At 62.0% G+C, this 40,764-nt stretch carries 25 protein-coding genes and 1 tRNA gene (1 of these 26 cut by a window edge); 9 read left to right on the plus strand and 17 right to left on the minus strand.

The annotated features are described in order from the left end of the window. The 3 genes in view from ACIPRI_RS25480 to ACIPRI_RS25490 are tightly spaced (at most 35 nt apart) and all read right to left on the minus strand, a layout consistent with a single transcriptional unit that may run on beyond the window. Positions 1-1,188, minus strand: the 5' portion of a protein-coding gene (locus ACIPRI_RS25480; RefSeq protein WP_446624301.1) for an efflux transporter outer membrane subunit. Its footprint begins 228 nt before the window's first position; 1,188 of the gene's 1,416 nt are visible here — the first part of the coding sequence; the start codon lies at positions 1,186-1,188; the stop codon falls past the left edge of the window. Beyond that, positions 1,181-4,339, minus strand: a complete 3,159-nt coding sequence (locus ACIPRI_RS25485) for an efflux RND transporter permease subunit (protein WP_446624302.1) — start codon at positions 4,337-4,339, stop codon at positions 1,181-1,183. Before ACIPRI_RS25485 ends, ACIPRI_RS25480 begins: the two co-directional genes overlap by 8 nt. Before the next feature lie 35 nt (positions 4,340-4,374). Continuing rightward, positions 4,375-5,634: an efflux RND transporter periplasmic adaptor subunit gene (locus ACIPRI_RS25490; protein WP_446624303.1), complete on the minus strand. Its 1,260-nt coding sequence runs from the start codon at positions 5,632-5,634 to the stop codon at positions 4,375-4,377. 179 nt (positions 5,635-5,813) lie between these two features. On the opposite strand from ACIPRI_RS25490, the gene ACIPRI_RS25495 reads away from it, so the two are divergent. From ACIPRI_RS25495 to ACIPRI_RS25505, 3 genes are all read left to right on the plus strand, one after another. Beyond that, positions 5,814-6,485 (plus strand): TetR family transcriptional regulator, encoded by a 672-nt coding sequence (locus tag ACIPRI_RS25495; RefSeq protein WP_446624304.1) that lies wholly within the window; start codon positions 5,814-5,816, stop codon positions 6,483-6,485. 48 nt (positions 6,486-6,533) lie between these two features. Continuing rightward, positions 6,534-6,608 (plus strand) — tRNA-Arg (locus ACIPRI_RS25500). Between the two features lie 177 nt (positions 6,609-6,785). Further along, the gene (locus ACIPRI_RS25505; protein ID WP_446624305.1) at positions 6,786-8,006 is read left to right on the plus strand and encodes a tyrosine-type recombinase/integrase; all 1,221 of its coding nucleotides are present in this window, start codon (positions 6,786-6,788) and stop codon (positions 8,004-8,006) included. 320 nt (positions 8,007-8,326) lie between these two features. On the opposite strand, the gene ACIPRI_RS25510 is transcribed toward ACIPRI_RS25505, so the two are convergent. The 4 genes from ACIPRI_RS25510 to ACIPRI_RS25525 form a co-directional block, all read right to left on the minus strand. Continuing rightward, positions 8,327-8,551 carry a helix-turn-helix transcriptional regulator gene (locus tag ACIPRI_RS25510; protein WP_446624306.1) on the minus strand — a complete coding sequence of 75 codons (225 nt, stop codon included), beginning with the start codon at positions 8,549-8,551 and terminating at the stop codon, positions 8,327-8,329. A 943-nt stretch (positions 8,552-9,494) separates the two neighbouring features. Beyond that, positions 9,495-10,598, minus strand: coding sequence for a ComEC/Rec2 family competence protein (locus tag ACIPRI_RS25515; RefSeq protein WP_446624307.1), 1,104 nt, complete (start codon positions 10,596-10,598; stop codon positions 9,495-9,497). Next, on the minus strand, positions 10,595-12,046 hold the full coding sequence (locus ACIPRI_RS25520; RefSeq protein WP_446624308.1) for a hypothetical protein: 1,452 nt from the start codon (positions 12,044-12,046) through the stop codon (positions 10,595-10,597). Before ACIPRI_RS25520 ends, ACIPRI_RS25515 begins: the two co-directional genes overlap by 4 nt. Then, on the minus strand, positions 12,043-13,434 hold the full coding sequence (locus tag ACIPRI_RS25525; RefSeq protein WP_446624309.1) for a caspase family protein: 1,392 nt from the start codon (positions 13,432-13,434) through the stop codon (positions 12,043-12,045). Before ACIPRI_RS25525 ends, ACIPRI_RS25520 begins: the two co-directional genes overlap by 4 nt. On the opposite strand from ACIPRI_RS25525, the gene ACIPRI_RS25530 reads away from it, so the two are divergent. Beyond that, positions 13,351-13,611, plus strand: coding sequence for a LysR substrate-binding domain-containing protein (locus tag ACIPRI_RS25530; RefSeq protein WP_446624310.1), 261 nt, complete (start codon positions 13,351-13,353; stop codon positions 13,609-13,611). The two genes, ACIPRI_RS25525 and ACIPRI_RS25530, sit on opposite strands and share 84 nt — an antisense overlap. A gap of 49 nt (positions 13,612-13,660) precedes the next feature. Next, positions 13,661-14,827, plus strand: coding sequence for a hypothetical protein (locus tag ACIPRI_RS25535; protein ID WP_446624311.1), 1,167 nt, complete (start codon positions 13,661-13,663; stop codon positions 14,825-14,827). On the opposite strand, the gene ACIPRI_RS25540 is transcribed toward ACIPRI_RS25535, so the two are convergent. From ACIPRI_RS25540 to ACIPRI_RS25575, 8 genes are all read right to left on the minus strand, one after another. Continuing rightward, on the minus strand, positions 14,805-17,468 hold the full coding sequence (locus ACIPRI_RS25540; RefSeq protein WP_446624312.1) for an AAA family ATPase: 2,664 nt from the start codon (positions 17,466-17,468) through the stop codon (positions 14,805-14,807). The two genes, ACIPRI_RS25535 and ACIPRI_RS25540, sit on opposite strands and share 23 nt — an antisense overlap. 215 nt (positions 17,469-17,683) lie before the next feature. Further along, positions 17,684-19,960, minus strand: a complete 2,277-nt coding sequence (locus ACIPRI_RS25545) for an nSTAND3 domain-containing NTPase (protein ID WP_446624313.1) — start codon at positions 19,958-19,960, stop codon at positions 17,684-17,686. A gap of 17 nt (positions 19,961-19,977) precedes the next feature. Then, a complete protein-coding gene (locus tag ACIPRI_RS25550) occupies positions 19,978-24,912 on the minus strand; it encodes a DEAD/DEAH box helicase (RefSeq protein WP_446624314.1) in 4,935 nt (1,644 codons plus the stop codon). Positions 24,913-25,746: 834 nt separating this feature from the next. Beyond that, the gene (locus ACIPRI_RS25555) at positions 25,747-27,363 is read right to left on the minus strand and encodes an RNA-directed DNA polymerase (protein WP_446624315.1); all 1,617 of its coding nucleotides are present in this window, start codon (positions 27,361-27,363) and stop codon (positions 25,747-25,749) included. A 314-nt stretch (positions 27,364-27,677) separates the two neighbouring features. Then, positions 27,678-28,997 (minus strand): DUF3322 domain-containing protein, encoded by a 1,320-nt coding sequence (locus ACIPRI_RS25560; RefSeq protein ID WP_446624316.1) that lies wholly within the window; start codon positions 28,995-28,997, stop codon positions 27,678-27,680. 11 nt (positions 28,998-29,008) lie between these two features. Beyond that, a complete protein-coding gene (locus ACIPRI_RS25565) occupies positions 29,009-32,635 on the minus strand; it encodes an ATP-binding protein (RefSeq protein ID WP_446624317.1) in 3,627 nt (1,208 codons plus the stop codon). Then, entirely contained in the window at positions 32,632-33,378 is a 747-nt protein-coding gene (locus ACIPRI_RS25570) for a DUF4194 domain-containing protein (protein ID WP_446624318.1), read from the minus strand. The genes ACIPRI_RS25565 and ACIPRI_RS25570 overlap by 4 nt, the downstream gene beginning before the upstream one ends. After that, entirely contained in the window at positions 33,362-34,828 is a 1,467-nt protein-coding gene (locus ACIPRI_RS25575) for a DUF3375 domain-containing protein (protein ID WP_446624319.1), read from the minus strand. Before ACIPRI_RS25575 ends, ACIPRI_RS25570 begins: the two co-directional genes overlap by 17 nt. 329 nt (positions 34,829-35,157) lie before the next feature. On the opposite strand from ACIPRI_RS25575, the gene ACIPRI_RS25580 reads away from it, so the two are divergent. Then, positions 35,158-35,415, plus strand: coding sequence for a hypothetical protein (locus ACIPRI_RS25580; protein ID WP_446624320.1), 258 nt, complete (start codon positions 35,158-35,160; stop codon positions 35,413-35,415). 138 nt (positions 35,416-35,553) lie between these two features. Beyond that, the gene (locus ACIPRI_RS25585; RefSeq protein ID WP_446624321.1) at positions 35,554-36,561 is read left to right on the plus strand and encodes a hypothetical protein; all 1,008 of its coding nucleotides are present in this window, start codon (positions 35,554-35,556) and stop codon (positions 36,559-36,561) included. A gap of 43 nt (positions 36,562-36,604) precedes the next feature. Here ACIPRI_RS25585 and ACIPRI_RS25590 read toward each other — a convergent pair whose 3' ends face one another. Continuing rightward, complete coding sequence (locus tag ACIPRI_RS25590; protein WP_446624322.1) at positions 36,605-37,801, minus strand: hypothetical protein; 1,197 nt, start codon at positions 37,799-37,801, stop codon at positions 36,605-36,607. A 38-nt stretch (positions 37,802-37,839) separates the two neighbouring features. Between ACIPRI_RS25590 and ACIPRI_RS25595 the strand changes: the two genes are divergently transcribed. Continuing rightward, positions 37,840-38,073 carry a hypothetical protein gene (locus tag ACIPRI_RS25595; protein ID WP_446624328.1) on the plus strand — a complete coding sequence of 78 codons (234 nt, stop codon included), beginning with the start codon at positions 37,840-37,842 and terminating at the stop codon, positions 38,071-38,073. A gap of 891 nt (positions 38,074-38,964) precedes the next feature. On the opposite strand, the gene ACIPRI_RS25600 is transcribed toward ACIPRI_RS25595, so the two are convergent. Further along, on the minus strand, positions 38,965-39,648 hold the full coding sequence (locus ACIPRI_RS25600; RefSeq protein ID WP_446624323.1) for a helix-turn-helix domain-containing protein: 684 nt from the start codon (positions 39,646-39,648) through the stop codon (positions 38,965-38,967). A 48-nt stretch (positions 39,649-39,696) separates the two neighbouring features. Here ACIPRI_RS25600 and ACIPRI_RS25605 point away from each other — a divergent pair, with 48 nt between their 5' ends. After that, positions 39,697-40,005, plus strand: a complete 309-nt coding sequence (locus tag ACIPRI_RS25605) for a helix-turn-helix domain-containing protein (RefSeq protein ID WP_446624324.1) — start codon at positions 39,697-39,699, stop codon at positions 40,003-40,005. Positions 40,006-40,764: the final 759 nt, after the last annotated feature.

Below are 40,764 nucleotides of genomic sequence, written 5' to 3' on the forward strand. Positions count from 1 at the left end.
GGTGGCGCGGCCGGCCAGGGCGTCGGCCACTTCACGGAACGCCGTCTGAATCGACTTCTCGTACTGCGCCACCGCGATGTCGCGGTTCGCCCAGGCCGAATCGAGCCGCGAACGGTTGGCGCCGGCGTCGAAGATCGGCAGCACCAGGGCCGGCGCGAAGGACCAGGCCTTGGAGCCGCTCTCGAACAGCCCAGACAGCTCGTTGCTGGCCGTGCCGTAGCCGGCGGTGAGCGTGATGCGCGGGAAGAAATTGGCACGCGCCGCGCCGATGTTGGCGTTGGCCGCCATCAGCTGCTGCTCGGCCGACCGGATGTCCGGCCGCTGGGTCAACAGTTCGGAGGGCAGGCCGGCCGGCACATCCGACATGGGCGCCACCGCGTCGAGCGCGCCGATGGCGGTCGCCTTGACCGATTCCGGCGGCACCGGCGCGCCGAGCAGCAGGGCCAGTGCGTTCTCGTTCTCCATCCGCACGCGCTGCTGCTGCGCATAGGTGGCGCGCGCGCTTTCGGCCAGCGACTCGGCCAGGCGCAGGTCGATCTCGGAGACCACGCCGTTGTCGAAGCGCAGCTGGGTCAGCTTCAGGCCCTCTTCGCGGGTGGCCAAGGTCTGGCGCGTGATCTCCAGCGACTCCTCGTCGGCGATCACGGCCAGCCAGCCGCTCGCCACCGACGCGACCAGGCTGATCTGCACCGCCTTGCGCGATTCCTCGGTGGCGAGGAACTGCGCCAGCGAGGCTTCCTTCAGGCTCTGGATGCGGCCGAAAAAGTCGAGCTCCCAGGCCGAGATGCCCAGGTTGACGTAGTCGCTCTCGCTGACGCCGGTGCCCAGCAGCGAGGGCCGCTGCCGCGTGCCGCCGGCATTCAGGTTGAGGTTGGGAAACTGCGCCGAGCGGGTGATGCGGAACTGCGCCCGCGCCGCCTCGATGTTGGCCACCGCCACCCGCAGGTCGCGGTTGTTTTCCAGCGCCGTATTGATCAGGCCGACCAGGCGCGGATCGGTGAAGTAGTCCTGCCAGGCGATCTGCGCCGTGGCCGGCTGCCCCGCGATCTGCGCCGGGTTGTTCGGGAAGTACTGCGGCACCGGCGCTTCGGGGCGCTCGTACTTGGGCGCCATCGAGCAGCCGGCCAGCAGCACAGCGGCGGCAAGGGTCGTGACGCGCGCCAACTGATTCTTCTTTTTGTCAACCATGGGGGGTTTCCTCAATGCCAGCCGCATCGGCATGGCGCTTGTCCGCATCGTGCTGGCGCTCGCTGCCCTTGAACAGGCTGCGCACCACCACGAAGAACACCGGAACGAAGATCACGGCCAGCGCGGTGCCGGTCACCATGCCGCCCAGCACGCCGGTGCCGATGGCGCGGCGGCTGGCCGAGCCGGCGCCGGTGCTGATGAACAGCGGCACCACGCCCAGGCCGAAGGCCAGCGAGGTCATGATGATCGGGCGGAACCGCAGGTGGGCGGCTGCCAGCGCGGCCTCGACCACGCCGCGGCCCTGCGCCTGCAGGTCCTTGGCAAACTCGATGATCAGAATCGCGTTCTTCGCCGACAGGCCGATGATGGTGATCAGGCCCACCTGGAAGTACACGTCCGCGTCGTAGCCGCGCAGCAGGGTGCCCAGGATCACGCCCAGCACGCCCAGCGGCACCACCAGGATCACCGACAGCGGAATGCTCCAGCTCTCGTACAGCGCGGCCAGGCACAGGAACACCGCCAGGATGGCAAAGCCGTACAGCACGGTGGCCTGCGAGCCGGCGATCTTTTCTTCGCGCGACTGGCCGGTCCACTCGTAGCCGAAGCCCTTGGGCAGCTGCTGAGCCAGCTTTTCCATCTCGGCGATGGCGTCGCCCGTGCTGTAGCCGGGCTTGGCCTCGGCGCTGATGCGCATCGCCGGGTAGCCGTTGTAGCGCACCGTCTGCTGCGCACCGGTCACCCAGTGCGTGGTGGCAAAGGCCGACAGCGGCACCGGCTCGCCCTTGGCGTTGCTGGCGTTGATGCGCAGCAGGTCGGTGGGCTGCATGCGCGCCGGCGCATCAGCCTGGATCACCACCCGCTGCAGGCGGCCGCTGCTCGGGAAGTCGTTGGCATAGGCCGAGCCGAGCGCGGTCGACAGCGCGCTGTTGATGGCATCGAAGCCCACGCCCAGCGCATTGGCCTTGTCGCGGTCGATGTCGATCTGCAGCTGCGGTGCGTCTTCCAGGCCGTCGGGGCGCACCGAGGTGAGCACCGGGCTCTTGCTGGCCATGCCCAAGAGCTGATTGCGTGCCGCCACCAGCGCCTCGTGGCCGTTGCCGGCGCGATCCTGCAGGCGAAAGCTCACGCCGCTGGAGGTGCCCAGTTCAGGAATCGGCGGCGGGCTCAAGGGGTAAATGAAGGCGTCGCGCACGCTCATCAGCGCGCCGAAGGCGCGGCCGGCCACGGCGCCGGCCGAGTGCTGCTCGCCTTCGCGCTCGGACCAGTCCTTCAGCGTGACGAAGGCGAGGCCCGCGTTCTGGCCCTGGCCGGAGAAGCTGAAGCCCAGCACGCCCACGATGCTCTGCACCTCGGGCTGCTTGAGCATGAAGCCTTCCACGTCCTTCATCACCGACAGGGTGCGTTCCTGCGTCGCCCCCGGGGGCAGCTGCACGTTCACGATGATGTAACCCTGGTCTTCCTGCGGCAGGAAGGAATGCGCCAGCCGGCCGTAGAAGAAGTAGAGCGCGCCGATGATGGCCAGGTAGATGAACAGGTAGCGCCCGGCACGCTTCAGGATGCGCGCCACCACGCCCTCGTAGCCCTTGGCGGTGCGCGCGAAGCTGCGGTTGAACCAGCCGAAGAAGCCCTTCTTCTCATGGTGACCGGGGTCGACCGGCTTGAGCAGGGTCGCGCACAGCGCCGGCGTGAGCGACAGCGCCATGAAGGCCGAGAAGAAGATCGAGGCCACCATCACCACCGAGAACTGGCGGTAGATGTTGCCGGTGGCGCCGCTGAAGAAGGCCAGCGGCACGAACACCGAGATCAGCACCACCGTCACGCCGATCACGGCGCCGGAGATCTGCTGCATGGCCTTGCGCGTGGCCGCCAATGGCGGCAGCCCTTCCTCGGCCATGATGCGCTCGACGTTTTCCACCACCACGATGGCGTCGTCCACCACGATGCCGATCACCAGCACCATGCCGAACATGGTCAGCACGTTGATCGAGTAGCCCAGGCCCAGCAGCACGCCGAAAGTGCCCAAAAGGGCGATCGGCACCACGATGGTCGGAATGAGGGTGTAGCGCCAGTTCTGCAGGAACAGGAACATCACCAGGAACACCAGGATCACCGCCTCGAACAGCGTGGTCGCCACTTCCTCGATGGAGATCTTGACGAAGCGCGAGGTGTCGTAGGGAATGCTGTAGCTCATCCCCTCGGGGAAGAAGCCGGTGAGCTCTTCCATCTTGGCGCGCACCTGCTTGGCTGCGTCCAGCGCATTGCCATTGGGCGACAGCTGAACGCCGATGCCCACCGCCTGCTGGCCGTTCAGGCGCGCCGAGGTGGCATAGCTCTGGCCGCCCATTTCGACCCGCGCCACGTCCTTCAGGCGCACGGTGGAGCCGTCGGGGTTGGCGCGCAGCACGATCTCGCGGAACTGCTCCACGGTGTTGAGCTGCCCCTTCACCACCACGGTGGCGGCGATGCCCTGGCCCGCCACGTTGGGCAGGTCGCCGATGGTGCCCGAGGCCACCTGCGCGTTCTGCGCGCGGATGGCGGCGGTCACGTCGGCGGTCGACAGGTCGTAGCCCTGCAGCTTGGCCGGATCGATCCAGATGCGCATCGCGTGTTCGCTGCCGAACAGCTGCACCTGGCCGATGCCGGGCAGGCGTTGCAGTTCGGGCACCACGTTGCGCGCCGCGTAGTCGCCCAGCTCTTCCGCCGTCACCTTGGGGTCGGAGGAAGAAAGCATGGTGAACAGCAGGAAGGAGGTGCTGGCTTTTTCAACCCGCACGCCCTGCTGCGTGACGACCGATGGCAGGCGCGGCGTGGCGCGCGACAGGCGGTTTTGCACATCCACCTGCGCCAGGTCGGCGTCGGTGCCGGCTTCGAAGCTCAGCGTGATGCTGCCGGTGCCGTCGGCTTGCGCCACCGACTCCATGTAGATCATGCCGCTCGCCCCGTTCATTTCGCGCTCGATCACCGACAGCACGCTTTCCTCCAGCGTCTGGGCCGATGCGCCTGGATAGGCGGCGGAAATCTGGATGGTGGGCGGTGCCACCGGCGGGTACTGGGCGATCGGCAACTGCGTCATGGCGACGCCGCCGATCACGATGACGAACAGCGCGATCACCCAGGCGAAGATCGGTCTGTCGATGAAAAACTTGGCCATTCAATGCGCCTTTCTGTTTCTTTTCTTGCGCGGGCTCAGGACTTCTTGGCCGCGTCGGCGTCGCCGGCCGGCGCATTGCCGGCGGGTTGAGCGGGCTGGGCGGCGGGTGCGCCTTCGGCCTTCCACGGCACCGGCTTGACCGGGGTGCCCGGCGGCAGCATCTGCAGCTTCTGGAAGCCGTCGACCATCACCTGGTCGCCGGTCTTCAGGCCTTCGCTGATGATCCATTTGTTGTTGCTGGCGCCGTCGACCTTGACCTTGCGCGTGCTGACCTTGCCGTCTTCGCCCACCACCATCAGCGAGTCGCCTTGCTGGGTGCGGGTCACGGCTTGCTGCGGCACGGTGATCGCGGTGGTCTGTGCCTGCTCCAGGCGCACCCGCACATACAGGCCGGGCAGCAGCGTGCCGTTCGGGTTGGGCACTTCGGCGCGCAGGGTGATCTGGCCAGTGGTCGGGTCGACCGAGAGATCGGAGAACAGCAGCTTGCCGGGTTGCGCGTACTCGCTGCCATCTTCCAGCGCCAGGCGCACGCTGGCCGCTTCGGGGCCGCTGCTGCGCTTGAGCAGGCCTGCCTCCAGCGCGCGGCGCAGCTTGAGCACGTCGCCGGCCGACTGGGTGAAATTGACGTAGATCGGGTTGATCTGCTGGATCACCGCGAGCTCGGTCGCTTCGTTCTGGCCGACCAGGGCGCCTTCGGTCACCAGCGCGCGGCCGATGCGCCCGGAGATCGGCGCCGTCACCGAGGCGTAGCCCAGGTTGATGCGCGCCGTCGTCAACGCGGCGCGGGCCACGCCCACGTCGGCCTCGGCCGCCTTCCACGAGGCCACCGCGTTGGCGTACTCCTGCTTGCTCACCGCGTTGGCCTCGACCAGCGGCTTGTAGCGCTCGGCCAGCGCCTTGGTCTGGACCACGTTGGCTTCGGCGCGCGCCAGGCTGGCTTCGGCACTCAGCTGGGCGGCTCTGTAAGGGGCCGGGTCGATGCGAAACAGCGGCTGGCCCGCCTTCACGTCACTGCCTTCGCGGAACAGCCGCTCCTGCAGGATGCCGGCCGCGCGGGCACGCACCTGCGACACGCGCGAGGCCTCGAGCCGGCCCGGCAGTTCGACCTGAAGGCCGACTTCGCCGGGCGTGGCCACCACCACGCCAACTTCGGGCAGGGGCATCTTGCCGCCGCCGGCCTCCGCGGCGGGCGCCTCGCCCTTGCCGCAGGCGACCAGGGTCATCAGGGCCAGGGCGCCAGCAGCCAGGCGCGCTGGAAACGGAAATCGGCGATTGACTTCATGCAGATCAGGCATGCGAATCCTTTGAAAGGGACGACTGAAAAATGGGTGTGGGCCTGGGTGCCCACCGCGACCGGGCGGTATAGGGTTTCTACGGGGTCGCCGAGAAGCCGGCTAGTTTACATACATTCGTGGATGTATAGTTGCGACTTCCCCAAGAAAACATAGGACATTCTCTTCAAGAGGCAAACAGCATGGCCCGTCGCACCAAGGAAGAGGCCCAGGCCACGCGCGAGCGACTGCTGGATGCCGCCGAAATGCTGTTCCAGGCACAGGGCGTTTCGAGAACCACCCTGCAACAGATCGCCCAGGCAGCCGATGCCACCCGCGGCGCGGTGTACTGGCATTTCAAGGACAAGGCCGATCTGTTCAACGCCATGATGGACCGGGTCACCCTGCCGTTGGAGGCCGCCAACCGAGCCGACCTCGCAGCCGCCGGCGACCGGCCGCTGGCGGCCATGGAGCGCTCGCTGCTGGACGCCCTGCGCGTGATCGCCACCGACCCGCAGGTGCGCCGCGTGTTCGACATCGCCACCCGCAAGATCGAATACACCGACGAGATGGATTCGGTGCGCCGGCGACACCTGGCCTCGCGCCAGGCCTTCCTGGCCGGTTTCGAACAGGCGCTGCGCGACGCCACCCGCATCGACGGCCGCAAGCTGCCCATCCCGGTCGGCACGGCGGCGCTGGGCCTGCATGGGCTGGTGGTCGGCCTGATCGAGGACTGGCTGCTCGACCCGGCGGCCTTTGACCTGGTGACGACGGGAAAGCGGGTCTTTCATGTCTATCTTTCGGGACTCGGATTCGAGTGGAAAAGCCTGGCCGCGCCCATTGCCGGCGGCGCGCTGGAGGACGAAGCTGTCTGATCGGCGATAATCATGGTTTGGCGTGGCAGCGCTGCGTCCAAGATCTCTCTCGCTGTATTTCAACGGATAGAATTCGGCCCTCCGAAGGCTGAGATCCAGGTTCGATTCCTGGCGGCGGGACCAGAACATCACTTCATACGGTCTCAAACTAGCTCAAAACCCGCATGCTTCCTAGCATTGCGGGTTTTTTGTTGCCTCACGCAGTCGCGCTACGTAGCATGAGATACCGTCAAATTGGCGGTACCTCTGACGGTATGCTAACTCCCGTCAGGGCCTGCATACCGTCACATGGGGACAGCGATGGCACTCGGAGACACGTTCGTTCGACAAGTTAAACACAGTGGCAAGCCCAGCGGGGACAAGTACACCGACGGAGGTGGCATGTACTTGCTGGTCAGCGCTGCCGGCAAGTACTGGAGGATGGACTATCGCCTCGACGGCAAGCGCCGGACCTTGGCCCTGGGCGTCTACCCTGATGTTTCGCTAGCCAAGGCTCGTCAGCGGCGCGAAAAAGCGCGAGAACAGCTGGCAGACGGGATTGATCCCGGCGTTGCCAAGCGTGAGGAAAAGCAGGCTAAAACCGACGCTGCGGCGAACACCTTCGAGGCGGTGTCGCGCGACTGGCTTGCCAAGACGGCGAACAAGCGCGCAGCGGTCACGCAGGCCAAGGTAACGACTTGGCTTGAGAAGGACGTGTTCCCGTTCATCGGCAACCTGCCCATATCGACCATCCGAGCTAAGGACGTACTCGACAAAGTAGCTCGCCGCATGGAAGCGCGTGGCATCCACGAAAGCGCCCACCGCATCGTGCAGATCTGTTCGCAGGTGTTCCGCTATGCGGTGGCGGTCGGTCTTGTTGAGCGCGACGTTACGGTTGACCTCCGCGGCGCACTGGTATCGGTCGACAAGACCAACTATCCAGCCATCACAGACCCGAAGCGGGTTGGTCAGCTCATGCGCGCTATCCGCGCCTACGAAGGGCATCCGACTGTACGGGCTGCACTGCAGTTGTCGCCGTTGGTATTCGTGCGCCCCGGCGAACTGCGGGCCGCAGAGTGGAGCGAGATGGACCTGGACGCGGGCGAGTGGCGTATTCCTGGTCCCCGAATGAAGATGAAGGTTGAGCACCTTGTGCCACTCTCACAGCAGGCCGTGACAATCCTGCGGGAGCTGCAACCAATAAGCGGGCACGGTCGGTACGTGTTCCCCAGCATCCGCACTGGAGAGCGCTGCATGAGCGAGAACACCGTCAATGCGGCGCTGCGAGGGATGGGTTACGCCAAGGAAGTGATGACCGCCCACGGCTTTAGGGCAATGGCTCGGACGATCATGGATGAGGTATTGGGCGAGCGCCCCGACTTGATCGAACACCAACTCGCTCACACTGTGAAAGATCCAAACGGGCGGGCCTACAACCGCACCGCGCACCTGCAAGCGCGCAGAGCAATGATGCAGCGCTGGGCGGACTACCTAGACGAACTGGCCCAAGGCGCCAAAGTCATTCCGTTCAAGGCGCCATGATCTCTCCCGGCGGCGCAGTTCGTATGCGCTCACGCACCAGGTCCAACTCGGCATCTCGCTTTTTTTTTGTGAGAGAGCAGCCTCGGCGTCACTCTGGCCTTCGGCGAACCGGGCGTAGAACGCAGATTTTTTGAACTGTTGCCGAGAGAGAAGGCTGTGCGGGTCATGGATGCGCACGTCAGGCGCGTATGCGTATAGAGCCGACGGTGGTGCAAGCGCTGGTACGCGCTCTGTGTCTACGGCCGGGATTGGTCTATCGACAAACCTTGCAAGGGCAAGCGTAAGGCTGCCCCTAGGTGGTGATCATCAGGAACTAGAGGTCACTTTGGCGGCGTTGCTGAGCGGTAGCGGTCCGGATCGTCGATCCAGACTTGGAGCGCTTCGCTGCGCCAAGCCGAGGTCCTGCCCCCGAGGTGGACTGGGGCAGGGAAGCGTCCCTCCGAGATGCGGCGGTACAGCGTGGATCGGCTTAGTGCTGTGATGCGCACCACGTCGCGCAGGCGATAGAAGGCAGGTGGTGCCTTTGAGGGGTCGGGCTTGGGCATTGTCTGATGGAAGAGCACGACACATCCTAGTGAGCAAACGTCGAAAGGATGGGGCCAGATTGAGCTCGCACAAACCCAGGAGGACGCGCCTCAGCGCACTCAGTACAAGCCTGCGCACGTGCTGAATTCCCAACTGTCTGGGGCGACGAAACTGAGGAAACGGCACAGAGCGCGATGCCCATCGGTTCCAGCCGACTTCGTTTTCGGTAGGCAAGCGCTGATGCCGTGAATGGCACGGCTGGGATGGCCCTAAGACCACTCTGGGCTGCGGTCCTTCGCTTCCGCGCTCTACGACGACACTCATGCTGCACGGCCGTTTGGCAACGGGAACGTTGGCGGAAATCAAGGCGAGAGACGGCGGGCTTGGGCACAGGAACTACCGCTCAGAACACGGCCTCCCCAGCCGCCCACAAGTTGACCGAAGTTCGCTTGTTGTTCGGAAACTCGGACCCTTGATTCTGTATCGCCCGGTGATCCGGGTAATCGTGATCGGAGGGAATTGGGTCGGTCGGATAGGAAGATGATCTGTCGGAGATCGCCTCACTTTCTGGCCCTGTTACAAACTAGTCGCCGGGCCGTCAATCCTTGGGGCGAGGGGCGCCGCTCGGGGGCGGATTGGGACAATCGCCGGGGAGGCCTGCTGGGCGACGAAGTCGAGCCGCGGCGCGAAATCATCGAGGACAACGTGCTGCGCTGAAGCAAAGACGGTCGAGAGCGCCGTTGTGTAGGGCGACCCATAACGTGAGAATTTGAGACCCATAAGACGAGAAGCCGATGGGCCTCGCTTGTTCAGCCTGCAGCAGGTCAAGTCGCTGTTCGCCCGTCGCAGGTCTGGAAGCAGTCCTCGAGCTCCAGCCGGTCTTCGTCCGATTGGTCCAGCTGCTTGGTGTCGTGCTCAGACGACGGTTCTGGCGGCCTAAAGCCAGCGGAGTGCGGCTCCAGCCTAACGGGTCAACTTCACGTCAATCTCGAGGATGCCAGTTCTCGTCGTGCCGACGTCGAGACGCTCGAGGTTGTCCGTTGAGAAGTCGAGCCACCTTTTGTACGCGGCCCCGGGATAGTTGAACAGCACCTTGCTGCCAGGAGAACCGACGACGATTCGAGCAAGCGCGAGGTCGTTGGGGTGCCCATGCTTGTTCCCGTTCGTGGAGATGACGTAGGCTTCCGTCGGAAATGCCTTCAAGAAATCCGCGGTCACGTTGGCCGCGCTTCCATGGTGGGGCAGCTTCAGTACCTCAACGCTGCGCGGCAGCCCGCCATCGAGGAGTGCCGCCGTTTCCAAGAGCACGTTTGCGTGCGCGTCCGCGGCCAAGAGTAAAGACGCTCCGCCGAAGCTGAACAGGAATGCGATGGAGCTCCCATTCGCGATGGAGTGGTCCTCGTCACACGTTGTCTGCAAGATCGCGTCGACATCAATGGCCGGCAAGACGCCTCCGCCCATGCGTTCGAGGCCGGGCGGAGTCTCACTATGGGGTTCTGCAACCGGAGGCTCTTCTTCCTCTTCGTGTTGCATGGCGTTCGCTGCCCAGGCCTCCCGAAGGGCACGCAACGAGTCCACCGTGGGAGACAGCAGCGTGATGCTTGCACCGAGAGGTAGCGGTATGGGCTGGTTCACCTTTGATGCATTCACCACGACGTCGGCACCACCGAAGGCGCGATTCCAGGGAAGTTGCAGTGCCTTGTCAGCAAGCATCTCCTCTAGCTTGTCGCCCTGCTTGAATCCCAGTCCTTCGAGTCCGGCACCTTCCTTTTCCACCGCGCCGTTGAACCAAATGTCTTTGATGCGGCGCCGCAGGCGCGTGTCTTTCAGCAGCCGGATCGCGCCCACGATGTGGTCATCGTCGATATGGCTTACGACGAGCAGATCAATCTGCGCGTCGGGCCAGCTCTTCAACAGACTCTTGAGCGCCGGCGTGGTCTCGCCAGCAACGCCACCATCAATGACAACGACGTGCTGCTGTTTCGGGTCGTCGCCATACTCGATGACCAGGCAATCGCCATGTCCTGCCTGAAGCGTGTGCAGGCGCAGAAACCTGTCTTGAGTCATGGGGCGTTTCGACCGACATCAAAAACGCAGAATGGCTGATGCCGATCAACCCGCACACTCAGGTTGCGAACGTAGTCGGCAGCACCATTGAGCCGTGGTCGATCTACATGGTCGGCGCCGACAAGGTGGTTCAGGATGGCGATGCTGCTCGACAGCATGCGCAGGCCAAAACGGTACATCGGAGGGCCTCGCCGTACCGATTCAAGTACCGAGTGGAGTGCGAGTTCCCAGGCTTGATCGCGCGTATAGCCTGGGACTTGCTCCCTGCATGACTCGGCCCCCTGCAGGATGAGGTTTGCCAGGAGGATGTGGCCATCCGGCAAGGCGGGAAAGTGCGTCGCCAGGTTGTAGAGCCAGCGCCCCCAGTCGTGGTGCCACATGCGATAGCCAGCGTGGGTGAGCACATAGCCACCAGCAGCCGCTGCATATGGGTTCATGAACTTCTCGTAGAGGGCTCGCTCTGCCTGCCGAAGAAGCGACATGGAAGAGGCAAGGTCTCCCGTTTGCATGAACTGCAGGAACGCACTGAACCTTGGATCGTCGACGTTGACTACGATGCCCAGCCCTCGATGCTCTGTCGATGTGTGGCTGGGAGCGTACTGGACGGTCAACCGAGCGGAGTCATCGGTCAGCGTTCGCCACTTGGCTGGCAAGCAGGCCACCTGGAGCGGCAAAGGCTCATTGGCCGCTTCGAACGACAGGGCGAAGTACCTGTCGTCCTGCTCTGCGAGGTAATGCCGTCTAGCAGATGCCGGCGCCTTCCATTGCGCGCGAAGCTCGTCTCTAGTTCCATACAGCTTGGTGGGCTTCACAGCTTGGACTTGGCCGACCAGTGCGCTGTCGAAATACACGCGATCACCCAGCTTTGGTGCAAGCCTGAACTTGCCCGCGGAACTCTGAAGCTTGGCGATGCCGCGGTTCCCTTGTCGTTCGCTCACCACCCGACTGGCGAATGGCTCAAGAAAGCTGCTGAGATTTTGCGGTGGCGCCCGCCCGACCCCACTCTTAGTCGGCTCGAACTTGACCGTTGACCAGCGACTACGGTCGGAGCTTTCAGAGGGCCCGCGCACAAGGTCGACTACCGGAGATGGCCTCGCTGCAGAGTACGCATGGACGACGACGTCCCGATATTCGAATCGTTCCTCTGGCCTCGCGACCTTCAGTTTCAGCCTGCCGGTCGTTTGGCCCTGGGTCGGTTCAACCTCTACGCGTTCTGCGAGCGTCTCGCCGGTGGGCAAGCGAACATACAGCATGCCTGGCCCAGCGGGGACCTCGATGCCGCGCCTCAGCGCTTGTCGGTTGTTCAACTCAAGGACGATGCCTTTGACAGGCAAGACGTAGTCACGGCCGTCCCCCTTAAAGGGGATGAAGTCGGCCACCCCGATGTCGGGGAGCGGCTCTTCGGGCTCGCGAATCTTGTCGAAGTCGAGAACGAGTTCGGTGCTCATTGGTCGCCTCCGCAGGGGATCGAGATGACCCGGTACTGAGGCACGATGTCCTCATTGTGTGAGAACTGCTTGGGATTCGCGGCGTCGCCAGCGAAGAACGAACGCTTGCCGGCCTGCACGCTGATATGCCAAGGCTTCGCAGAGGGCACTGCTCGGTACTGTGGGCAGTCCGTCTGAAGTTGCAAGCCGGCCAACTTGGCTAAAGGCTTGGTGCGCACGGTTACGGGCACCGAGGGAATGCCGAGGATTGTGTGCAAGTCGAAGTCCGCGGACAAATTGCCGAAGGCCACTCGTTGCAGCTTCTTGTCATATTCACGGCTCACGAGCCAGTCCAACCCCGTGCGTAGAGACGCGGTTCCTACGACCCACTCCTCGTCATCGTTCTGCTGTGCTCCAGCGCCCTTCATGGACGTAAGGAGCGAAGACATGAAGACAGAGGGCTTGTCATCGACGCCATAGGCGCTGGCGCCGAGTTCGGTTGCGAACAGCTCTGCCCGCTGGTGGTTTCCTTCGTTGGAGTTCGGCCTTGGCGTCAACAGTTCTGGTGGTGTGGGGGTCTTGTACCGGCGTCGCAGCTCTGGAGGTGTGCTACGACATGCATCCATCAGGAAGAGCTGCTTTGAGGCTTTGGCAGAGGTGCATGCATCGGCGAACGCTGCTGGGTCGAAGCTGCCCAAGAAGGGGCTTTGCTCTTCCTTGCCAAAGTCTTGTGCAAGCAGTGTTGTGGTGTTGCCAAGCACCACGCCGTGCCCACAGAAATAGAACATCGCCACATTGCCGCTGTGCCGGTCGCAGTCTTGATACCAGTCCGCGACCGCCTTCCGGATGCTCTTGATGTCGGGCTCGTCCCAACCGTGAGTGGCTAAGCCTTTGACGGGACTGCTTGCAAGAACACGAAGACTGCGGAGGGGTGAGCCCGGACGGTTAAGACCGACACGTAGCCAGTCAGCAAAGGCTTCGACTGAGTGGTACGGCGAGGTGAGCTGCTCAATGTCTCCAGCGTGTGGGAACTGGGTTTTCGACTTGCCGCCCTTGAGGTGCGGATAGCGTCCGACACCGATCAGCAATGCGTGCACACCGACCTTGGTGCGGTCCGCGTCTGATGTTAGTAGAGTCAAACCTAACCTTTTGTTGATATTCGCCGATGGGCCATTTATGAGTCTACCTACAGATGCGCCAGGCAGCTTGGGCGCGCCGAAGGCGAGTTCCGACGCATTGATGTATGCATTCGGCCGAGAATGGAACTGCCGATGTCGCCTCTCGTCACGGGCAGGCCCCAGCGACGAGGGTGCATCGCGGGCCGAGTGACTGCTACCAGCGTTGACGCCGTCAGAACTGCTGGCGTTCAAGGCCTGCGTCTCAGCATGTTGACGTACTGGAATTTTCATCAACGGCTGCTTGACGGCACCCTGGTTCGGCTCGACCTGCAGGATGCGCAGATGGAAGATTTGTACGTGTGGGCCGTCATACCGAACCGTCGGTTTGTCCCGCCGCGTGTGCAGCTCTTTGTGGACGCCTTGGAGCCTGCACTCACGGGAGGGGGCCATCGAGCTCCTGCGACCTAGTCGGCCGACGACGACTCGCCCCTAACTGACTGCCGCGATCACCTTTCGCATGGATGCGCTGCTCGACACCGAGGCCTGCCGATTCTTCTCGCCAAAGGAGATGCATCCGCTTTTGGGACGCTTCGAGAGGTTGCTTGCACAGCTCGTGCGTGCTCATCAGGACGTGCGGGCCTACGTCGCGGAGCCGACAGCCGTGTTCGCTGCTGCACATCAGTTCCCCATCGTCCACTTGGTGGCGTTGTGGAAGGATGAGGGGTGGCACCTGTTCAGAGGCGACCGTCGGATTTACCAGCGCAGGGACGGACATCGGACCGTTGACGAAGCTGGTGGCAGCTCTCCCGGCATGCAGCCAATCCTTCGCTTAGAGGTAGTCGAAGACCCCATGCTCACGGCGGTGTTCGACCAAGACCTCATGGTCAAATCTCAAATGCGCGGCGTTTCGTTTGAGGAGCTCGACGAGTTCAAGGCCTATAGCGTGGCTCACACGCTGGCCAAGAAGCCTGCCGTGCTGTTCAGCGCTCCGCTGGCCATGCTCCTCGTGCCAAGTGCCCGACACTTCTCATCCCAGCGTTTCACGCTGTATCAGCACATATTCGGCGATGGGCACGAGTATCCCGACGATGGGCTGTTCTACATCGGAATGACGGCGCGTGACTGGAAGACGCGATGGGCGGAACACCTTCGCGCCATTAACAAGGGGTCCCAGCTCATCTTCCACCGCGAGTACAGAAGCCGAATTGCCCGCCAGAGGCTCACGTATGTGCACCACAAGGTGATGGGCGTCGCACCTACACTTGAGCGGCTCCAGGAGCTGGAAGAGGCCATCGTTCGTGGCCATTGGGAAGACGCTCGACGCCTGAACATGATCCCTGGTGGAAAGGCTGGCTTGGACTACATGCGTGCCCACGGCATGTTGTCGACGGGCCCGCTCGCGACGCCTGAGGGTGCGGAGCAGATGCTGCGAAGCTGGCTGCGGGAGAATCCTCGCAAAGGCTTGCCTGCCCCTTGGATTTCAGAGCTATGGAAGACCGATGAGTACGCGCTGAGCGTCATCTGCGGCCCCGAAGGTCGGCTCTCGGTTGACCAAGTAAGGATCATTCGGGAGCTGGCGCGCCGCGGCGACAGATTCGAGGCGATCTGCGCCGAGGTCGGCGCCCTAAACGTTCAACAGGTTCGTCGTGTTGTTCAGGGGCTCACATACGGGCGGGTTGTGTGAGGTGGCCTGCAGGTGAAAACTGCGGCGGTGCTGACGCACTCCGGGCAGGGCTCCGGCGTGCTCTGATGGTCTCCAGCGCCTGCTTTAGCTTCTCGATGTCGGCGGCGACCTCCGCTGCCTTGGGCGGTACGAACCCTCCAGCGGACGACTTGTCGTGACCGGCGATGATGTCTTTCGCCTTGTCATAAACCTCCACGATGGGAGCGCACTCCTGCGGGGTTAGACCAGTGGTGTTGGAGATATTTGGCACACGGACGTAATCGTTGTAGCGCTGCAGCACGCCGGCAAAGACAACCTCTTCGACACCACGCTCGACCACCTCGCGCAGCTGGTTGTAAATGTGGCGTGAGCGCTCGCCACACTGCTCGTTGTCGAGATTCACCTCGTCCTTGGCAAAGGCTCGAGCTAGGCCCTCAAGCTTGTCAAGCCTGTCCCTCGTTCCCAGATGCCGCCACGGCAGCCCTTCGTTGACCTTACCCGCCGCCCTTTGGCTGTAGGTCAGATGCTGGAACAGGCTCGGTACCTCCTGTGCTTTCGCTATGGCGATGAGTTCGGCAAGGAAGACGGTGTCGTGGGTGAACACGACGGTCTGGCGGACCTTCGCCTCCTCGACTAGCCGCCGCGCGACGCGCTGCCGGCGTTGATGGTCCAAAGACGACACTGGATCGTCGAAGACTGCCGCACCACGGTGCTGAGCAACGCTCAGCTCTGCAAAGAACGAGCCGATGGCGATGACGCGCTGCTCTCCCTCGCTCAGGATTTCTTCGGGTCGCTGCCCCCCCGGCAGATCGAGAAGCAACTTTAGCTTGGGCCGTCCCTTCTCGTTTCGAGCCTTCAGCGAGGTCTGCAGGTGCGACACCCCGAGCATCTCGAACTCTTTCGCCAGAGCCTCGCACAGTTGGCGAGTAACAGCCGACTCGGCCAGTTGTCCGGCCTTGTCCGATACTGGCTTAGTCTTGAGGTCCTCGAGGCACGCTGACAGCCGGTAGTGAACCCGTTTCGCCTTCGTGAGGTCGTAGAGGGCGTCGCGGCGTTGCGAGAGGGCCTGTCTAGCCGTCAGCTCATCCCTCTCTTTCTGCAACGCTTCTCGGGAGAGCCCCGGTTCCGCCTCTCGATGAGTTCGAGCTTGATTCGTCACGTCAGCTGCTATGCGCCGAGCGGCCGCTGCGGGTCGGGCGTTCACAGTCGGCGCTGAGCCAGTCCAGTCATGAGTCTGCGTGCCGGCTTCCAGCACCCATGCGCGGCGGCCTTCCAACTCGGCCTCGTACCGTTGCTTTTCGGCGGTCCAACCTCCGGCCTGTCCTTCGATGTAGGCAACCGTGGTCTCGTCCAAGTGAGCCGCGACCGTCGCGCGCCGGACTTTGCTGAAGGTTTCCTCATGCAGATGCCGCTGGTCGTCCGCGCGCGCGCTGGCGTCCTGAGCAACGTGGGTGGCGAAGCGCCGCATCCGCGATGCAGCATCTTCCCCGAGCGTCGTTTGGCACAGAGCGCATGGAGCGCCTGCTTCAGTGGAGTGACCGTGGGAGGCAATGAACGCCTGCGCCGCCGTGAAGAGCTGGCGCCAAGCGCCCTCGCCAGTCCCAGCCAGGAGGCCTTCGCTCCCGCGAAGCTGTTCCGCAGCCAAGGCCTCAGTCTGCAGCGCTCCCTGAAGACTCTGATCTACTTCGCGAAGGGCGGCCAATGCTTCGTCGGTGAGGCCCTCCCCCAGACCTTCCAATGACGTTGCTATGGTGGTAATTCGCGTCGCAAGTTCCTCCAGTTCTCGAGCCTTGTCTGCCGGCGACTTCTCAGCAAGTGCCGCCGCAACCGCTGTCAGTCGAGCCGTGTTCTCCTCGCTGAATTGCAGTTCCTGCTCAAGGGTCTCATCCCTTGTCCAGTTTGAGAGGCCGCGAAGGAATGCGCCGACCGCCGTGGAGCCATTCTTCAGATCATCGAACGCCGTGTCCGCCGTGTTGATGCCGTGCAGCTCGTCTCGGACGGCACGCTCAAGTCGTGGAAACACCACTCGAGCTAGGTCCGCCACGATGTCTAACCCGTAGGGCGCGAAGATGAGCTCGCCCTCCTGGTTGGTGTAGGCCCTGGCGCAACGTGTGTCTAGGATGGCGACAGAGGCCAGTTCGTCCGGGGCTGCCTCTCTCGCTTTCCACGGTATGTCCACACTTATCCCATCGCCACGGCTGACCGTGAAGATGGCTTCTGGTATCTCCTTCAGGTGGTCTTTGTTCTCGGCGTTGGGGAGCACGGGTTCGTCCTTCAGCCGCGCCCGACAAGCGTTCTTGATAACCCGTGAGTAGCCAGATTTGCCGGCCCCGTTCTCTCCGAAGACAACTGTCATCCCCTTCGGCAGAAATACGAGGCGCTGGTCATCGGCAAGCCTGTTGACGTGTTTCAGCGAATGGAGCGCCTCGAGAACAATGGGGGTGCCAGCTCCGCCGGATGCCGGTAGGTGCTCTGCTGCGAGAGGCACAGCCTTGGGAACTGCCTCGAGCGGCACGCCCTTCGTTGACTTCAGCATGAGCAGGAGGTCGGAGTAGTCACCGTCATCAAGGGTGACCTTCTGGAATAGGCGTCGCACAGCATCGCTTTGCCAGTCCTTCAGCTCCTTCGCCGACCATACCAACATGTCGTCCAGTAACGCCATAGCCTTCCTCTTCCTGCGCTTCGCGAGTAGTTCCAATCAGTATTCTGGCCGAGCTGCGGGAGACCAGTCCCTCGGGAGTAAGACTCAGTCCACAAGAATGCCGATGACGCCACCCCGAACGAGCAGAACCGAGGGAGGCCCGAGTTGAAGCGGCCTAGCCACCAGCAGAAGGAGAAGCTCCTGCGAGGCAGTGTTGAGTGGCTTGTTTCGACGAGCTACTCGTCTACATCGCTGAAGATTGAGCGGTCGCTCATCTGCTCACGTTGTACGGCGCGAGGGACGCTGCTGAAGAAGCTGGTCTTATCTTCTTCGTCAGTTTTTTCGGCGTTGATTTCTTCTTTAGCTTTCTCCAGCACTCGAGTCAACTTCTGATGCTTATCCTCAAATGGGCCGTCGTATCCCACTAGGTCCTGGATGTCGTAGAGAAATTCGGTGAACTCTTCGAACTGGCTGTCGATGTCGCCATCAGGGTCGACCTGCTTCCGACGATCTGCAATCTTCTCGGCGATCTCAGAGTCGAGCTTGGCCAACAGCCCAGCAGTGAGCCGCATGAGTTCCGATGGCCGGAAGAGGGCGAGGATGCTGTCATCGCGGACGAAGGAGGCGTCGAGGGAGTAGAGGGCGCCGTCCTCAAGTGTCGAGACGGTCTCGGCTCGCACTTTCTCGTTGAGCAATCCCATCGCATGAGCGGTTGCCCGTAGGCGGACTTCTTCGCTGCGGCGGAGTCGGAACCACGACGGAGGGTCTCCTTCTCTCCCCAGAAGCTCAGGGGCCCGTTCAATGACCTTTCGAGTCATGTCCGGTGGAAGTCGGCGGTTTAGGAACTCGAAGAGCTTCTCGTTCAGGCCCTTTTCGTCGGGAGCCTCTACCAATCTAGCGATGAGTTGGTCGCTGTTGCTGAGGGGAACTACTACAGCGTCTCGAACAACGGGCCCACCTTCACAAGCCACCTCAGTGAGCAGCGTGTCGAGGCCCGCTCCACGGACGTAGACGTCAACCAGGTCTGGTCGCTTGCTCAAGATTGCACTTATGGCATCGGCAAACGTGGGATGCCAGAAAGCCCAGTATTCCTTGTCGCCGTCTTTCCGGCGGACGACGAACGAGCCCGCAAGTTGCAGCAGGGCCAAAGTCATCTGCGCCTTCGTTACGCCATGGCTCGACGCCACCAGGGTTGTTTCATCTTCCGGCAGCAAACTAACCGGCAGCCGAGACCTGGCCAAGAACACCAGCGTCATTGCCGCTCGCTGCTCGGCCGACAACTCTTCAAAGGTCTGAACCAAGAACTCCTGCGGTTGGGAGATGAACCGCAACAAGTCCTCGGGAAGCTTCTTTATGTGGGCGGTGAACCTCTGGTCTCCGAGTCGCCGCGCAAGTTCCGGCAGCAGGCGGTGCTCCTTCGACAACGCCGGGAGGTGCGCCTTGATGCTCGCCTTCCAGCTGGGTGGTTGCCTGCCGGCTTTGAGGTGGTTGTACAGAATTTGTTCCCGCTCAGACTGCGTTAGGTCTCCGACGCTTACGACGGCGGTGCCAGTTTCCAGTAGGTGGTGGTTTCGGGAACCAATTCGAGGTTTCGCATCGTTCCAGATGTGCGTACGGGAAGTGAGGATGAAGTGGCACCCGTGGTCAATCGCTGTCTTGAGCTTCGGCATGAACTCGAGCCAAGCGTTGACATAGTCGGGCATGAGAAGGTTTGAGCCGAACGCATCATCGACCCAGTACAAGCGCTTGTTGTCTTTAGGGTTCCACCGATCCCTCAGCTCCAATGGCCCATCACACTTGAAGACCTGCACTTCGTTCTTGTCGACGGCCATCATCGCAAGGATCGCGGCCAAAGTGGACTTGCCGGTTGCAGGTGCACCGAGAAGAAGAACCAGTTTGTGCTCCGCCAAGATGTCTACCGCAGCGCGATGGGGCGCGGTCGGCACGTAGACGTTGAGGGCCTTCTTGTGGTCTCCCAGCAAGGCGACAGTCTGCGCTGCACACCGTTCGTCAAGAATAGTTGAGAGGTCTCCGAGGCCGTAGACACGGGGAACCAGTGCTCGGAGACGTGGGCTCCGCTTGATTCGTCCTAGCAACCACTCTTTGCCGACAATGTGGGGCTCCGTGACCCCCAATGTGAACAGCTTCTCTCGAACTTCCCCAGCGACGTCTGCATCCACCCCCATGCTCGTAATAAAGTAGTAGACGCTAGCCATCTTCTTCGCGACAAGTTGCTCGACGTGCTCCAGTTCATCGTTGATGTCCGATGGCCGCAGACGTTGGTCGCGCTTGCCGGAGAACTTGCATTGCACTGTTCCCACCACGGTGAAGCCATCGGGGCTCTTCGCGAGAAACACAGCATCTTGACCACCGTCTTGGGCCTCGCGGTACACCGAAACAGTGGTCCTTAGCTCCTCTTCCATTATCTGCGCGCACAGGTCTTGGAAGGCCTTCCAACCTAGTGTGTGGAGTGCAAAGTCGACTTGGTACGCCTGCGTTTCCGAGGTGGTCATCAGCGTGGCCTGCCTGGTCACGTGGCTGCCGACTCGATCTCAAGCTTGGGCAACGCCTGCACGATCCTCATCGTCTCCAGGCTGACCGTGACAACACGCTGAAATAGCTCCAGGGGATAGCGTGAGTTGCCCATGGTCTCGACTGCCCAATCGTTAGCATCGTTGACAATCCCGCTGTCCTTTTCGATCTTGACGCTCTGGCGCTCCACCACCCAGTCCAAGGCCGGTTTGCCGTTGACGACGTAGTCGTAGGCTTCCACAGGGATGCCGGTGAGCGTGATCTTGTCGTTGTAGTGCAGGGTCGTCAGGTCCTTGTCCTTGCCCTTCTTGCCGTAGCGCATCTTCTGGACGCGGTAGTCGGCGTCGGTGAGCTTCTTGCCGTCGCTGTCGATCTTCATCGGGTAGGGCTCGACGCTCTCGTAGTTCAGGTGCAGCCCGGCCAGCTTGCGTCCGGCCTGGGAGAACGCCCAGAAGTCCGCAGCGGTCTTGACGCGCGGGATGCGCGGCAACTCCTTGCCCAGGTTGTCAGCGAAGCGTTCGCGGTAGTCGGGCGAATGCAGCAGGCCGTAGACGTAGTAGAAGATGTCTTCGCGGTTGATGGTCTCCCCGGAGTAGGCGGATCGGAAATGGGCCAGACCCGCGGCCGTGATGGCGTCGCGGCGTTTGGCCGCTGAGGTTGGTGCCGACGAACCCTGTGCGCTGAATAAGGCTGATTGCGCAGCGCTGGCATCGGCCGCTCCGGACTCCGGGTCGTCATACAGGTACAGGGGGAAGCACTGCTCCCCACCATCTGGAGAGAACGCTGGCGGCTGGTTCGTGATGAGGGCGACTTCCCCGAACCGCCACCGAGCCTTGACCATGATGACCAAGTTCTCCGACTCAGCATCTGGAAAGATGCGCGGCATCTGGTAGACCATTTCGTTGAGCCGCCGATCAAAGTAGAGCCATTGCTTCGTGAAGGGACGATATTGGCTAGTCCGCATGCCATCCGAAGCAAATGAATGCCTTCGGCCTTTCGACAGGTCCTGCTTCAAAGCACGGGACCAAGAAATTGCCGCCGCATCGGAATCAATAAAGTTGTCGACAAGGGCTTCTCGTTGCCTCTTGTCGAGCCCGGGATGCTGACCAGAAAGACGATCAACTTCGCGGTTGTAGAAGTCGATCATGCGGATCATATTGTTGGTCACCGTAGCCTTGGACGCATTGAAACACCATGCATCCCGCGCCGTTAGCACTCCTTGGGTGAACGTTTCAAACAGCTTTTTTTCATCGTTCCTTTTATCGCCAAGCACCATATGCTCGGCAAAGCTTTCGTCACGTAGTTTCAGCCAGTCCCCGTGGGCGTCCGGCGCGATGGTTTGCCACCCGCCAGCCGACGTGATGCCCGCAACGCTGCCCAAGGATTCGATCTTGGCGAGCTTCTCCTCCCGGCTCAGATAGTCGCCAATGTCGTGGAAGCTGATTTTCCCGTGCTGTTTGGCGGACGGGTTCTTCACCAGAAGTGAGATGGCAATCGGTGCGCGACTACCACTGCCAAAAATCTTGCCACCCTCCCTGCGGGACAGTTCGCCTGCAGTGCGCTGATTGCCGCGCAGGTGAAAGACGTAGATGCTGCTGAACTCGTCTGCGAGGCAGCGGCGCAACCCGTCGGCCGTACTGGCGTCGAGGAAACCCGCATTCGTGACGAAGCCGATGACGCCGCTAATGCCAACCCGGTCGCTGGCCCACCGGATAGCGCGGATGTAGCTGTCGTAGAGCCCCTTTGCCAGTACCGCATCCGAACGCTCGGCGTAGGTTGAGCGGATGCGGCCGTCCAGGTGCGGGTAAGCTAGGTTGTCGTTGTTGTCGTTCTCGCTGCGCTGGCCCACCGAGTACGGCGGGTTGCCCAAGATGACCCGGATGTCCAGCGTCTTCTGCCGCTTGCGCCGCGCGCTGTTGTCCACCAGCAGCGCGTCAACCAGGTCTTCCTTCTCGTACATCTGGAAGGTGTCGGTCAGGCAGATGCCCTCGAACGGCTGGTAGTTGCCGCCCACGATGCTGTGATACACCGCCTCGATGTTGATGGCAGCGATGTAGTAGGCCAGCAGCACCAGCTCGTTGGCGTGGATTTCGTGCTTGTACTTGTGAGGCAGGTGTTCGGGCGCGATCAGGCCGCTTTGCAGCAGCCGGGTGATGAAGGTGCCGGTGCCAGTGAAGGGATCGATGATGTGGACGCCCTTGCTGCCCAAGGTCTGCCCGAACTCGGTCTCCAGGATGTGGGCTACGCTCTGGATGATGAAGTCCACCACCTCGACCGGCGTGTAGACGATGCCCAGCCGCTCGGTCATCTTGGGGAAGGCATTGCGGAAGAACTTGTCGTAGAGCTCGACGACGATCTTCTGCTTGCCCGCCGCGTTTTCGATGCCCTGAGCACGCATCTTCACGCTGTCGTAGAAGCGCTGGAGGGTGTCTGCCTCCTTATCCAGCCGGTGTTCCTGCAGTACATCGAGAACGCCCTGCATGGCCAGCGACATCGGGTTGTGCTGGGCGAAGCTGTAGTCCTCAAACAGGGCGTCGAAGACCGGTTTGGTGATAAGGTGCTGGGCCAGCATCTCGATGACCTCGCCATCGCTGATGCTTCCGTTCAGGTCGTCGCGCAACTCGCCAGCGAAGGTGTTGAAGGCAGCGCGCTCCTTCTCGTTGGCCGGGTCCGCGACGATTCCAGTGATGCGGTCGATGTGCGTGCGAGCGATCTTGGCGATGTCGTTGGCCCAGTCTTCCCAGTGATGTCGATTGCCCACCTTCTGCACTAGCTTGGCATAGATGGCCTTCTCAATTTCTCCGATTTCGAAGGGCAGGGATGGCTGGTCTTCCTTGCCATAGCGCTTAGGTGCCGGTTCCCCGATGGTGAAGCCGCCTTTACCTCCGTCCTTGTTCTTGGGACCCTTTGCCTTCTCCGACCTCTTCTGAATCTTGTCGGTGATGGCAATGACCTCCATCTTGCTGGTGTCCCTGCCGATCAGGTCTAGCTTGTTGACCATCGCGTCGAAGCGGTCGTCGTGTGAGCGCAGCGCCTGCAGAACTTGCCAAACCACGGCATAGGTCTTGTTGTCGCTCAGCGCATCGTGCGGCTCCACGCCGGCCGGGATGACCACAGGCAAGACGACGTAGCCACGCTTCTTGCCCGGCGCGTTGCGCATGACACGGCCGACGGACTGAACGACGTCCACCTGGGAGTTTCGGGGAGTTAGGAACAGCACCGCATCCAGGGCCGGTACGTCGACACCTTCAGACAGGCAGCGCACGTTGCTCAGAATGCGGCAGGTGTCGTCGGCGGCATCGGCCTTGAGCCAAGCGAGCTTGGCCTCTTTCTCACTGGCATTCATGCTGCCGTCCACATGGTCGGCTTCGCAGGCCAGCGTCGAGGCCGCGTCGTCGTCCTCGGACGCCTGGTAGGCCTCCACCACCGCCTGGAACATACCGGCGATGTTCTTGGAGCTGACCTTGTGGGTTTTCGCGCCCTTGTTCACCTCGATCACCTGACAGAAGGCCACGGCACGCTTCATGGCCTCATGGTCGCCGCTCAGCTCTTCGCTCAGCCCTTGTTTGGCCAGCGCCTTCCAGCAGCCGATGATCTTGGCAGCGTCGTCGACCTTCAGCTGGTTGTTCTCGTCTTTGAGCAGCGACTGGATGCGGCGACTGACGTGCGCCTCCTCCACCGAGAGCACGATGACTTTGTAGTCCACCAGCAAGCCGCGCCTAACCGCTTCGGAGAAGGTGATGACATGAAGCTCTTCGCCGTAAAGTGCCGCGTCGTCCATCGAGCAAAGCGCCACGCTGCTCTGCTCGGCCTTTGCTTTCGCGCTGTCACCGTAAATACGCGGGGTGGCCGTCATGTAGAGACGCTTGGCCGAGCGGATGAAGGCCGCGTCATGCACCTTCACAAAGGTGCTCTCGTCGTCATCGCCGAAGGTGGCGCCCGTGGTGCGGTGCGCCTCGTCGCAGACGATGAGGTCGAAGTCGGCCAAACCGTGGACCCGCTGCGCGCGGCTGATGACGTCGATGGAGTGATACGTGCTGAAGACCACGCTCATGTGCGCGGCGTCGTGCCGCTTGGCCATCTCGGTGGCCAAGCGGGCTGGTTCGGTCGTGGCCGGGTAACGCAGCTCGTGGGTGAAGGTCTGAACGCTGTCGTCGTCCTTCAGGCGCTTCTTGCCGACGTCGCTGTCCGAGCAAACGGCAAAGCTGTGCAGAGGTGTGGCGCTCTCCTGCGTCCACTCGGTAAGGCTCTGCGAAAGCAGAGAAAGGCTGGGCACCAAGAACAGGACGCGCTTGCCCTGGCCGGCCAGGGCCTCGGCGATCTTCAGACTGGTGAAGGTCTTGCCGGTGCCGCAGGCCATGATGAGCTTGCCCCGATCAGCGGTCTGCAATCCGGCCAGCGCGGCATCCAGCGCCTGTTGCTGGTGTTGGCGGAGTTCCTTCCTGGCCTTCAGTACCGGCGCAGCCTTGGGCTGGTACTTGGTCCAGTCAATCTGGCTGTTCTCAAGATCGGACAGGTCGATCTTGCTGACAGGGGGCTGCTGGTCGCGAAGAGCATCCTCCGCATGGGTGCTCCAATGGTTTGTGGTGCTGACGATGACGCGGTGGGTGAAGGGCTTCTTTCCCGAGGCGGTGAAGAAGCTGTCGATGTCGCTCTTTTGCAAGTGGTAGTCCTCGGCGTACAGCTTGCACTGGATCGCGTGGATTTCACCTGTGCCCTGGGTTTTGGCGACCAGGTCAATACCTGCATCATGCTTGTGCAGCCCTTGCAAGTGCGCCCACTCGCCGTAGGTCCAGACCTCGCTGTAGAGGTCTCGGTAAGTGGCCTCGTTGCGGAGGTAGCAGAGCATGAGCTCTTCAAAGTAGGTGCCCTTCTCGCGCTCGGACCGGGAGGATTGACGGTAGTGATCGAGCAGCGAGGAAAGGGCGGTCATGTCGGTCAGCGCGAGCCAATTTTGTTTGTGCTGGGCATTTTGCCAGCGGGCGTTCTTCGCCGACTCAGTGCCCGCCGGCCGATGCTCCGACGGCCGAGAACAACGCTGTTCAAAAACCCTGGCGTTTTGCAAAGGGTATCGGGTCGATGCTCCGTTGCAGAAGCAGTGCTGCCTACACAGCTATGCAGCAGGCGATTGCCGCTGCCGCACAGCTGGGAAGAGACATGACGACGAGGGTCTTGAGCCCGCGCTTACACCGTAGAAGCTTTGCGTGCACCTGGGAAGTGCGACGCCTGACTGGAGAAACGGACATGGGTCGCTCTTAGGGCTCAAGATGACCGCTCACCAGCCTGAGGGCGTTTGACGGTTGACGAAGGGCACGGAGGGGATGCCGGTCTTCTGGTCTTCTGCCGGGCCGCCGGTAATCACGACCTTTCCCATACGGCGGCGATGCGCTGAATCTCGGTCATGATCAGCTGATCAGCTTGCGCATGTCGCCTCACCAAGATGGTGGTGAGAGCCAGCGAGCTCAAGCTCGGCCTGTGGTTGCCATCCCTCCCCGCCGCCCGCGGATGTGCACAGGTGACGCGCCCAGTGCGCGGCTGGTCAGGGCGGCGACAGGACCACCTTCAAGCAATGCGGCAATGACGCCAGCCACCCGCATCGCCGAACTGGTCCCCGATCACTAGCAGCGCAAGTCACAAGCAGCAGGGGGCCCATCTCGGGCTGTCACCACCGGCAGCTCCGCAGCAGCAGACCTTCATCCGCTCAAAGTGGAAGGTCCGTTCAGCAGCAATACGCAGTCGTTTCAGACCTAGCGACGTCGAGGGCCAACTAAACACCCTCCGCAGCTTCAAGCTGCTTGATCACGACGCGATTGATCGCATCGTCTCTTACGCCTGCCAAGAAGCCGTCGCACCACTCGTTACTTCCGCGTCCGTAGTGAACGGCGGCCACAATGTCTGGATGAAAACAAGTAGAGCCGATACTCCACAATCTGCGAACTAGCGCTCTGGAGATTTCGCCTCGCTTTGCAAGGGTCTTTAGCGCCTCCGCTCGAACGAAGAGGCCCCTACCTTCGTCGTGTGCAATGGCACGCACAATGCTTACTTCATTCGCCAAGAGCTTGTCTGCGAACTTTCGCATGGCCACTAATAGCCATGCCTGCTCCCAGTCTGACTGAAACCGATCTTCCTTTAACATCCTCGTGACTGCGCGCAAGACAGCACGGCTATGCTTCTTAGACTGGGCAGCCAAGTATGACGAAAGTAGCTCAGCCTTCTCGGGAAACCTAGCCAACAGCGCTCCCGCCACATCGATCGCGAGCGGCGAGCGCCCAGCCGTCAACCGTATTAGGGAGGTGCTGACCCGAAAGTGCACCTCCCCTCGGGAGAGGCCGTCTGGCTGGTCGGACCTTTGCAGAGCATCGCCAAGCACCTGCATTGCGATGGTCATATCGTCGGGTCGCAAGTCCCCCTCAATCTCGCCGACCACATCCTCCAGCGAAACATTGCCATGGTAGAACAGGTTCCACGCCAGATCCTCTCTTCCGAGTTGTTGTAGTAACTCTTCCAGCAAGTCCGAGTCATCCTGAATCTCAACAATTCGAGCCGCAGTGAGTTCTTGTGCGGTTTGCTCGTGCGAACGGTCAGAGCGTGTTATGGATGCTGTATATGCAGCCACCCTCATGATGATTGCCTTGGAACTATTGACCAGCAACCCAATCCGACGCAGTTCCTGCTCGAATACGTGAAGAGCCTCGCGGGCTTCACTAAGTGACTTGGCCGCGATTCGAACATCGTCTCCGTGGCGAGCGTAGTGGAAGCCGCCGCGCGCCATAGCAGCGTCGACGGGAGATAGGAATGCGGATGCGATAGGGTCTGACGCCTCCAGACCCTGAGGAATTCCCTTGGAACTGCTCATTACGCGTTGTAGGAACTGGATGAGGGCTTCTACATTGCCGGCGCGCCCCGTGATCGAGACTAAGACATCTTCAAGGCGCTCATGGCTTATGGACTCATAGAATCCGGTGACGTCGGCTATGGCGATGTGCGTAGCATTGGATTCGAGAGGCGATTGTTCAAATTCCGACCATCGCTTTGATTCTGTTATTCCACGCGGCCAGTAGACCATCTCCTTGCCTAAGAGAGCGGTTTCGATTCTTTGCCGAAGTGTTTCAACGAGAGCGTCAAAGACGATGCGGTCTGCCAATGTCAACAGAGCGGCCGGCCTGGTTGTGTGGCCAGGCTTTGGCACTAGGACGATTTCGGCCGGCGTAGGGTCGTAGCGGCCCTGGCGCAACCTCGTCCTCAGGGCTTCAGAGAATCTGTTCCCGACCTCACCGAGAACATTGTCCTCGTGCCGAGGCGGAAGAAGATCGTTCCGCTGCGATCCTCGCCGCACCGCGGCAGCGAGGTCGAGGCTGTCAGCGAGTTGCTGAAATGCATTCACAACTTCTTCTCCATCCTGTAGCAGTTCTAGATGCGAGAAGCTGTGCCCGGCTGTTTGACGTCATAGGGCAACAATGATCGAAGCAATCAGCGCCCAGACAAGCGTCAGGACCACCCACGGCAGTAACCATCTTCACAATCTCCTTCGCGAGAATTGGCCCCATCGTAATGACCGGTGCGCCGCGACCGCCCCCCGTGTTCCTGCCTAAGCAAGTTTGAGGAGATGCCGGGTCTATCAACGTCCATCGTCGTTGTTTCGGTAGCAAACAGCCAACAACCTGCGAGCACCCGGCGGCTTCGCCGTCCAAAGATGCGTCAAAGGTCACGAGTGATCGACGCCCCCACCTTGATGAGAGGCTCGAGATTGACCTCAAGCGCTTCCTGGAGCGCGCGTAGACACCTCGGCCAAGAGAGTCGTTCCTGCTCCAACCGAAGGCTGACGCCCCATCGGTTTGAACGGAGCCCAACATACACGTTCATCTCGGAAGGTGTCAGGTGAGGCAACACCTCGGCGCGATTTGGCGTGAGTTCAGTAACCCAAAGCGACTGCCCACCCGAAAAGGTCGCCTCGTCCATCAAGATGGATTGCAGCCGCGAGAAGATGTCCCGAGCCCGGGACAGAATGGCAAATCCATGCGTATCCAGGTCGCCCCAGTAGATAAGGCGGGGTATGGCGCCTTGGTCGACGGTGCCCCCCAAATGGTCTGGGCCCAGCCAAGGAATGCGAGCGAGTTCTGAGACCGCGTACCCCAATCGCATGAAGGCAACGGTGCCTTCGAAATCCGGCAGCGCCAGGCCGGTCTCCAAGTTTTCCACAATGATGACCGAGCGGGCCGGAAGGCTCATCCGAGCCACCTCTTCGACCGGCGCCTCGATGTCGCACAGCCCTGCCAGGCTCGCCCGGAGCTTTGGGCACAGGATTCGCAAACGAAGTTTGGCAGAGGGCTTTCGAAGGCCACAGACCTCATGGAAATCCTGCGAAGCCGCAGTGAGCAACTGACCCTTAGCCGCCAAAAGGAAATCGCGTACGACCACCTTGCGAGGTTCAATCCATTTGGTGTCGATGCTTGGTACTGGGAGTTGGCGCAGATACAGGCCTGACCTCGGATTGGCGTCGAACCACTCGAGGAGCGTATGCAATCGCTCCACGTCCTCGTCGGCCCAGTCCACGAACACAGGGAGGTGACGCCGGCAGACTGGTGAGCTACGCAGCTTTGCAAAACGTCGGAGAAGCGCGTCTCGGCGGAAGCAGGCCTGGGTCCACTGCGAGCCCCGATTTACCCATTCTGCCAAGGCCCCGGGAGCGTCGATGACGATGTGTGCAGGGATTCGCTGCTCTCCGAGGCGGGCCCACTGGCGGGTCTCCCAGACCAACGTGATCCCGTTTGGCAGCGTGGATTGCGCCTCGTGCCACTCGCGGACCCATTTGGCGACCACATCCATCGACTCGAGGACGTCCCGCTCCTTGAGACTGCCCAGAGCCACACGCACCGGCCACGTCGAAGCGTCAAGCGCGTCCCCAAAAGGCTCTGAGCCCTCGGGCACCCCTGCGACTTGCAACAGCCACAGACCAAACCGCGCATTTATACGCCGCGTCATCTCGGCGAAGACAGTAGCCGGAGATTCCAATTTCATGCCGCGCGCGCTCACTCTTCGTTCGCGAGGGCGTGCAGCTCTGCGGTCAGGCCGAGACGGCCTTGGGCGTTGTCATACTGGACCTGCGAGAAGCGCGAACTCTTGCCGTCGACGATGTGAATTACGGACGCTCCGCCGATGAAGGGCTCGAGCGTCATCACAGAGCGCATTGGCGTGGCCACCACCATCTGGAACCCAAAGGTCTTGAAGATGGTCATGGCCGCGGCAGTGAATTCCGCATCCGCTTTGTCGAAGGCCTCGTCCAAAACGACCGTCGAGTAAGAGGGCACGGATCGGTCCTGACCGCCCAGCTGGTAACGCAGCGCAGCGGCCAGGCAAGCCGCAGCCAGTTTTTGCCGCTGGCCTCCCGACTTGCCGGCGCCGCTGTGATAGACCTCGCGCTCGATGCCGTCTCGATCAAGCTCGCGAACGCGGAAGTCCACGTGGAGTCGGACGTCCAAAACCAACGTGCGCCATTTGACGTCGGCCGACTCTTGGCTGGATAGGCGCTTCACCATGGCGCTCAGGGCTTCGAAGCGCCGCTCCGCGGCTACCTTGTCCTGTGTGAAAGCCTGGGTCAGCGCGTCGCGTAGTTGCGCGCGAAACGCCTTGACCTCGTCGAGGGCTCTGTCGTGGGGCTCGATGACCAAGTGCGTGCCGGGGTTGTAGTCCGCCGTTTTCAAGCTACCGTTGACTTGATCCAGCCGGTCATGAATCTGCTTTCGTTCGATGTCAAGGCGCTGTTGCAACGTGGCCAGATTCTGGTTGCTCTGCTGCTGTAGTAGCTGCATGAATCGATCTTCAAATCTCGGCAGGTCGTCGGTTTCCAGACGCTCGAGCTTGGCGATGAAGTCCGTTGCGCTCTCAAGCTTCGGATCCAGGCCACCGGCTTCGGACGGCCAAATGCGGCTGTAGTCCCGAAATGCCAGCTCGATAGCCGCCTGGAGAGCGGCTGAGCGACTCTTGAGCATGTCGCGCTCGCTGCCGATGCTGCGGGTTACGCTGTGCAAAACGCTGTCCAGCGTCTCCAAGGCCACCGGACGATTGATGCGCGAGACGCGCTCCTTGATAGCAGCACGCATCTCCTCAGTAAGCACACGAGGCACATGCAGCGCATCGAGTGATTTTTGCAGCGCCGTCAGTCGATTGAGGCCGTCGCGCTCATCGCCCTCGGCCTTCTGCCGCTTCGCGACCGCAGCTTCGTAGTGCTTTTCCTGGTTGGCCAAGCGCTCTTGCAAGTCCTTCAGGTCTGGATTGCGCTCCAGTTCGAGACGGCGTTGTTGTTGCAACTCAGCGATCTGGCGCAACAAGCCGCTGACGTCCATCTCTTCCCAGCTCACATTGGCGAGGATGTTGGCGTGATCGCGACGTTGCTGCAGTTCATTGCGCTCCGTCGTTAGCTCGTTGAGTTGCCCCTGGAGCACGGCAAGCTCCACGCCAACCTTTTGCGTCTCGGCGATGTAAACCTGTCTCTTGGCCAGGTTGTCCAAGCCCATCACCCACTGGCGACGGTCATCGACGTTAGATCGGTCATCCTTTTCGTGACGCGTGGAGTTGTGCTTGACCTGACCGGCCTTGGTGACGGCGCGAGTGCTACTGCGAAATTCCGCCATGTCCTCGACACACTCGTAGTCGAAGTGGTGGCGCAATTGCTGACGCATCCAGTCTTGGTGGGGCCCGCGGGCCAGGGTGATCTTGCGAACCAGAGAGCCTTCACTGAGGGAACGCCGGTCGACCTCCGTGGGCGCGTTCATCATGGCGCGCAGGTAGACGACGCGCATACCCGTGTGACGCTCATTGAGCGCACGGCTGAAGTCGGCGTACATGTCTGGCTGGACGACGATGGACAGCGAAAAGCCTCGAAGAACGCGCTCGATGGCACCGGTCCAGACCGATTCCTCCGAACGCACTTCCATCAGCTCGCCCGCAAAGGGAAGGTCCTTGGGCTCAGCACCAAGCTCTTGCGCAAGCTCGGCGCGCAGCCGCAGGTAGGGGCCTGGAATGTTGGAGGGCTGGCGCTCCATGGACTCGATTTCGCTGCGCAAGTCGCTCAAACGCTCGGACAGGCGGTCGTACTGGCGCTTGACGGGATCTCGGCGCTCCTCAAGGTCGTCGGCCTGCGACGGGCCACTGAGCATCTCCCGAGCCTTTTCTTGGGTAGCAAGGAAGGTTTGCGGCGCACTTGGAGTCGGCCATTCCAAGGCGCGACATGCCGCGTCGACCACTGCATGCTTGGCGAGGCGATTTCCTTTCTGCCCTTCGGCCTCCTCGATGCGAAGTTCGAGGTTCTGAAGCTGCAGGCCACCCGCCCCCTGTACCTGAGAGATGTATTGGTCGCGGACGCTTTTCTCATGAGCTTCCTTCGCCTTTGCCTCTCCAATGGCAATCTGGAAGTGCTGAATCTCCCTTCTCGTGTCCTCGATTTCTGCGTTTATTAGTACCCCGCGCTGCTCCTGGCCGTAGCTTTCCAGGTGTTCATCGATGGCTTGCAGGTCGTCGATCTCTGTCACGACGCTGGCGCGCGTTGCGAAGTTGTCACGTGCTGGCGCCAACGTCTCAATTTGTCTACGAGCTGAGACCACTTCGGCGTGAGCCGCATTGAGCTCCTGGAAGTCGCGAACCAGTCGCTCAGAAACCGCAACAGTCTCGGGTTCGTCGAGCATGAAGTCCCGAAGGAACACATTCAGATCGCCCAGGTCCTTGGTCGACTGAGTCTTGTGCAAAAGGCGTAGCGCCCGCTCGCTTTCGATGTCCAACAGCCGACAGAAGCGCTCTTGGTAGGCCTTGAATTCTTCACGGATGAAGGCTTGAGGAAAGGCCGCCTTGAGTTTTCTGACGTCGAAGTCCGTCTCGGCGAACGGGACCTTGAATTCAGTGACGTCGAATTCGCGCTCGAACACGAGGTACTGATGCCGCATGTCGCGGGTGGAAGCGCTTTGGCCGCGAATCCACATCAGCATGACGATGGTAACCACCGCTCCAAGAGCATTGCGGTATGTGGCGGCCAGAGCACTCCACGTAGTGCCCTTGCGCAGGAACTGCTGGACGGCCTCGCGCTCGTCATTGCTCTGCCGGGCCCAGGCACCCCGCACATAGGTCACCAGGTTGCGGTCAGATCGGCCACGGTCGGCCTCGCGCGCCGCCGCGTTGAATGCGCGCCAACGGTCCGGGGTGGTGAGCGCTGCCAGTCCATCGAGCATCGTGCTCTTTCCTGAGCCGGAGTTGCCCACGAACAAGTATCCCTCGGGTGCGATGGCAAAGTCCGCAACCCCTTGGAACGTGCCCCAGTTGTAGGCCTGCAGGCGTCGCAGACGGAACTGCGCCTGAACAGCCGGGTCATCGCCGTCCAGGAACGCGATAGGGCGAGTCGCGCGCACGCTCACCAGGTCGGCCGGAACCGCAGGAGGGCGCACCGTCAAGGGCGAGGAGGGGAGGGAGGGTGACGGGGGCGCGGTAGGTGCATAGGGCGAGGTCTCTACCTCGAACAAAAACAGATCGGTGCCGGGCGACGTGGGGGCAATGGGCGCCAGGGCTACCGGATTGACCTCATTCGCTTGCTTCAACAGGAAGGCAGGCACGCCGGTGGAGGCAAACAGCCCTTCATTTCCCGACTGGTTCCCGTTATTGGAATCCGTCACGCTTGGTCCCCCTCATCTTCGTTGTCGTCGTCGGTGGCGCTGTCGGTACCGGCGCCTACATCGGACGCATTCGGAAGTCTCGCGGCTGCGGCGTAGGCCTTGGTCAGCTGTTCAATCTCCTCCGCTGGGAAGAGCAGTTTGAGAGCTGGGGATACCTCGAAGCGCTCTTCCGAGTTGGCCAGCCTTCGCAGCAAGCCCAACTTCTTGGCCTTCTCGACCGCGCCATCGCACTGTTTGGCGAAACGCGACTGGTCCACGTTGTCACTGCGCTCGAACGTCTTCAGGTATTCGAGCATCTCATGCAGGTCGAGTGCCGCACGCTCCCCCTGCGCGTCGGCCTGGGTCAGGCGAAGGCGCAGGAACAGCAGTAGGGCGGTTTCGATGAAGGACAGAGTGTTTCGTCGCAGCAGGATCGGGATGTCCACATCCTCTCGGGACACTTGGCGCAAGAAGGCCACCTGCTGGTCTCGGTCGAGCACCAACTCCAGGAACAGCTCGTGTAGCCGGCTGCGTAGCACTGGCTCGTCGCGCAACACCACTTCCCATGCTTTGGAATGCCGCCGACCGTCTATTAGAGGACCTGTCAACAGTTGCACGAGCGTGCGGCGCGTATCCAGCGGGAGGGCACCGCTATCGCCCTCAAAGGTTTGCTGACGGGTGACCTGCAGCGCGGCAACCGAAGCCTCTAACGAGGTGGGCGTCTCATGCTCGTCGGAAGGAAGAATGTCAAAGCTGGAATTCATGGGCCCGTTCCCGACGGAAGAACACGGCAGGAGCGTCAGCACGTCGACGCACGCCGTCTGCGCCTGTCCATTCGATGGAGCAGGGTTGGGTCTCAAAAATCTGGCCATGCTTCGCGGCTAGGGAAAGGTAGCCCACCACGCTGCCCAGGCCCTGCTCGGCATCGAAGCAATCTAGCAGTTCGGTCAGGCTTACCACTTCCTTGTCTTCAAGGAGGGTGAGGATGTTGCGTTTGAGGGCGCGAAGGTCGATCTCCGAGCGACGGACCATCTCTGCAATTTCATCCATGGAGAGCTCGCCCTCGGGCACCTTCTCCATGGTGGTGTCCGCCATGCGCATATAGGGGTCGAGCAAGCCCCACTGAGCGGCCGACGCCACTCGGGCACCGGTCGAAGTGAGGGTGAAGCCGATATTTGCGTTGGTACGGAGCTGGTCCTTGACCTGCACGGCGCTTCGCTGGGCCACACCAAGCAGCTGATGCAGCCGACGGTTTTCCATGAACTCGCGACTCTGAACGAAGTGCTTGAGGCCTCGGGCAAAGCTTTGCTGAACTTCATGCACGGTCGAGCCTTCCTTGAGCAGCAGACTCGTGAGATTGCGCAACATGCGCCGGTCGGCATCACTCAGATTTCTGGAGAACGAACGAGAGTTCAGCGAATCGACCGCATCGTCGAGGATGGCGGACTGCTCGTAGTCATTGAGCAGCCGCCAGAAGGCCTGGAACGTACGACCGGCGTCGCTATCGCCAATGACGTCCACGCCGCTGAAGAGCTTCTCGAGAACATGGCCGCGGCTGCCTTCGTGGTCCATCAGGGTTGCGCGCAGGTCGCGGTTGAGTCGCTCAAATTCATCGCGCACCTGACGGAAATCTGAAACCAGTTCCTCGGCCAGAAAGATGATGTCGCGAGCACGCTCCAGCGCCCGATCATCTGGCAGCGTCGTGACTTGGCCGTTGTTGACGCGTTCGATCTCACGGTCGATGCGGTCGCGCTGCTCCATCAGCGACTCCAGTCGGCTTTTGCGGTCTCCGTCAGTTTCTTCGGCAAGTCGCTGCAGTTGGTTGATGACGGTGGCCAGACGGCTTTCCGTCGCACTGCGGCGCGGCTGGGTGGAACTCACAATGAAGCGCACGGCGTTGGCTGCATCGGTCGTGAGGCTAAGCTCTTCCTCGGGGGCGCCTTGTGCAAGGCGACGCGACAGCCAACCCAGGTCAATCCATTCCCGCACATAGGCTGCCGCCGAATAGGGCAGGTCATAGCCCTGCGCGCGCAGCGCTCCTATGTCTCGCGTAAGCCGCTCTTCGAAGGTGGACGCAGATAGCACCTTCTCGTCCTGAAGCAGCAAGTTGCCCAACAGCGCGGCAATGACGGGCGCGCGGTCGGCAGCAAGTAGCTTCCACATCGGCTGCTCGCGAAGGTTGCGCAGTGTGGCTGCGCTGCGCAAGATACTCATGCCGTGTTCTGCGGCCGCAAGAATGACTTCGCTTTTCTGCAGGACCTCATTGACGTTTTAGCCCTTCTTGCCCTGGAACCTTGTAGGCACCGGAATGTCACCCCAATAAACAATGCGCGCGGCCTCCCTAGCGGCGCGCAGCGGTGCTGCCAGGCATTGTAGAAACGATTGCTTACTCCGCAATGTGAATGTTTCCACACTTCGGCGTTTGGGGCCTCGATCCATGTAAGAGGTTGCGGGAATTCTGGGCTGCGCGAATGACATCTCCCGGTCGCCGCGCCGGCGCACGCGCGAGACCTGGCGCACAACTTCGTGCTCGCGCACCCGCAATGCAACAGGAGCAAGTCCGATTCGTTGGCCGCAAAGAGCTATCTGGAACGATGGCTGGAGCGCCTGACTACACGGCCGTCGGTGAAATAGGCGCGGCAGCCGGTGTGGCCGCCGACGCAGCCACCACCCATCGCGTAGCGGCCTGGAGCTATGCCAATGCATCGGCTGCTGAGGTGCGGGCGTGGGTCAAGGCGGCGATCTACGAGCCGATTGACGGCGCTTACCTGCGGCTGCTCGCTGCGACGTCAAGTGCATGAGGCGGGGGATTCGAAGCCGGGTTGACATAAGGCCGGTTGGCCACCCATCGGTATGATTCCCGCGCATGACCCGGCGGTGGTCCCGGATGGCGCCCCCGCCCTCGTCGCCGTCCAACTCAAAGCGATTGACCCACAGACATGCCCCTGGAGAACGGTGACCTGGCTTCGCACCCGGACCCCAGCGTGCCCGGCGCGCCCGCTGACACCGCGGTCGAATCCGCATGGCAGGCCCCAGCGGCGTTGGCGAGCCGCTCGGCGCCGCAGACCACGCAAGCCCAGCGCTCGGAAGTGCACCGCAAGCTGGGGAAATGCCTGCTTCGCGTCCAGCAGTACGAAATGCTCGTCAAGGCCATCCTGGTGGATCACGACCAGAGCGGCACCCTGTCCAATTGGAAGGAGCGCCGAGACGCGCGCATCCAGGAGTTCGCCGGCAAGTCGCTGGGCCAGCTCGTCGACGCCTTGCACAACGCAGTGTTCAAGACGCGCGACGATGGCGAGCCCAGCCGGTACTCCCAGGCGCCGCAGAACCTGAGCGAGGCCTGGTTCAGCTTTCGCACCAGCCTCGAGATGGATCCGCAAGGCTACGCGAACACCGTGACGGCCATGCGGGAGTTGGTCGCCCTGCGCAACGACTTTGTTCATCACCTGATGCAGCGTTTCGATCTCTGGGCAATCGACGGCTGCCAGGCCGCGGATGCCTATCTTGAGCACAGCTACCACACGGTGGATCGCCACATGGCACAACTGCTGGACTGGGCGCGATCGATCGATCACGCCCGACAAGCGGGCGCACAAGCCGTCGCTTCGATCGATCCGGCGCAGTTTGTGAAGCCAGCACCGGGCGAGCGGCCGGCACTGAACCGCGGCAGCACCATCGCTGAACGATTGCGCGAGGCCGAGGCGTTCCTGGCCGCGGACGGGTGGACGCTGCTCGATGATGCGATCGCTTTCATTGGACGCATCGATGCGCTCGAGACGCCTTTGCGCTACGGGTGCAAGCACTGGCACCAGGTCCTGCGAGGATGCGTCACCTTCGAGATGCAAAAGGTCCCGCTGCCTGAACGCAAGGGCCTGTTTACCGTGTTTCGCTCAATCGGCCAACGCAGCACGGCAATGGATGCCAGCGAACCGGGCGAGTTCGCATAGGCGCCGCCTGGCGAGCGCGCCGTAGCTGCTTGCGGCCGGCTGCCTACTGCGCGCTGCCTGAACCCGTGAAACTGGCGAGCATGTCCTGCAGCGGGCGCTTCAGCGGATCGAGATCATCGGCGATGGCCAGTGCCTGGGCACGCCACTGCTCGAACTGCGTTGCAGTCGACGCGTGGAGATCCGGATGCCGGGACAACGCGGACACCAGCTCGCGGATGTCGCCTGCTTCTTTGCGCTGGCGGGCCAGGGCCACGATGCCCTGGCGAACACGACGGCGGTGCTCGGCGATTGCTTCCAGGCGCTTCAACTCCGCCTTCCTGGCGGCCTCGTCGCGCTCCCTTTGCGCCTCGGCTCGCCACTCGAGTTGCTGTTCATACGCCGATGCGGCGTGGGCGCGAAGTGCCAGCTCTGCACGACGCAAGAGCGCCTCGACGATGACACCGAGTTGCCGCTCGAGCTTTTGGTCAGGTGCATCGGACCAGCTGAGAACGCCGAGATCGCTCGCCTCCCGACCCAACCAGAGCGTGGTGTAGCGGACCTCCTTGATGGGCCGATCCCGCGTGAATGCCTTTGCATCGCTGGGTTCGGCAAACCGAAGGTCCAGGGAGGCCGCACCGAATCGGACATGGCACCGCAGGCTGTGCACGGTGCCGTGGCCTTGCGCCCACTCATCCTGATCGAACACCGAAACGCTCTCGGTCACGGGCGCCACGGCCTTCGCAATCGCGTCGAAAAGCCGAAGTTGACGCTGATGCACGACATCCTCGAAGCGTGGCTTGTCGAAACTCCAGTCGCTTCGCGCGAGCTTCTCGCGTCTGGCAGTCTCGGCCGCGAGTACACGGGCGAGTGCGGGACTGGCATTGGTGAGGTCGCGCGTGGACGTGACACGCCCCACCAGCTTGAGTGCCGCTGAAACCTGCGCCTCGATGTCCTCCTTGAAGCTGGGCGCGACCAAGGGTGCATCAGAGTCGATTCGCCCGCCCCAGTGCCGCTCATAGGGTGAGCCGCCCATGCGCACCGTGTTGGCGTGACCTGGCAGTCGGATGGGCAGCGGCAAGCGCAGTGTCGACTTTCCTGCCGCATGCTTGGCCCAGTGGCCCTTGGGAGGAGCCGGAATGTGAGCGCGCGAGCAGTGCTTGCCGATGGCCACATCCGAGATGCCCAAATCCTTGGCAATCTGGCTGCGAGGTTTGCTCCAGACCAACTCATACAGATGATCTCTGGTCAGGGTGATCGACATGCATATAAGTATGGCGGGGAATGCACCGAGGTCGCCTCTTGGATGCTAGCGCGCGCGTGGCCGTGGCACGCAAGCTGGCGGTGATCATGCACGCGATGTGGAGCGATGGCACCTTCTACAGCAGCGACGCCGGCGAATCGCCCGAGCAGGTGACCCAGCGCGCCAGAAAAAAGGACCAAAAGCATCTCGGGCGGCCTGCGAAGGCACCCGGGCTGCCGGTGCCGAACGGCAGCCAAGCCATCGTCGGCGCACCGGCAGGAGCGGGCGCGTGACGGCCCTGGTGACATCGCTGCTGCAGGCGTGCTGCATCGCTGGAAACACCCATTGAACACCCGCGAGGGGCAAGGCGTTCCCACGTGAACTGGAGAGCATTGGTGCAGATCCCTGGTTACGGGAAGCTCGGTATCTTGCCTGTGGCCGCGCCAGCGGACCACGCTCGAGTGCTTGACACAGCCCCGTCCATCTGATGGCGACATGCGCCTCGCGGGCCATTCGCGCTGCCAGCCGCAGGGCTTGCGCAGCGACATCCACAGCCCGTCGATGAGCGCGGAGGAGTGCACGGCGCACGCAGTCCTCGACCACCACGCGAACGCACGATCGCGCGACAGGCTGGGCACCGCCAACGACGGCGCCGGCGACACGAGCGATGACCCGTTCACTCACGGCTGCGTGCGGGCTAGCCGCATGCGCACGCGCACATCCATGCGTTGGTGCGCGTGTGCTTCCAAAGTGCAGACGACGATGTCCTGAAGGAGAATTCCATGAAGAAAGCCACGAACCAGGGAGCCCCGATTAGGTGGGCAAGATAAAAGGGCCGGCACGTGACCGGTCGGAGAGCCAGTCTGCACGAGGGTCTGGCGCGGCACGGCACTTCGCGCCCCCCGTGCCGCGCGGCGATGCATTGCCGCATGGCCTCGATCGCCCGCGCGTGCCGCCTGCAATGCGTGCGCTATATCGCGGTGCGAAGGACGTCGCCGCGAAACGAAGACCGCTTCCCCGTCCGCCTGAGCGGTCTGCAGCGCTCCATCTCGCAAGAAAGAAAGGCGAGCGCGTGACGCAGGCATGGCTAGTCAGCGCCTGTTTCGAAGGCTGAGCGTGTCGTGATCAGGCCACGCGCGTGTCGCTCGGGCGGTAGTTGCTGTTCCAGACGCAATAGCACGAGGCTAGGTCCGCAAAGTGAAGGTCACGAAAAGGTACGTCGCGGCCTGCGCGCCGATGGCCTCGACGCCAAACTCGATGGAGGCGCCCAGCAGTAGCGAATCACCCGCGCTCAGCTCAACCACCTGGTCGCCAATGCGGCACGCGAGCCGTCCGGCCAGGGTGTACACGAATTGGACTTTTGCCTGCTGGGATGATGCCCCGAATGTCTCGGCCTCGGGGCCGAGTCTTACGAGCCAGGGCTCGATGCACAAGTTCCCTGAGCGCAACTGGCCGAGCATTTGGCGACAGTGCTCTGCCACCTCGCCTGTATGCTGCACGTGGGTGCCCATACCTGCGGGGACGTGACAGAAGGTACTGCGGCCAGACGGTTGGACAAACAGGCGCGCGAGGCCGACGCCCAGGCCGACGGCGATGCGTTCAAGCGTCTCGACGGAGGCGCAGACCAGACCGCGCTCGATGCGCGAGAGCATGGAGCGGGAGATGCCCGCGTTTGCGGCAAGCTTGCCGGCGGAGGCACCGCTGCAAAGACGCAGCGCGCGCACTTGCTGCCCGACCAACTCAGCGCTGGCGCTGCGCGGCTCAGACAGCGGTAATTGGCGCCGGCGCGCCACGGCCAAGGCGAGCGATGCCGGCAGCTTAAGGGGGCGCGGAGTTGGCAGCGGCGAGGCGACCTGTCTTTGGCGCATGGGGCAACACCGATAGGATGGTAACTATATACAGGGTAACTATATCCCGTGGTGCCTTATGCCGGCAAGATTGACCATATCGGCATGGTGAATACTGTCTCTGCCGACAAGCAGAAGGTGCCCGAGCTGGTGGTGTTCGGGGAGAGCGTGCGTCGCCACCGCAAGGCGCTGGGCTACTCGCAGGAGGCCTTCGGCGATGCCTGTGGAATCGACCGGAGCTACATGGGCGGCATTGAGCGTGGAGAGCACAACCTTGCACTAATTAACATCCTCAAGATCATTGCGGCGCTGGGCCTACAGCCTTCGGAGTTCTTCCAGGCGTTGGACCGCCCAAAGAAAAAAAGCAAGTCCTCCTGATGCCAGTTGTGCGTGCGCGAAACGTTCGGGTCCGCCTGGAGCCACTCGGCGGATTCGACGACCATCAATAAGTGGAAGAAGGTTGGCCTCGTGCAGGAAGTGCCATTCGCGAATCTCGCCGCGACTGCCGCACACGGCGCAGAAGCAGCCGCAGTGATCCGCGGCGGTTGCTCAACCAGCGGAGTGACCGGCTTTGCGTAGTTCAGCGACGTAGGGGGAATTTGCCGTAGTGACGAGCAACACAAACAACTGTCGAGTTCTTGCTGCTGGGCTGAAATTCCGCCGGATCTGACGCTCCGACCAGGAAGGTCTCGACGGGCCGGCTAGGGGACTTCGTCGCACACGTGGTCGGTCCAACGGTCATCAGACGCGTTGCTACGCTGGTTGCACATCGCGCTCCCTTTGTCGATGAGCAAAGTTCCTGAATGCGAGTTCGAGTGCCATCAGGCACTTGCGCACCAACTGTGATGGGGCGCACGCCTTCGCCGGTCAAAGCAGGTGCGTTTGTGCGCTCGCGGTCAAAGTTGTTGACCTGGTCGATCACGTCGAGCGACTGCAATCGCGAAACCGCGTACAGCCGGTTAGGGCCTATCTCAATCCGTCAGGATCGACCGCTATCCGGCAGCTCCGCAGCCCAATCCGGTCAACCGAAGCGACGAATTCGCTGCCAGAAAGCGGTCCCTCAATGTCGTGTCATCTTCCGGGATCATTCGAGCTACCGAGAGGTGGACCAGTGGCTGGCCGAATCCGCACGCCTTG

The organism is Variovorax sp. LARHSF232, assembly GCF_052871435.1.

Coding starts and splice junctions, on each gene's coding strand:
- ACIPRI_RS25505 (WP_446624305.1), top strand. CDS start 6,786: ATGGCACTCGGAGACACGTTCGTTCGACAAGTTAAACACAGTGGCAAG.
- ACIPRI_RS25535 (WP_446624311.1), top strand. CDS start 13,661: ATGGATGCGCTGCTCGACACCGAGGCCTGCCGATTCTTCTCGCCAAAG.
- ACIPRI_RS25520 (WP_446624308.1), bottom strand. CDS start 12,046: ATGAGCACCGAACTCGTTCTCGACTTCGACAAGATTCGCGAGCCCGAA.
- ACIPRI_RS25590 (WP_446624322.1), bottom strand. CDS start 37,801: ATGTCGATCACCCTGACCAGAGATCATCTGTATGAGTTGGTCTGGAGC.
- ACIPRI_RS25600 (WP_446624323.1), bottom strand. CDS start 39,648: ATGCGCCAAAGACAGGTCGCCTCGCCGCTGCCAACTCCGCGCCCCCTT.
- ACIPRI_RS25510 (WP_446624306.1), bottom strand. CDS start 8,551: ATGCCCAAGCCCGACCCCTCAAAGGCACCACCTGCCTTCTATCGCCTG.
- ACIPRI_RS25525 (WP_446624309.1), bottom strand. CDS start 13,434: ATGAAAATTCCAGTACGTCAACATGCTGAGACGCAGGCCTTGAACGCC.
- ACIPRI_RS25570 (WP_446624318.1), bottom strand. CDS start 33,378: ATGAATTCCAGCTTTGACATTCTTCCTTCCGACGAGCATGAGACGCCC.
- ACIPRI_RS25490 (WP_446624303.1), bottom strand. CDS start 5,634: ATGCCTGATCTGCATGAAGTCAATCGCCGATTTCCGTTTCCAGCGCGC.
- ACIPRI_RS25495 (WP_446624304.1), top strand. CDS start 5,814: ATGGCCCGTCGCACCAAGGAAGAGGCCCAGGCCACGCGCGAGCGACTG.
- ACIPRI_RS25580 (WP_446624320.1), top strand. CDS start 35,158: ATGCAACAGGAGCAAGTCCGATTCGTTGGCCGCAAAGAGCTATCTGGA.
- ACIPRI_RS25550 (WP_446624314.1), bottom strand. CDS start 24,912: ATGACCGCCCTTTCCTCGCTGCTCGATCACTACCGTCAATCCTCCCGG.
- ACIPRI_RS25575 (WP_446624319.1), bottom strand. CDS start 34,828: ATGAGTATCTTGCGCAGCGCAGCCACACTGCGCAACCTTCGCGAGCAG.
- ACIPRI_RS25485 (WP_446624302.1), bottom strand. CDS start 4,339: ATGGCCAAGTTTTTCATCGACAGACCGATCTTCGCCTGGGTGATCGCG.
- ACIPRI_RS25540 (WP_446624312.1), bottom strand. CDS start 17,468: ATGGCGTTACTGGACGACATGTTGGTATGGTCGGCGAAGGAGCTGAAG.
- ACIPRI_RS25585 (WP_446624321.1), top strand. CDS start 35,554: ATGCCCCTGGAGAACGGTGACCTGGCTTCGCACCCGGACCCCAGCGTG.
- ACIPRI_RS25515 (WP_446624307.1), bottom strand. CDS start 10,598: ATGACTCAAGACAGGTTTCTGCGCCTGCACACGCTTCAGGCAGGACAT.
- ACIPRI_RS25560 (WP_446624316.1), bottom strand. CDS start 28,997: ATGAAATTGGAATCTCCGGCTACTGTCTTCGCCGAGATGACGCGGCGT.
- ACIPRI_RS25545 (WP_446624313.1), bottom strand. CDS start 19,960: ATGACCACCTCGGAAACGCAGGCGTACCAAGTCGACTTTGCACTCCAC.